48 protein-coding genes and 1 tRNA gene (1 of these 49 running past the window's edge) are annotated in these 57,671 nt (G+C 65.6%); 30 read left to right on the top strand and 19 right to left on the bottom strand.

The window, feature by feature from the left end:
* The 4 genes from VF168_09550 to VF168_09535 all read left to right on the top strand — a co-directional run.
* On the top strand, positions 1–1,068 hold the final stretch of the coding sequence (locus VF168_09550; protein HEX7004416.1) for an ATP-dependent Clp protease ATP-binding subunit. Its footprint begins 1,140 nt before the window's first position; the window shows 1,068 of its 2,208 coding nt (coding positions 1,141–2,208); the start codon falls outside the window, past its left edge; the stop codon is at positions 1,066–1,068.
* Between the two features lie 235 nt (positions 1,069–1,303).
* Positions 1,304–2,629 (top strand): DNA repair protein RadA, encoded by a 1,326-nt coding sequence (gene radA / locus VF168_09545; protein HEX7004415.1) that lies wholly within the window; start codon positions 1,304–1,306, stop codon positions 2,627–2,629.
* A complete protein-coding gene (locus VF168_09540; protein HEX7004414.1) occupies positions 2,626–3,690 on the top strand; it encodes a PIN domain-containing protein in 1,065 nt (354 codons plus the stop codon). Before radA ends, VF168_09540 begins: the two co-directional genes overlap by 4 nt.
* Before the next feature lie 109 nt (positions 3,691–3,799).
* Positions 3,800–3,875: transfer RNA gene (locus VF168_09535), tRNA-Ala, on the top strand.
* A gap of 147 nt (positions 3,876–4,022) precedes the next feature.
* Here the strand turns inward: VF168_09535 and VF168_09530 are convergent.
* Positions 4,023–4,475 carry a pyridoxamine 5'-phosphate oxidase family protein gene (locus VF168_09530; GenBank protein ID HEX7004413.1) on the bottom strand — a complete coding sequence of 151 codons (453 nt, stop codon included), beginning with the start codon at positions 4,473–4,475 and terminating at the stop codon, positions 4,023–4,025.
* Between the two features lie 287 nt (positions 4,476–4,762).
* Entirely contained in the window at positions 4,763–6,259 is a 1,497-nt protein-coding gene (locus VF168_09525; protein HEX7004412.1) for a PAS domain S-box protein, read from the bottom strand.
* Positions 6,260–6,442: 183 nt separating this feature from the next.
* Between VF168_09525 and VF168_09520 the strand changes: the two genes are divergently transcribed.
* The 10 genes from VF168_09520 (at position 6,443) to VF168_09475 (ending at position 17,677) form a co-directional block, all read left to right on the top strand.
* A complete protein-coding gene (locus VF168_09520) occupies positions 6,443–6,892 on the top strand; it encodes a hypothetical protein (GenBank protein HEX7004411.1) in 450 nt (149 codons plus the stop codon).
* Positions 6,893–6,894: 2 nt separating this feature from the next.
* Positions 6,895–8,655, top strand: coding sequence for an ATP-binding protein (locus VF168_09515; protein HEX7004410.1), 1,761 nt, complete (start codon positions 6,895–6,897; stop codon positions 8,653–8,655).
* A 55-nt stretch (positions 8,656–8,710) separates the two neighbouring features.
* Positions 8,711–9,151 (top strand): universal stress protein, encoded by a 441-nt coding sequence (locus VF168_09510; GenBank protein HEX7004409.1) that lies wholly within the window; start codon positions 8,711–8,713, stop codon positions 9,149–9,151.
* Between the two features lie 320 nt (positions 9,152–9,471).
* Entirely contained in the window at positions 9,472–10,125 is a 654-nt protein-coding gene (locus VF168_09505; GenBank protein ID HEX7004408.1) for a cytochrome c3 family protein, read from the top strand.
* Positions 10,104–13,109: a TAT-variant-translocated molybdopterin oxidoreductase gene (locus VF168_09500; GenBank protein ID HEX7004407.1), complete on the top strand. Its 3,006-nt coding sequence runs from the start codon at positions 10,104–10,106 to the stop codon at positions 13,107–13,109. Before VF168_09505 ends, VF168_09500 begins: the two co-directional genes overlap by 22 nt.
* Positions 13,109–14,545, top strand: a complete 1,437-nt coding sequence (gene nrfD / locus VF168_09495; GenBank protein HEX7004406.1) for an NrfD/PsrC family molybdoenzyme membrane anchor subunit — start codon at positions 13,109–13,111, stop codon at positions 14,543–14,545. Before VF168_09500 ends, nrfD begins: the two co-directional genes overlap by 1 nt.
* Complete coding sequence (locus VF168_09490; GenBank protein HEX7004405.1) at positions 14,542–15,105, top strand: DUF3341 domain-containing protein; 564 nt, start codon at positions 14,542–14,544, stop codon at positions 15,103–15,105. Before nrfD ends, VF168_09490 begins: the two co-directional genes overlap by 4 nt.
* Position 15,106: 1 nt before the next feature.
* Positions 15,107–15,703 (top strand): cytochrome c, encoded by a 597-nt coding sequence (locus tag VF168_09485; GenBank protein HEX7004404.1) that lies wholly within the window; start codon positions 15,107–15,109, stop codon positions 15,701–15,703.
* Positions 15,703–16,935: a hypothetical protein gene (locus VF168_09480; GenBank protein HEX7004403.1), complete on the top strand. Its 1,233-nt coding sequence runs from the start codon at positions 15,703–15,705 to the stop codon at positions 16,933–16,935. Before VF168_09485 ends, VF168_09480 begins: the two co-directional genes overlap by 1 nt.
* Positions 16,928–17,677 carry a cytochrome c gene (locus VF168_09475; GenBank protein ID HEX7004402.1) on the top strand — a complete coding sequence of 250 codons (750 nt, stop codon included), beginning with the start codon at positions 16,928–16,930 and terminating at the stop codon, positions 17,675–17,677. Before VF168_09480 ends, VF168_09475 begins: the two co-directional genes overlap by 8 nt.
* 71 nt (positions 17,678–17,748) lie before the next feature.
* Here VF168_09475 and VF168_09470 read toward each other — a convergent pair whose 3' ends face one another.
* Complete coding sequence (locus VF168_09470; GenBank protein HEX7004401.1) at positions 17,749–17,961, bottom strand: hypothetical protein; 213 nt, start codon at positions 17,959–17,961, stop codon at positions 17,749–17,751.
* A 124-nt stretch (positions 17,962–18,085) separates the two neighbouring features.
* On the opposite strand from VF168_09470, the gene VF168_09465 reads away from it, so the two are divergent.
* Positions 18,086–19,060, top strand: a complete 975-nt coding sequence (locus tag VF168_09465; GenBank protein ID HEX7004400.1) for a D-glycerate dehydrogenase — start codon at positions 18,086–18,088, stop codon at positions 19,058–19,060.
* 117 nt (positions 19,061–19,177) lie between these two features.
* Complete coding sequence (locus tag VF168_09460; protein ID HEX7004399.1) at positions 19,178–19,639, top strand: hypothetical protein; 462 nt, start codon at positions 19,178–19,180, stop codon at positions 19,637–19,639.
* A 141-nt stretch (positions 19,640–19,780) separates the two neighbouring features.
* On the opposite strand, the gene VF168_09455 is transcribed toward VF168_09460, so the two are convergent.
* The 4 genes from VF168_09455 to VF168_09440 all read right to left on the bottom strand — a co-directional run bounded on the left by VF168_09455 (position 19,781) and on the right by VF168_09440 (position 25,146).
* Positions 19,781–21,733, bottom strand: coding sequence for a DNA topoisomerase subunit B (locus VF168_09455; protein HEX7004398.1), 1,953 nt, complete (start codon positions 21,731–21,733; stop codon positions 19,781–19,783).
* A gap of 178 nt (positions 21,734–21,911) precedes the next feature.
* A complete protein-coding gene (locus VF168_09450; protein ID HEX7004397.1) occupies positions 21,912–23,165 on the bottom strand; it encodes a glutamate-5-semialdehyde dehydrogenase in 1,254 nt (417 codons plus the stop codon).
* Positions 23,162–24,775 (bottom strand): amidohydrolase, encoded by a 1,614-nt coding sequence (locus VF168_09445; GenBank protein ID HEX7004396.1) that lies wholly within the window; start codon positions 24,773–24,775, stop codon positions 23,162–23,164. Before VF168_09445 ends, VF168_09450 begins: the two co-directional genes overlap by 4 nt.
* A 32-nt stretch (positions 24,776–24,807) precedes the next feature.
* Entirely contained in the window at positions 24,808–25,146 is a 339-nt protein-coding gene (locus tag VF168_09440) for an RNHCP domain-containing protein (GenBank protein HEX7004395.1), read from the bottom strand.
* A gap of 131 nt (positions 25,147–25,277) precedes the next feature.
* On the opposite strand from VF168_09440, the gene VF168_09435 reads away from it, so the two are divergent.
* Positions 25,278–27,539, top strand: coding sequence for an ABC-F family ATP-binding cassette domain-containing protein (locus VF168_09435; protein HEX7004394.1), 2,262 nt, complete (start codon positions 25,278–25,280; stop codon positions 27,537–27,539).
* A complete protein-coding gene (locus VF168_09430; protein HEX7004393.1) occupies positions 27,536–28,759 on the top strand; it encodes a DUF3810 family protein in 1,224 nt (407 codons plus the stop codon). Before VF168_09435 ends, VF168_09430 begins: the two co-directional genes overlap by 4 nt.
* Positions 28,760–28,802: 43 nt before the next feature.
* Here the strand turns inward: VF168_09430 and VF168_09425 are convergent, their stop codons facing one another.
* Positions 28,803–30,848, bottom strand: coding sequence for a M3 family metallopeptidase (locus tag VF168_09425; GenBank protein ID HEX7004392.1), 2,046 nt, complete (start codon positions 30,846–30,848; stop codon positions 28,803–28,805).
* A 261-nt stretch (positions 30,849–31,109) separates the two neighbouring features.
* Between VF168_09425 and VF168_09420 the strand changes: the two genes are divergently transcribed.
* Both VF168_09420 and trxB read left to right on the top strand, forming a co-directional pair.
* Complete coding sequence (locus VF168_09420) at positions 31,110–31,568, top strand: PEGA domain-containing protein (GenBank protein ID HEX7004391.1); 459 nt, start codon at positions 31,110–31,112, stop codon at positions 31,566–31,568.
* 77 nt (positions 31,569–31,645) lie between these two features.
* Positions 31,646–32,614, top strand: coding sequence for a thioredoxin-disulfide reductase (trxB, locus tag VF168_09415; protein HEX7004390.1), 969 nt, complete (start codon positions 31,646–31,648; stop codon positions 32,612–32,614).
* A 26-nt stretch (positions 32,615–32,640) separates the two neighbouring features.
* Here the strand turns inward: trxB and VF168_09410 are convergent, their stop codons facing one another.
* The 9 genes from VF168_09410 to VF168_09370 form a co-directional block, all read right to left on the bottom strand.
* Entirely contained in the window at positions 32,641–33,696 is a 1,056-nt protein-coding gene (locus VF168_09410) for an SPOR domain-containing protein (GenBank protein HEX7004389.1), read from the bottom strand.
* Positions 33,697–34,470, bottom strand: a complete 774-nt coding sequence (locus tag VF168_09405) for an ABC transporter permease (GenBank protein ID HEX7004388.1) — start codon at positions 34,468–34,470, stop codon at positions 33,697–33,699.
* A complete protein-coding gene (locus VF168_09400) occupies positions 34,467–35,420 on the bottom strand; it encodes an ABC transporter ATP-binding protein (protein ID HEX7004387.1) in 954 nt (317 codons plus the stop codon). The genes VF168_09405 and VF168_09400 overlap by 4 nt, the downstream gene beginning before the upstream one ends.
* A 97-nt stretch (positions 35,421–35,517) precedes the next feature.
* The gene (locus VF168_09395) at positions 35,518–36,972 is read right to left on the bottom strand and encodes an ATP cone domain-containing protein (protein HEX7004386.1); all 1,455 of its coding nucleotides are present in this window, start codon (positions 36,970–36,972) and stop codon (positions 35,518–35,520) included.
* A gap of 51 nt (positions 36,973–37,023) precedes the next feature.
* The gene (locus tag VF168_09390; GenBank protein ID HEX7004385.1) at positions 37,024–37,617 is read right to left on the bottom strand and encodes a CoA pyrophosphatase; all 594 of its coding nucleotides are present in this window, start codon (positions 37,615–37,617) and stop codon (positions 37,024–37,026) included.
* Positions 37,614–38,234, bottom strand: coding sequence for a MazG family protein (locus VF168_09385; protein HEX7004384.1), 621 nt, complete (start codon positions 38,232–38,234; stop codon positions 37,614–37,616). The genes VF168_09390 and VF168_09385 overlap by 4 nt, the downstream gene beginning before the upstream one ends.
* A gap of 28 nt (positions 38,235–38,262) precedes the next feature.
* Positions 38,263–39,285: a peptidoglycan editing factor PgeF gene (gene pgeF / locus VF168_09380; protein HEX7004383.1), complete on the bottom strand. Its 1,023-nt coding sequence runs from the start codon at positions 39,283–39,285 to the stop codon at positions 38,263–38,265.
* A complete protein-coding gene (trmB, locus tag VF168_09375; protein HEX7004382.1) occupies positions 39,285–40,292 on the bottom strand; it encodes a tRNA (guanosine(46)-N7)-methyltransferase TrmB in 1,008 nt (335 codons plus the stop codon). Before trmB ends, pgeF begins: the two co-directional genes overlap by 1 nt.
* Complete coding sequence (locus tag VF168_09370; GenBank protein ID HEX7004381.1) at positions 40,292–41,386, bottom strand: DUF4388 domain-containing protein; 1,095 nt, start codon at positions 41,384–41,386, stop codon at positions 40,292–40,294. The genes trmB and VF168_09370 overlap by 1 nt, the downstream gene beginning before the upstream one ends.
* A 115-nt stretch (positions 41,387–41,501) precedes the next feature.
* On the opposite strand from VF168_09370, the gene VF168_09365 reads away from it, so the two are divergent.
* The 4 genes from VF168_09365 (at position 41,502) to VF168_09350 (ending at position 47,723) form a co-directional block, all read left to right on the top strand.
* The gene (locus VF168_09365; GenBank protein ID HEX7004380.1) at positions 41,502–42,566 is read left to right on the top strand and encodes an LptF/LptG family permease; all 1,065 of its coding nucleotides are present in this window, start codon (positions 41,502–41,504) and stop codon (positions 42,564–42,566) included.
* A complete protein-coding gene (locus VF168_09360) occupies positions 42,548–43,633 on the top strand; it encodes an LptF/LptG family permease (GenBank protein ID HEX7004379.1) in 1,086 nt (361 codons plus the stop codon). The genes VF168_09365 and VF168_09360 overlap by 19 nt, the downstream gene beginning before the upstream one ends.
* A 74-nt stretch (positions 43,634–43,707) precedes the next feature.
* The gene (locus tag VF168_09355; GenBank protein ID HEX7004378.1) at positions 43,708–46,578 is read left to right on the top strand and encodes a hypothetical protein; all 2,871 of its coding nucleotides are present in this window, start codon (positions 43,708–43,710) and stop codon (positions 46,576–46,578) included.
* Between the two features lie 38 nt (positions 46,579–46,616).
* Entirely contained in the window at positions 46,617–47,723 is a 1,107-nt protein-coding gene (locus VF168_09350) for a hypothetical protein (protein ID HEX7004377.1), read from the top strand.
* 29 nt (positions 47,724–47,752) lie between these two features.
* Here VF168_09350 and plsX read toward each other — a convergent pair whose 3' ends face one another.
* Complete coding sequence (plsX, locus tag VF168_09345; GenBank protein ID HEX7004376.1) at positions 47,753–48,760, bottom strand: phosphate acyltransferase PlsX; 1,008 nt, start codon at positions 48,758–48,760, stop codon at positions 47,753–47,755.
* Between the two features lie 71 nt (positions 48,761–48,831).
* Between plsX and VF168_09340 the strand changes: the two genes are divergently transcribed.
* The 6 genes from VF168_09340 (at position 48,832) to VF168_09315 (ending at position 55,160) form a co-directional block, all read left to right on the top strand.
* The gene (locus VF168_09340) at positions 48,832–49,770 is read left to right on the top strand and encodes an RluA family pseudouridine synthase (protein HEX7004375.1); all 939 of its coding nucleotides are present in this window, start codon (positions 48,832–48,834) and stop codon (positions 49,768–49,770) included.
* An 87-nt stretch (positions 49,771–49,857) separates the two neighbouring features.
* Entirely contained in the window at positions 49,858–50,487 is a 630-nt protein-coding gene (locus tag VF168_09335) for a hypothetical protein (GenBank protein HEX7004374.1), read from the top strand.
* A gap of 55 nt (positions 50,488–50,542) precedes the next feature.
* Entirely contained in the window at positions 50,543–52,363 is a 1,821-nt protein-coding gene (locus VF168_09330) for a M3 family oligoendopeptidase (protein ID HEX7004373.1), read from the top strand.
* Between the two features lie 313 nt (positions 52,364–52,676).
* Positions 52,677–53,234, top strand: coding sequence for a helix-turn-helix transcriptional regulator (locus VF168_09325; protein HEX7004372.1), 558 nt, complete (start codon positions 52,677–52,679; stop codon positions 53,232–53,234).
* Positions 53,235–53,249: 15 nt separating this feature from the next.
* The gene (locus tag VF168_09320) at positions 53,250–53,768 is read left to right on the top strand and encodes a cysteine peptidase family C39 domain-containing protein (protein ID HEX7004371.1); all 519 of its coding nucleotides are present in this window, start codon (positions 53,250–53,252) and stop codon (positions 53,766–53,768) included.
* A gap of 6 nt (positions 53,769–53,774) precedes the next feature.
* Positions 53,775–55,160: a nitrilase-related carbon-nitrogen hydrolase gene (locus tag VF168_09315; GenBank protein ID HEX7004370.1), complete on the top strand. Its 1,386-nt coding sequence runs from the start codon at positions 53,775–53,777 to the stop codon at positions 55,158–55,160.
* A 9-nt stretch (positions 55,161–55,169) separates the two neighbouring features.
* On the opposite strand, the gene VF168_09310 is transcribed toward VF168_09315, so the two are convergent.
* On the bottom strand, positions 55,170–57,671 hold a 2,502-nt coding region (locus VF168_09310), incomplete at its 5' end, for a hypothetical protein (GenBank protein HEX7004369.1).

The following is a 57,671-nucleotide window of genomic DNA, read 5'->3' as shown; positions in this document are numbered from 1 at the left end:
AAGGCGATCGACCTGATCGATGAGGCCGCGGCACGTACGCGGCTGAACAAGTCTCTCGGCTTCCCGGTGGTGGAAGAGGAGGACGGAACACCTGTCGTCACGCGTGAGGACGTCGAAGCGGTGGTCAACTCGTGGGGCGGGATCTACGTCGACGAGCAGGACGCCGACAAGCTCACCGACATCGAGCGCTCGCTCAAGCAGGCGGTAGTGGGGCAGGACAAGGCGATCACCGCGCTTGCCGCCGCCCTCAGACGGGCCAGGGTGGGCCTGGGCGGCCGCACCCGCGTGTCCACCTCGTTCCTCTTCGTCGGCCCCTCGGGGGTCGGCAAGACGTTCCTGGCAAAGCAACTCGCTATCGAGCTCTTCGGGTCCGAGCGGGCCCTGGTTCGGCTCGACATGTCGGAGTACCAGGAGTCGCACGCGATCTCCAAGCTCATCGGCGCACCTCCGGGTTACGTAGGCCACGAGCAGGGTGGCCGCCTCACCGAGGCGGTACGCAGGCAGCCGTTCTCGGTTGTGCTCCTCGACGAGATCGAGAAGGCTCACCCAGACATCTACAACACCTTCCTCCAGGTTCTCGACGACGGCCGTCTCACCGACGGGCTGGGCCGCACGGTCGACTTCCGGCGGGTGATACTGATCATGACGTCGAACACCGGCTTCAATCGGGGTCCGGGCGTGGGCTTCCAGGCAGAGAAGCAGATGGACGTCCAGGCGCCGTTGCGCGGCATCTTCTCCCCTGAGTTCCTCGACCGGCTCGACGAGGTCATCGCCTTCGAGACGTTCGACCGGCAGGGCATCCTGCAGATCACCAAGGGGATGCTCGAGGAGATGCGTCGCGACCTGAGCAGCCGCGATATCGACGTTACCTTCGCCGATGAGGTAGCAGCCTTCCTGGTGGACAAGATGCCGAAGGGCGAGAGCGCCCGGCCGCTTCGCGCGGTCATCCGTGAACACGTCGAGGACCCCCTCTCTCTTGAGCTGCTGAACCACGGTTCGGACGAGTCGCTGATCGTCACGGTGGAGGACGACAAGGTGGTCTTCGCGCGGCCGGTCCCGATCGCCTAGCCCCGTAACGGATAGCAATCATTCGCGGCCTCGCTCCATCGAGCGGGGCCGTACTTCGTGACCCGTCACCGTGAGTGGAGCAACGGCCCGAACCTGGCCCGACTCCCCACGGTGGCACAGGCGGGCGATGCCTCTCCCCTCCTGCCCGGCTTTTCACCGGGCGCGGCTTCGCCGGCCGTTCGAGGGAAAGTTATGATGTTCCGGATGCAGTTACCGGAAGCCCCCGTCAGGAATCGTGCCCAGGAGTAGCGCCCGCTACCTCTGCAGCCAGTGCGGCACCTCTTCACCGGTCGCCTTGGGTCGCTGCCCCGGCTGCGGCTCGTGGGAGACGATGGAAGCGCGCGTCGAACCGAGGGCCAGGGTCGCCGCGGTGGGCCGGCCGGCCGCTCTGGTCGAGCTGCTGGATGAGGTCGGGGAGGCCGCACTCCAGCGACACCCGTCCGGCGACGCAGAAGTCGACAGGGTGCTGGGCGGCGGTTGGGTGGCCGGATCGGTACTGCTCCTGGCCGGCGAACCTGGCATAGGCAAGTCGACGCTCCTGCTGCAGCTCGCGCACCTCGCGGCCGCCGAGATGAGGGACACGCTCTACGTCGCGGGTGAGGAGTCGCCGGCCCAGGTCAAGCTGCGGGCCCAGCGGCTCGGCCTGGGGGCCGGCCTCCAGGTCACCCGCGAAACCGACGCCCGCTCGCTCGCCGACTACCTCCGGTCGCAACCGCCCAGGCTCACCGTGGTCGACTCGATCCAGACGCTGGTGTGCGAGGAGGGGGCGACCCCGGGAACACTGAGTCAGGTGCGAGACGCCACCGCACTGCTGGTCGCGGCAGCCAAGGAGACAGGCTCGACACTGGTGCTCATCGGGCACGTCACCAAGCAGGGATCGATCGCTGGCCCCAAAGTCGTAGAGCACATGGTCGACGCCACCCTCTCGCTCGAAGCGGCCGCCGGCTTTCGGGTACTCCGGGCGATCAAGAACCGCTTCGGCCCCGCCGGCGAGATGGGAGTCTTCGAGATGACCGTCGGCGGCATGCTGGCGGTACCGAACCCGTCCGAGGCGTTCCTCTCCGAGAGGCCGCTGGGGGTTCCCGGTTCGGTAGTGGCGGCCACCCTCGAGGGTCAGCGACCGCTGCTGCTCGAAGTGCAGGCGCTAGCGGCCAAGACGCCTTACTCATCGCCCCGGCGGGTGGTGCAGGGCCTCGATTCTCGGCGGGTGGACGTGGTGCTGGCGGTGCTCGAGAGGCGCCTCGAACTGCCCCTCACCGGGCTCGACATCTTCGTCAACGTAGCGGGAGGTCTTCGCCTCACCGACCCCGGGACCGACCTGGCGGTCGCCCTCGCAGTCTATTCGGCGGTCACGAACCGGGAGCTGTCCGACAGGACCGCCGTCGTCGGGGAGGTCGGGCTCGCCGGCGAAGTGCGGGCCGTGTCGCAGCAGGGACGGCGTCGCAGCGAGGCCGAGAGGTCGGGCTACGACCGGTTCATCGAACCGAGAGGCCGAGAGGCCGGTGCCCAGGGCGTCGCCTCGGTGCGAGAGGCGGTGGAGAAGGCGTGGAGCAGGGCATGAAGCAGACCTCCGGCGCCTACCTGCTGGCGAGAGCAGTGGTGACGCTCCTGGGAGGAACTCTCGGGCTGAGCCTCGCCGACCTGCTGTTGCGGCGCGAGATCCTCACCGGACCCAACAACATCCTCTACCTCACCCTCGTTGGCCTCCTGCTCGGCTATCTGATCGGCGCCCCGGTCGCAGCCTACTGGTCGCGATTCTGGCAACGCCTGGTGGCGAACCTCAGCGAGATTCCCCCCGAGGCGGTGCTCGCCGCGGGTACCGGCGCCATCGTCGGCCTGCTCGTTACGGTGCTGGTCAACAACGTCCTCGGTCAGGTACCCGGCTTCACCTGGTACTGGTCGCTCCTCATCGCAGTCGTGCTGGTGTTCGCCTCGAGCTCCTTCTTCGTAGCCAATCGTCGCCTCTTCGGAACCCTGAGGATGGCGCCGGAGGTGCAGTCGAAGCCCAGGACGCGAAGCGCCGAGAAGATCATCGATACCTCGGCGATAATCGACGGCCGGATCCTCGAGGTGCTCGACGCCAACTTCCTCGACAGTCCCATCATCATCCCCCGTTTCGTCCTGCTGGAACTACAGCGGATCGCCGATTCGGGTGACCCGTTGCGCCGCCGGAAGGGGCGCCGGGGCCTCGAGATGCTCGACCGGCTCGCGCAGCAGGAACGGGTTCCCACCGAGGTGATAAGCGACGAACCGGCGCAGATCGAGGCCGTGGACGAGAAGCTGGTGGCGCTCTGCCTCGAACGTGGGGCCGACCTCATCACTACCGATTACAACCTCGACCGGGTAGCGGCCCTGCAGGGGATCAGGGTGCTCAACGTCAACCAGCTGGCCAACGCCGTGAAAGCCACCTTCCTGCCCGGCGAGCGCCTCTCGCTCTCGATCGTGCGGGAGGGGCGGGAACCCGGCCAGGGCCTGGCCTACCTGGAGGACGGCACGATGGTCGTCATCGAGGAGGCGGCCGAACTGGTGGGCCGGACGGTAGACGCCGTCGTCACCAGCAGTCTGCAGACGAACATGGGGCGGATGATCTTCGCCCGCTTGGGTGACGAAGCGAGGGAGTGAGAGGCCTCCCAGGCAGCCGTGTAATCGCCCCGAGACGCAGCATCTCCGCTTGACACCCCGCCAGCGGGGGCATATCCTACCGGGTGCTCTCGAGGAGCGCGCCACGCTCGGGGCCTTAGCTCAGCTGGGAGAGCATTCGCTTTGCAAGCGAAGGGTCGTCGGTTCGAATCCGTCAGGCTCCACCAAGAAGTCAGCAAGAAGTCAGCCGTAGTATGCGGCGAAAGCAGGGCCCGCTCGATAGCGGGCCTCTTCACTTTTCGGCGCTCTCAGGGATACCGGGCCGATTACCGGTCTTGGCCAAGATCGCGTCGTCTCGTGAAGGTCGAGCGAAGCTACTCCAGCTGCACCGGAAGTCGAGCGTCATGGTCGTCGAGGACGAACTGCTCCGTAGCAGTGGCGCGGTAAAGCCGGAACTCGCCCGGGGGAACGAGCTCCGCGCGCGACCAGGCGCGCAGGCCCTGCGCCTCTGATCGTCGGTTGAACGCTTCAAGCGCGGCGTCGCCGGGTTCGAGCTGTTCGGCGACCGCGGTCATGTAGACGGCAGACCAGCTGCCCGGCCGGTGCGAGTCGTAGATGGCGATCGCGACCTGCGGTCGTTCGGTGAGGTTGCGGGAGTGCCTCGTGGCTGGTCGAGAGACCCAGACGTACTCGCGGTACGAGAGCGGGGCGTACCACACGGGGGACGCCCAGGGGGTCCCGCTCGCGTCGGCAGTAGCGAGGGCCATGAATCGGTTCGCGTCGACGATCGACCGCGCGATCGCTGCCAGATCCTGTTCCTTCGTCACCTCTGCTCCTTCCGTCGTGACCGGTTCAACCACAGCGTCATCGTTTGCCATGCGGGCCCAGATGGGCAAGAGCGTCCGTCTTCACGACGGACCGCGCGATCGGGCCACACCGCCCACGGCTGGACGAAGGTCGTTGTCGTCGTTATAGCAGCTCGATGCTGTACGACGAACTCCGGCAGAAGCAGTCAGAGCCAGTGAGTGGTCCACGCTTGGCGCGAATACCTGGGGCAGCGGCGGGACGCCGGCCGCGCACCGACACCTCGCACATCTACCTGCCCACCCCTTGCCTAGACGCTGCCCATTCCCCGCTCACGTGCCCAGATCATCGCCTCGGCCCGGGAGTTCACCCCCAGCTTCTGATAGAGGCTGGTGAGGTAGTTCCTGACAGTGTTGATGGAGAGGTCGAGATCGTTGCAGATCTCCCTCGTGGCCATGCCGACCGCCAACCGCTCGAGCACCTGCCGTTCCCGGCGGGTCAGGTGCACGGTCACCTCCTCGATTCTGGTGTCTCCCCCACGTCGTATCTCGGCGAGGCGGTCGAGGAAGGATCGAGTGAACCAGGTGGTATCGCTCATCACCGCCTGGATGGCGTGCAGCAGGTGCTCCTCGGTCTGCTTCCGCTCGGTGATGTCGCTGAACATCTTGAGCGCCACCGTCGTACCGGCAAGATTGAGGGTCTCGGCGTAGCCAAGGGCGATCCGAGCTCCGTCCCCTCGCCGGAGTCGGAGTTCCAGCGCCCGGTAACGACCGTGCTTGCGTAGAGTCTGTTGCGCTTTGTTGAGGTCTCGCTCGCTGGCGAAGAAGCCGAGCTCGTCGAGAGTGCGGCCGATCATCGATTCCTTGTCCCTGCCGAACTCCTCGAGGTAGGTGTTATTGACGTCGACCACCCGGTCTTCGCCGAGGGTGGTCATCACCGCCGGCACCGGCGCGAGGCGGAACGCCTTGGTGAATCTGATCTCCGCCTCCCGCTGCTCGGTCACGTCGACGAAGGTGAACACCGCGCCCTCGCCGCTCCTCAGCGAAATCGGCTTGGCCGCGAAGAGAACATAGGCTCTCTCGCCCCCCTTGCGCCTGACCGTGGCCGCCGTCTTGGGCACCGAATGATGATTGGCGAGTGAAGCCAGGACGTGCTCGACCAGCTCCCGGTCCTCGAACAACCCGGCCGCGAGGATGTCCCTGCCCTGGAGTTCACCCACCCGGTAGCCGGTTATCTCGGGCATGCCGCCGTTGCAAGCCTGGATCGTGTTGCTCGTCAGGTCGAGGATCATGGTGGGCGCCGGGTTCGCGTCGAAGATGGTCTGGAACTGCAGCTCCGCCAACTCCTGCTCGCTTCGAGCCGCGTCTCGTTCCTCTCGCGCTTCGCGGATGGCGGTGACGTCGTGCAACAGCAGCAGTCGCACCCGCGGCTCCTCCTCGAGGGCCCGGGACGCGCATATCAGTTGCCTCTCCTCGTTCTTCTCCGGGTTCCTGTAGCGGTAGGCCCGTTTGTCGAACGTCTCGCCCCTTATGACGCGCTCGATGGGCCGCTCCTTGTCGCTCAGGGGCTCGCCGCGGTCGTCCGAGACCTGCCAGGCTCCCAGTTGCTCGTGGAGTTCGTGCCGAGTCCTCGTCTCCTTGTCGATGTTCAGGAGCCTCAGTGCGGCATTGTTGATGAGAAGGAGCTCGCCCTCGCCGTTGAAGGCGATGACGCCCTCCTCGAGGCCCTCGATCACCTTCTCGAGTTCACTCATAGCGGGCGAGCCATCGCCGCTCATCTGCCTCTGTCGGGCGAACTCCTTCTCCATATAGCAGTTGTTTCATCTGCGGACGCCGTGGACTGTAGCCCCGGATAGTCGAATCCCGCTAGTTCGAATAGTCCACTTGCGCCTACTCCTTCGCCCGCCGTTGCACGTATGCTGTCGGAGGTCGGCCCGCGGCTCCAGGTCCACGAACCTCAGCGAAGCGGGAACACACCCGGAAGGAGTGCCTTGCCCTCGATCGCCCCCTCCCTGTTGATAGTCGAGAGTAACCAGGAAGACAGCGGATCGGTGGTACGGGCCCTGATGCAGTCGGGACACGACGATACCCACGTGTTGGCTCGCACTGCCAGCGAGGCGCTCGACTACCTCCTGGCCAGAGGGGATCACCGCGGCCGCGACGTCCGGTTGCAGCCGAAAGCGGTCCTGGTCAACCTTCCTGAGGCTTCGGCTTCACTCGAACTGCTGCGCACGCTCCGGGAACAGCCCGCCACCCGGCTCGTACCTGCCGTCATCCTGGCGTCGTCGTTCAGCGAGCGGGAGTTGGCGGCCGCGTACGCTGCCGGAGCCAACTCGTGTTTGCAGCGGCCTTCGGGAACCAAGGAGTTGGCCGAAGCCGTGCGGCGTGCAGGCAACTACTGGTCGCAGTTGAACGTTCCGGTACCCGTGGGGGCACGCTGACCTTGAACGACGATTCCGCTTCTCCACGCGACGAGGCGGACGGCGACCCGCAGGCCTTCGTGAGCAAGGAGGCTCAGCTCCACCTGGCCACCGAGGCGGCCGGCATCGGCGTGTGGAGCCGCGACCTGGCAACTGGAGAGATGCACTGGTCGGAGACCATGTATCGCCTTCTCGGCTTACCCCCGGGAAGCCCCTCCACCCCGGACTCTTTCCTCGCGCGTGTCCACCCCGAGGACCGGAAGCCGCTAAGCGACGCTTTGCAGTCGAACGGGGAGCAGAGCAGCTCCTCCAACGCCTCGATGGAGTACCGGGTGATCCACCCCGACGGCCGGATCGTGTGGCTCTCCGGGCGTGGCCGGGTCGTGAGCGATGCAGCGGGGCGCCGGGTGGCGCACGGAGTAGCGGTCGACATCACCAGTGAGAAGGAAGCGGAGGAGCGTGAGCGGCAGCTGCGGCTACGTGCCGAGGATGTAGGCGAGCGCCTCCAGTTCCTGGCCGAAGCCAGTCGGATACTCTCCTCCTCGCTCGACTACCAGGAGACGCTGGTTCGGGTCGCGCGCCTGGCGGTGCCGCGCCTCGCCGACTGGTGCGCCGTCGACCTGCTCGATGATGCCGGCAAGCTCGAGCGACTCGCCGTCGAGCACCAGGAGAGCGAGAAGGTGCGCCTCGCCCACACGATCCAGCAGCGGTACCCACCCGACCCGGACGGAGAAACGGGGGCCTACCAGGTGGCGCGCAGCGGCAAGCCCGAACTGTACCGGGAGATCCCGGATGAGCTGCTCGAAGCGGGAGCGAGGGACGAGGAGCATCTGAGGCTGCTCCGTGAGATCGGCTTCAGCTCGGCACTGGTTGTGCCACTCACCAGTCGCGGCCAGACCCTGGGCGTCCTGAGCCTGGTCCAGGCCGAATCGGGGAGGCATTACGACGAGAACGACCTGAGCCTGGCCATGCAACTGGCGGAAAGAGCCGCGCTGGCGGTCGACAACGCTCGGCTCTACCTGGAGTCGCTGCGCTCCAACGACGAGCTGGAGAAGCGTGTGGCCGAGCGTACCGCGGAACTCCTGGCCCTCAACAGAGAGTTGGAGGCGTTCACGTACAGCGCAAGCCACGATCTGAGGGGCCCGTTGCGAGGCATAGACGGGTTCGCTCAGGCGCTGTTCGAGGACTACGGAGGAGCGCTCGACGAGAGGGCCCTCGGCTACGTGCAGCGGATCCAGGCCGGGGCGGCTCGCCTGGGGACCATCATCGACGCCCTGCTCGCCCTCTCACGACTCAACCGCTCCGACTTCCGCCGTGTGCCACTCGACCTGACGCTCAAGGCGCGCGACACGCTGGTGCGGTTACGCGAAGTGGAACCGGACCGACGCGTCGAGGCAAGAGTGCAGGAGGGCCTGAGGGCGCGGGGCGATTCCGCGATGGTGCGCCTGCTGCTCGACAACCTCATCGGCAACGCCTGGAAGTTCACCTCCGACCAGGCGACCGCCCGCATCGAGGTCGGATCGCTGGAGCAGGATGGCGAAAGGGTCTTCTACGTGAGCGACAACGGCATCGGCTTCGACATGAACTACGCCGACAAGCTGTTCGAACCCTTCCAACGGCTGCATGCGATCGATACCTACCCGGGCACTGGGGTGGGCCTGGCGACGGTCGCCCGTATCGTCGACCGCCACGGCGGACGGATCTCGGCCGAGGGCAAGCCCGGAGAGGGGGCGACCTTCTACTTCACTCTGGGCGGCGCGGACGGGGCCGGCAAGTTGGCGTGATCTGCCTGCCCGCAGACTGTCCCAGGTTGTAGCCTCGGAGGTGGAGGTCCGCCAGATGTACAAGCGAATCCTCATGCCGATCGATGGGAGCGAGTGCAGCCGACAGGCGGTGGAGCACGGCCTCGAGCTTGCCCGGCGAACGGAAGCGCGAGTCACCTTCCTTTACGTAGTCGAGGACCCGCTCTACTACGCTCGCCATGCCGTTGCCGAGTACGGCGAACTGTACGAGGAACTGCGCAGGGGTGGTCAGGAGGTACTGGACGCGGCGCGCCGTCAGGCCGAGGCCTACGGTGTCGTCAGCGAGACGGTACTCGTCGAGAAGCCCCTCGCCCATCCTGTGGACGCGATACTGGAGGCCGAGGAACAGCACGACCTGACGGTCCTCGGCACCCACGGCAGACGCGGTTTCAGCCGGATAATGCTGGGTTCGGTCGCCGAAGGCGTCTTGCGCCGCTCGAGCCGGCCGCAGTTGGTGATCCACTGCCGCGGCGACTAGCTCCTCGGGTGCTCATGCCCGGGTCGCATCACCGTTCCGGGGCAGCCGGAGATGGCGCCTGACTGTGGGGTCAAGAGTGGTCCCAGGGGGAGCGAAACGGGACAATTGCCCCGCTTGCGGCTTTTTTACGCTGTGATACATTAGTTGAGTTCTGACGGCAGCGGATACTGTCGCTGTGCGCAAAAAGGCGGTCCCTCTACCCAGGCATCGAGGAGGTCATTCTGTTCGCTCTATCTGAATCTTCACGCCGTGGCGGCGGTTCGACTCGGGACCGCCGGGAATCGCGAAGCGGAACGAGCCGCGATCAGCGGTCCGGATAGATGCCGCAGCTCTTCCCACCCAACGCGAACTCCTTCATCCGCTGGACTACGATAGCCGGCGGAGTCTTCGCCGTCCTGCTGATCACGTTCATGACGGTGTTCGCTCGTACCACCAACAACAGAGTCGGCGTTCCGGTGCCGCAACCGGTGGATTTCTCCCATGCGCTGCACACCAGCAGCCTGGGACTCGACTGCCGTTACTGCCACTCGACCGTCGAAACCAGTAACTTCGCGTCCATCCCCAGCACCGAGACGTGCATGACCTGCCACTCACAGATCAGGGTGGGAGCGCCTGCCCTCGCCGCCGTCCAGGCCAGCTGGGACAGCGGCCTGCCGATCGAGTGGAACAGGGTGCACGATCTGCCCGACTTCGTCTTCTTCGATCACAGCATCCATATCGACAAGGGCGTGGGGTGCAGCACCTGTCACGGTCAGGTCGACGAGATGGCAGCGATGTGGAAGAACGAACCGATGACGATGGGTTGGTGCCTCGAGTGCCACAAGTCGCCGGAACGGTTCCTGCGACCGCGAAGCGAGGTGCTCAACATGGCTTACGAACGTCCCGACAACCAGCTGGATCTAGGGCAGGCGCTGGTCGAGGCCTACCACATAGACACCGAGAAACTCCCTCAGTGCTCGACCTGTCACCGATGAGCGATCCCATCGACATCACCACCATCCGTGAACGACTGAAGAGCCAGAAAGGCAAGGCCTACTGGCGGAGCCTCGACGAGCTCGCCGACACCGAGGAGTTCCGGTCGTTCCTGCACAAGGAGTTCCCCAGGCAAGCGGCGCCCATCGAGGGTTCTCTGCATCGGCGCGACTTCCTCAAGCTGCTGGGAGCGTCCCTGGCGCTGGCCGGCCTGACAGCGTGCGCGCGACCGGTTACCCCCAGCGAGAAGATCATGCCGTACGTTCAGCAGCCCGAGGAGATAATCCCGGGCCGCCCGCTCTACTACGCCACCGCGATCTCCCACGGCGGCTACGGGGAGGGCCTGCTGGTCGAGAGCCATCAGGGTCGGCCCACCAAGGTCGAGGGCAACCCGGATCATCCCGCCAGCCTCGGGGCCACCGGGCCCACCGCTCAGGCGAGCGTCCTCACCCTGTACGACCCCGAGCGTTCGCAGAGCGTGATGCACGAAGGCGACGAGAGCAGTTGGGAAGAGTTCGTCGCCGCGTTGGAGGATGCGCTCGCACAGAGCGGCAACGGCGCCGGAGTGAGGCTCCTGACCGAGTCGGTCACCTCCCCCACTCTGAGCGCGCAGATCTCGCGGCTGGTCGAGCTGTACCCGGAGGCCCGCTGGTACCAGTTCGACGCCTCCCGCAGCGACGAACTGTTCGAGGGAACCCGGATCGCCTTCGGCCAGCCGCTCATGCCGGTGTTCGACTTCAGCGCAACAGACGTGGTCGTCTCCTTCGAAGCCAACTTCGCGGACGACTTCCCGGGGCGACTCGCATACGCCCGGGCCTTCGCCAACAGGCGTCGAGTGCACGAGGCCAACGACGACCCGGGGCGCTTCTACGCATTCGAGAGCACCCCGACGCCGACCGGGTCGCTCGCCGACCACCGGCTTCCCCTCTCACCCGGTGAGATCGGCGACCTGCTCTGCGTCATCGCCCAACGGCTCGGCGTCCCCGCCCCGCGGCGGGAGCTACCCGCGCGGGTTCCCGAACCGTTGTTAGAGGCGCTCCTCGACGACCTGAACGAGGCGAACGGCCGCAGCCTCCTCGTTGCCGGCCAGTTCCTGCCGGCCCAGCTGCAGGCTCTGGTCCATGCGATCAACGACGCCCTCGGGAATACCGGATCGACGGTCCGCTACCTGGAGCCGGCCGATACGGAGCCCACCTCCGGAGTCGGTTCCCTGATCGAGCTGACCGAAGCGATGGAGGGGGGCGACGTCTCCACCCTCCTGATCATCGGCAGCAACCCCGTCTACACCGCTCCAGGGTCGGTGGACTTCGCAGCCGCGTTGGAGCGGGTGCCCTTCTCGGCCCACCTCGGGCTCTACTACGACGAGACTGCTGAGCTTTGCTCCTGGCACGTGCCCCAGGCCCACTACCTGGAGACCTGGAGCGACATCCGAGCCTTCGACGGCACCGTGACGATAATGCAGCCGCTTATCTCGACCTTCTACGGCGGCCGCTCGGAGCACGAACTGCTCGCCACCGCCCTGGGCGAACCCGATGCCCGCAGCTACGACATCGTGCGCGAGTACTGGGGCAGCCGGGTCGAGGGCTCCTTCGACGAGTTCTGGCGTCAGGCGGTCTACCGTGGGGCGTTGCCGAACAGTGGCTCGGCCGAGGCCCAAGCGTCGCTCCAGTCGTTCGAGGTGGACCTGCCTGAGGCGGGAACCGGTCTCACCGTCGCCTTCCGGCCCGATCCGAGCATCGGCGACGGGCGCTGGTCGAACAACGGATGGCTCCAGGAGCTGCCCAAGCCGTTCACCAAGCTCACCTGGGACAACGCCGCCATGTTCGCTCCCGCAACCGCCGAGGAGCTGGGCCTGACCACCGGCGACCTCGTCACCCTCACCGTCGAGGGCCGCTCGGTCGAGGCGCCCGTCTGGATTCTCCCCGGTCAGGCACCCGGGACCGTCACCGTGCACTTGGGCTACGGGCGCCGCCGCGCGGGCCAGATCGGTAGCGAGATCGGCTTCGACGCCAACGAACTGCGACCGGCGAGTGGCGCATGGCAGGCACCTGTCGAGGTGAGCCGGGCGGCAGGGCGCTACCCGCTGGTCTCGACCCAGCCGCACCACAACCTCGAAGGCACCGGCGAGGAGCGGCACATCATCCGGGCCGGCACGCTCGCCCAGTTGCGCGAGCAACCGGAACATCCCCACTTCGTGCATCCGGTCGAGCACCCCGAGTCGGACCTCTACCCCGACTTCGTCTACGACTCCTACGCCTGGGGCATGGTCATCGACATGAACGTCTGCACCGGCTGCAACGCCTGCGTGGTCGCCTGTCAGGCCGAGAACAACATCCCGATCGTGGGCAAGGACCAGGTGGCGGTGGGCCGCGAGATGCACTGGTTGCGCATCGACAACTATCACGCCGGGCCCATAGACGACCCCGAGTACTTCCACCAGCCGATGCTGTGCCAGCACTGCGAGAAGGCGCCTTGCGAACCGGTGTGCCCGGTGGGCGCCACCGTACACGACGAGATGGGCCTCAACGTGATGGTCTACAACCGCTGTGTCGGGACCCGCTACTGCTCGAACAACTGCCCCTACAAGGTGCGGCGCTTCAACTTCCTGCAGTACGCCGAACTGCCCGGCGATGCCAGCGAGCGCTCCCTCCAGTACAACCCCGACGTAACCGTGCGCAGTCGCGGCGTGATGGAGAAGTGCACCTTCTGCGTGCAGCGCATCGCCAAGGCGCGGATCGACGCCGAGACCGAGGACCGCCGCATCGCCGACGGCGAGGTCGTCACCGCCTGTCAGGCGGCCTGCCCCACCGAGGCGATCGTCTTCGGTGACCTCAACAACCAGGGCAGCACCGTCAACGAGCTCAAGCGCTCACCGCTCAACTACAAGCTGCTCGAGGAACTGAACACCCAGCCCCGCAACACCTACCTGGCGCGCGTCAAGAATCCCCATCCGAGCCTGGTCGCCGAGGAAGTAGGAGCCGGCTGATGGCAGTTCGGAACAGAGAACGAACCGTACTCGAGACCAACAGGGTGATAGGCCGCAACCAGACGTACGGCCACGTCGATGACGTCGTCGATGCGCCGGTACTCACCCACCCGCGGGCGACTCCGGCCTGGTGGTATATCGGCTTCGCGATCGCCCTTGCACTGCTGGGCATGTACCTGGCCACGGTCGTCTACCTGATAACGACCGGCATCGGCATCTTCGGCAACAACATCCCCGTCGCCTGGGGATTCCCGATCGTCAACTTCGTCTGGTGGATCGGCATCGGCCACGCCGGTACCCTCATCTCGGCAGCGCTGCTGCTCTTCCGCCAGCCATGGCGCACCTCGATCAACCGCTTCGCCGAGGCGATGACCATCTTCGCAGTGGTGTGCGCAGGCCTCTACCCGATCCTCCACCTGGGCAGGCCGTGGGTCTTCTACTGGCTCCTCCCCTACCCGAACACCATGGGCCTGTGGCCGCAGTTCCGTTCGCCGCTCGACTGGGACCTCTTCGCCATCTCGACCTACGCCAGCGTGTCGATCCTGTTCTGGTACATAGGCCTGATCCCCGACCTGGCCACTCTGCGAGACCGGGCCAAGAACAAGGGGCTAAAGCTCTTCTACGCGCTCCTGTCGCTGGGCTGGAACAACTCGACGAAGGCGTGGCAGCGGTACATGCGCGCCTATCTGCTGCTGGCGGCCGTCTCCTTCCCCCTGGTGCTCTCGGTCCACTCGACGATCGCCATGGACTTCGCCTTCTCGCAGGTGCCGGGGTGGAACAACACCATCATGCCTCCCTACTTCGTCGCCGGAGCGGTCTTCGCCGGCTTCGCCATGGTGCTGATCCTGGCCATCCCGCTGCGGAAGGCGTTCGGGCTCGAGAAGCTGATCACCATGCGGCACCTCGACAACTCGGCCAAGCTGATGCTGGCGACCGGCCTGATCGTCGTTTACGGCTACATGATCGAGCTCTTCATCGCCTGGTACTCGGGTGTCGAGTTCGAGCGCTTCATGGCGCTCAACCGGGTCTTCGGCGAGGACCACGGGATCTACTTCTGGGCGCTGATCTTCTGCAACTTCATCGCCATCCAACCACTCTGGTCGCTCCGGGTGAGGCAGAGCCCGCTGGCACTCTTCATCATCTCGCTGATCGTTTCGGTGGGGATGTGGCTCGAGCGTTTCGTCATCATCTCGGTGACCCTCACGAAGGAGTTCCTGCTGTCTTCGTGGGGTGACTACGATGCAACGGTGTTCGACTGGAGCCTCTACATAGGTTCGCTCGGCCTCTTCGCTACCCTCTTCTTCCTGTTCATCAGACTGCTCCCGTCGATCGCCACGACCGAGATGAAGGAGCTCGTCCACCACGACGAGCACCACGGCAGCGACTACTTCGAGACGATCCGGGCTCGTGAGCGGGGGCTGGAGGTGGAAGGATGAGCGACGTGACCACTACTACCGGCGCCCAAACTCGCGACCTCTACGGTCTGGTCGCCGAATTCGACAGCGCCGAGGAGATCCTCGCCGCGGCCGACGCCACTCGGGCCGCGGGCTATACCCGAACCGACGCCTACACTCCGTTCGCCGTCGAGGGACTCGACGAGCGGCTGGGGATGAAGTCGACCAGGATCGGTTGGATAATGCTCCTGGCAGGGACGATCGGCGGTTTCCTGGGCTTCTACATGCAGTGGTTCGCCAACGTCGTCCACTACCCGCTGAACATCGGCGGACGCCCGTTCAACTCGTGGCCGAACTTCATCGTAATCACCTTCGAGTGCACGGTGCTCGTCTCGGCCTTCACGGTGGGTCTGGTGATGCTGGCCCGCAACGGTTTGCCACGGCCCTACCACCCGATCTTCAACACTCCCAACTTCGAGAATGCCACCCGTGACAAATTCTTCCTGTGCATCGAGGCGAGCGATCCGAACTTCGACCTCATCGAGACTCGTCGCTTCCTCGAACGACTCTCCCCCACTCGACTCTCGGAAGTGGAGCGCTGATATGGATAGGCGCTTCCCCGAATTACGCTCCACTCACATCTTCTTGCTGGCGCTCCTCGTGCTCCTGACCGGTTGCGGCCGGAACATGGTCGAGCAGCCCAACTTCAAGTACTACGAGGCCAACCCCTACTTCGAGACGGGGACAACCGCCCAGGTGCCACCGGCCAATACCATCTCTCGCGAGCGCGGAGCCATCGATCCCGCGTTCTTCACCGGTCAGGGCGAGAACGGCCTCCTCGCCGAACTGCCAATCGAACTCACGCCCGAACTCTTGCGCCGGGGCCAGGAACGCTTCAACATCTACTGCTCACCCTGCCACAACTACAACGGTAACGGCAGGGGCGTCGTGGTGCAGCGTGGCTTCCCCCAGCCCAGGTCGTTCCACGATCCCGGCGTGCGCAGCCAGCCTGTCGGGTACTACTTCAACGCGATGACCAACGGATTCGGACGCATGTTCCCTTACGCCAGTCGCATCCCGCCCGAGGACAGGTGGGCCATCGCCGGCTACATCCGGGCCCTGCAGCTGAGCCGCTACGCGACCGCCGAGGATGTTCCCGAGGGCGTCGAACTGAGCTCGGCTGACGAGGAGGTGAACTGATGGCCGATCGCAGTTCGTCGAGCACCGACTTCGGACGCCTTCAGACCCTCTCGCTGATCGTGGGCGTCGTGGCGGTCGCGGCAGCCCTCCTGCTCGCCCTGTTGGGAGCCAACCGCTTCTTCGAGTCGTACCTCCTCTCCTACATCTTCTGGCTGGGCATGTCCCTCGGCTGCCTGGTGATGCTCTTCGTCCAGCATCTTGCCGGCGGTTCCTGGGGGGCGCTCATTCGCCGGCCGCTCGAAGCGGGCGTAGCCGTCATCCCGATCCTCGCCATCCTCTTCATCCCGCTGCTCTTCGGCCTAGACTCCCTCTACCCCTGGACGCAGGCCGACTACCTTCAGACGCATCCGACCGTTGCGGCCAAGGTCAGCTACCTCAACGTGCCGTTCTTCATAGTCCGGGCGGTCGTCTACTTCGCCATCTGGATCGGATCCGCGCTCTTCTTCCTCAGGCTCTCGAATCGTCAGGACCGCGAACCGGCCGAAGCGGGCTCCATCGGCTTCCGGCTCAAGGCCGTGAGCGCCGCCTGGATCGTGATCTACGTCCTAACCATGACCTTCGCCGGCATCGACTGGGGAATGTCACTCACCCCTACCTGGTTCAGCGGCATCTACTCGGTGATCCTGATGATCGGACAGGCGATCTCGGCCGTTGCCTTCATCGTCATCGTGATGGTGTTCCTGGCGGGGCTGTTCCCGGCGGTCAACGAACTGCTCACGGCGAAGCGACTGCAGGATCTGGGGAACTTCATCATGGCCTTCATCATGTTCTGGGCCTACGTGAGCTTCTCGCAGCTCATCATCATCTGGTCGAACAACACTGTCGAGACGAGCAGCTGGTACGTGACGAGGCTCAACACCGGATGGGTGGCGCTCAGCTCCTTCCTGCTGGTTTTCGGCTTCTTCGCTCCGTTCGCCATCCTCTTCTCGCGCTGGGTGAAGCGGAAGCGCGTGGCCCTGACGGTCGTTTCACTGTTCGTGATCTTCATCCGGATGGTGGACACCTACTGGATCCTCGTACCCTCGTTCGAACGGACCGGCCCGCAACTGCTGCTCATGGACATCCTGCTCACGATCGGACTAGGTGGCATCTGGCTGGCCGCCTACTTCCGCTCGCTCGGTTCGAGGCCGGTACTCCCCCTCCACGATCCGAGGCTCGCGCCCGATCCGCACGACGCGGTTGTCGCACCCGGGGTGCACCGGCCTGCCCACGGTGGAGCCGACCATGCCTGAACCGACTCGCCAGTACATCTTCACCGAGGGGCAGATAAAGGGGATGTTCGCGGCCGTCACCATCCTGATGATCGTGGTGCTGGGCGGTCTCCTGCTCCTCATATCCGCCAGACCCCAGGGCGCCTTCACCACGGCCGACACACGGCAGTTCGAAGCCACCGTCGGTGCCGCTTCCGAGGAGCTCAGCGGCTATCGGATGCTCGAGGACGGCACCGTGCAGATCGACATAGATCGCGCGATCGAACTCGTGGCCGACAGAGGGGTGACCGGCCTCTTCAGCCAAGCCGAGGCGGCCGGTCAGGCGCCGGTGGCCGACGCGCCGGAGGGCCAGGAGGCTGGCCAAGCCGGTCTGCCCGACGGAGCGCAGATCTACGGCTCCTGCTCGGGTTGCCACCAAGCCAACGGTCAGGGTATCCCTGGGGCGTTCCCGCCGCTGGCCGGTCACGCAGCCGACCTCTACGCCACCGATCCGGAGTACCTCGCTCAGGTCGTGCTCTTCGGACTTCAGGGTCCCATCACCGTGGACGGCGCTCAGTACAACGGGGTGATGCCGACATGGGGAGGGCAGCTCTCCGACGCCCAGATCGCGGCCGTGCTGAACTACGTGCTCTCGAGCTGGACCAACGCCGACAGGGTCGAGGCGGTGGAACCGTACAGCGCCGAGGAGATCGCGGCGCAGCGTGAACTGGACCTGAGCATGCAGGAGGTGCACGCTCGCAGGATGGAACTCGACCTGCCCTGAATCGGACCGGAACAGCTGCGCTGTTCTCGGGACGGGCACCTGCGGGTGCCCGTCCCTCTTCATCGCGCCGGCTAGAGGCGGGCGACCTCCTCCCTGAAGCGGTCGAGCAGTTCGCGCCCGCGGCTCGGCTCGCTCTCGGCCTCGAGCATCGCGCGATAATCGCTAACCAGCTCATCGGCCTGCTCAACTGCCACCGTTCCGTCGCTTCCCGTGAACCTGCCGGCACGTAATCTGGTGCGCAGGTCTTCGACTTCGGCTTCGAACTCCTCGAGCACACTCTCCACTCTCGACCCCCTCCACAGGTTTCCCGGCTCGAGATTAACCGGCCGCCCAACCGGCGGAATCCTCCCTGAATCCCATTGCCGGCCTGCCGGTCGGATCGCTCGTCGGACGATAGACTCGGGAACCATGGCCCAGTCCCCGCTCGTCTTCATCAGCCGCCGACTCCCCACCAGCTGCCTGGAACTGCTAGAGCGGGCCGGATGTCGGCTCCGCGTTCACGATTCGGAGGTAGCGCCGAGCAGACACGAGCTGCTCGAGGGGGTCGCCGGATGCGATGCGGTGATCACTCTCGTGAGCGACAGGGTGGACGAGGAGTTCCTCGATAAGGCCGGCGAGCGTCTGCGGGTCGTGGCGAACTACGCGGTGGGTTACGACAACGTCGACGTCGGGGCCTGCTCCAGGCGGGGAGTGCTGGTGACCAACACGCCCGACGTCCTGACCGAGGCGACGGCCGATCAGGCGTTCATGCTGATCCTCGCGGTCGCCCGCCGGGCTCTCGAGGGGCACCGGCTGGTCGCGAGCGGCCTCTGGCAGGGCTGGCACCCCCTGCAGCTCCTGGGGCAGGACGTGAGCGGAGCGACCCTGGGGATCGTGGGGATGGGCCGCATCGGCGCCGCAGTAGCCCGCCGCGCCGGAGCGTTCGGGATGAAGGTGCTCTACCACAACAGATCCCGGCGGCCGGAGGCAGAGAGGCAACTGGACGCTTCCTTCCGGCCGGAGCTGCCTGCCCTACTCGAGGAGAGCGACATCGTGAGCCTCCACGCGCCGCTGACGACCGAGACGAGACACCTCATAGACGCCGCTGCTCTCGCTCTGATGCGCCGCCACGCGATCCTGGTGAACACCTCCCGGGGCCCGCTCGTGGATGAGGTCGCCCTTCTGGAGGCTTTGCGCGAAGGGCAGATCTGGGGCGCCGGCTTGGACGTTTTCGAGGACGAACCGCGGGTGACCCCGGGCTTGGCCGAACTGGACAACGTGCTGCTGGCGCCCCACCTGGGCTCGGCCACCGAGCGCACCAGGCGGGAGATGGCTGGGCTCTGCGCCCGAGCCGTGATCGCCGTGCTCGCAGGAGAGCTCCCACCCAATGTCGTCGATGAGTAAGAATTTTACGTCGTGGACGAGAGCAAGGGTTTAGCATCATGCGTCTTCTAACGAAAGGAGGAAGAAGCGCTCATCGTCGCACCACAACTCGTCCTGCGGGGGCCGAAGGAACGGAAAATGAGAAAACTACTCGCAGTCATCGTTCTTACACTCATTCCCAGCTTGGCATCCGCCCAGGAGGGGTACGCCGGCGTCCAGTTCGGAGCCGGCTTCCTCAGCGGCCTGGTCGCCGCGCCCGTCTCTGCGCAGGTCGGCTTCGAGGTCGCCCCGATGATCGACGTCCGCGCCGACCTGGGCTTCTACCTCACCGGAACCGGCATCCAGTTCGGTGCCAACGGATTGGGCAAGTTCGATCTGGCCAGCGCCACACCGGTCACCGCCTACGGCGGCGGCGGTCCGCGCGTGCTCCTCGATTCGAACGGTGGCGGAGCCGTGTTCGGCCTGGGTGGCCTCGGCGGCGCCGAGTACATGCTCACTGACCAGGTAGGCGTCTTCGGTGAAGGTGGTTTCGATGTCTTCTTCGCTGGCCTGGCCGTCTCCATCTTCAAGCTGGGGGCCGGAGCCAACTTCCACTTCTAGGACCTGAACGTACCCGCCGCGGGCCCAGGCCCCGGTCACTGACCGACTACCGCAACAACAGTCACGACAGCAACAGCTACGACGACGAGAACGCGGCCGGAGCGTCCGGCCGCGTTCCTCATGCAGGCCCTCCTCCTTCGCTCAGACGTCGAGCTGAGCCAGGTGGGCGTTGTCCTCTATGAACTCCCGACGAGGCGGCACTTCGCTGCCCATGAGCATCTCGAACACTTCGCTGGCCTCCAGCACGTCCTCGATGCTCACCCGTTTGAGCACCCGGGTCTCCGGGTTCATGGTGGTCTCCCACAGCTGCTCGGGGTTCATCTCGCCGAGACCCTTGAAGCGCTGGATCTCGTACTTGCGGCCGGAGTTCGCCTTGAGGAGCCGCTGGAGATCCTGATCGCTGAAGACGTACTCGATCTCCTTCGAGCGCCCGAAGGTGACCCCGTAGAGCGGCGGCTGAGCGATGAACACGTAGCCGGCGTCGATGAGCGGCCGCATGTAGCGGTAGAAGAAGGTGAGGAGCAGAGTCCTGATGTGCGAGCCATCGTGGTCGGCGTCGGTCATGATGATTATCCGGTGGTAGCGGACGTCCTCGAGATTGAAGTGCTGATCGTCCCCGGTGCCCTCGAGACCCGCTCCTATGGCCGCGATCATCGCCCTGATCTCGGCGTTCTTGAGGATCTTGCCGATGTTCGCCTTCTCGACGTTGAGGATCTTGCCGCGTAGCGGCAGTATTGCCTGGAAGCGCCTCTCCCTGCCTTGCTTAGCCGAACCTCCGGCCGAGTCACCCTCGACTATGTAGATCTCGCTCACGCTCGGATCGGTCGACTGGCAGTCGGCCAGTTTGCCCGGCAGTTCGTCGTTCTCGAGCGGATTCGCGCGGCGCACCAGGTCACGCGCCTTGCGAGCGGCCTCACGCGCCTTGGCTGCGTGCGCGGCCTTCTCGATGATCGCCTTCCCTACCTTCGGGTTCTCCTCGAGTACTTCGGCGAACTTCTCGTACACGACCGACTGCACCGCGCTCTGAGCCTCGGGGTTGAGGAGCTTCACCTTGGCCTGCGACTCGAACTGCGGGTCACCCAGCTTGACCGACACCACGCATGAGATCCCCTCGAGGAAATCCTCGCCCGTTGGCGCCGGATCCCCCTTCTTGATCAGGTTCTTCGCCTTGGCGTAATTGTTGAGCACCCGAGTGTAGGCGGTCTTGAACCCGGTGAGGTGGGTGCCGCCATCGCGGTTGGTGATCATGTTCGCGTAGGTGAGCACCGTCTGACCGTACGAACTGGTGTGGATCAGGCCGACCTCGACCTCGATATCCTCGTCGTCGACCTTGGAGATGTCCTTGATCATGATCGGCTTTTCGTAGATGGTCTTCTCGTCCTTGGCCAGGCTGGCCGCGAACGCTGCCACTCCGCCCTTCTCCTGGAACTCTTCGCGGCGTACCTCGAGCTCGTTGCGCCTGTCCTCGAGGATGATCCGAACGCCACCGGTGAGGAAGGCCAGCTCCTTCAGGCGCCGCTTGATCCGGAGGTAGTCGAACCCGTCGACATCTTTGAAGATCTTGCGGTCGGGCTGGAAGGTCACCTTGGAGCCCGACTGGGCCTTGGGGGCGTCTCCTACCGCCTGCACCGGGAATACGACCTCGCCGTTCTCGAAGCGGATGCGGTAGAGCTTGCCATCGTTCTTTACCTCGGCCTCGAGGAACGTGGAGAGCGCGTTGACGACCGAGGAGCCGACCCCGTGGAGACCCCCCGACACCTTGTAGGCGCTCGAGTCGAACTTGCCGCCGGCATGCAGTTCGGTGAAGATCACTTCGATGGCGGGGCGGCCCTCCTTCTTCATCATCCCGACCGGCAGGCCGCGACCGTTGTCGGTGACCGAGGCCGACCCGTCGGCGTTCAGTACGACCTCGACGGTGTCGGCATAACCGGCCAGCGCCTCGTCGATGGCGTTGTCGATGATCTCGGTGAGGAGTTGGTGGTAGCCGTCGATCCCGGTGCCGCCCTGCACGTACATCGCCGGGCGCTTCCGAACCCCTTCGAGGCCTTTCAGGACCTTGATGCTGTCAGCGGTATAGGCATTCGCAAGGGTCAATTGATTCTCCGTTTCACATTTCTCCAGGGGGCGGCCGCGCGAGCCGGCCCGCGCGGCCGGGACGAGCCCTTCCCAAACAACCGATTATACCACCCGAAGCTGCCCGGCCGCAAACCACGAGCAGCGTGCCAGACGGCATTTCTGCTGCTCCGAGTAGGGTGGCGACTTCAGCCGATCCTCAGCCCCTGATCTGCCCTTCTCCGTCTACCAGGTACTTGTAGGTAACCAGCGCCGCGAGGCCCATGGGCCCGCGAGCGTGCAGTTTCTGCGTGGAGATGCCGATCTCGGCCCCGAAACCGAATTCGAAGCCGTCGGTGAACCGGGTAGAGGCGTTGACCAGTACCGCGGCGGCATCCACCTCATCCTGGAAACGGCGCGCGGCACTTCGCTCCTCGGTCACGATCGCCTCGCTGTGCTGCGAACCGTACCTCACGATGTGCTCGATCGCTTCGTCGAGACCATCGACCACTCGCACCGCCAACTTCAGGTCGAGGTACTCTTCGCGCCAGTCGGCCTCGCTCGCCGCTCCCACGCTCACACCGTGGCTCCGGGCGCGCTCGCAACCCACCAGTGCAACGCCCGCATCCCGGAGGTCTCCCAGGATCGCCGGGAGGAAATCTGCCGCCACCGCCGAGTGCGCCAGCAGAGTCTCGGCCGCGTTGCACACTCCGGGCCGCTGGACCTTGGCGTTGAAGACGATCCGCCGGGCCTTCTCGAGGTCGGCAGCGGCATCGACGTACACGTGGCAGTTACCGACGCCCGTCTCGATAGTGGGAACCCTGGCATTCTCGACGACGTGGGAGATGAGCGATGCTCCGCCCCGAGGGATGACCAGATCGATCTTGCCCCGTGCCGCGAGCAGTTCGGTAACGTAGTGGCGTTCGGGCGAATCGACCAGCTGCACCGCGTCTTCCGGGAGGCCCGCGCTGCCCAGCGCGCGCCTCATCACCTGGGTGATCGCGCGGTTCGAGGCGAGTGCGTTGGATGACCCCCTCAGCACAGCGGCGCTTCCCGCCTTCAGTGCGAGGGCGGCGGCATCGACGGTGACGTTCGGACGCGACTCGTAGATCATGCCGATTACGCCGAAAGGCACGGTGACCTTGCGCACTTCGAGGCCGTTGGCGAGCCGCCAGCCGTCCAGCACCCGGTCGAGCGGATCCGGCAGATCGGCGATCTGCCTGACCGCCGCAGCGATGCCTGCCAGGCGCCCCTCGTCGAGGGTGAGCCGGTCGACCTTGGAGGTGGGCGTACCGCGGCCCTTCTCTGCCTCGACGTCGCGCCGGTTGGCGTCGATGATGACGTGGCGCGCTTCCTCGAGGGCGTCTGCGATCGCCTGGAGACCGGCGCTGCGGTCGGCACGGTGCAGGCGCCTCGCGGCCGCCCGCGAGCGCAGCAGCAGAGCGTCCAGATCGAGGGCGGGAGCTACGGTCATGCCCGAGTATAGCCGCTCTCGAAAAGCCCTTCAGGATCGTGGGTCGGCGTCCCGCCCTTGAGCGTCGCTCGTACCCGCAGGTCGTCGAGCGAAGCTCGCGGGTCGTGCGAGAGAAGCACGATGTCGGCGTCGAAACCGGGCGCGAGCCTGCCGCTGCTACCTTCACGCCCGATGGCGTAAGCGGCGCCGCTAGTGTAGGCAGCCAGCGCCTGGTCCACGCCTATCGCCTGCTCGGGGCAGAGCAAATCGCCGTCGACGCCCCTCCGGTAGCAGGCCGCGCGGGTGCCCGCGAAAACATCGGGCGGGGCAACGGGAGTGTCGGAGCCGAACGCCAGCGGGACGCCGGCTTCGAGCAGCTCGCGGATGCGGTAGGCGCGCTCCTTCCTGTCGGGGAGCAGCGTGCTGATCGAGGGAACGTCGAAGGTGAGGTGGATCGGTTGGACCGAGGCGACTACTCCGAGACGCGCGATACGACCTACTTCCTCTGCCGCCAAATGCTGAGCGTGCTCCAAGCGTGGACGCAAGCCCCGTTCGCGCCACTGTGGAGCCGTCGCCTCCAGCGCATCGATGACCGCTCGTGCCGCCGCGTCTCCTATGGCGTGGGTGACCGGCGTCAGACCGTTCTCGATGGCCAACGGGTAACGCTCGGCCAGGACGTCGGGTCCATGCACCGCAACTCCGACCTCCTCCGTTCCCGCGTACGGCTCGAGCATCCAGGCCGTTCGACTCCCCAGGGCGCCGTCGGCGAAGAACTTGGCTCCACCGATGATGAACCCGGGACCGCCCTGTCCTGTGGCCAGGCCTATCTCCCTGGCGTGCTCGATCTCCTCCTGGTTCACACAGGCCCAGACTCGCAACTCGAACCGTTCGTCCGAGGCCGCCAGCGCCACTTCGCGCCAGTAGGCAGCAGGCTCGTACGCCATGTGGTGAACCGTAGCTATTCCCCGCCCTGCCAGGTCAGCCGCGGCCCGTCTGATGGCCCCTCGGATGGCGGCGGAGTCGGGCTCGGGGATGACGTCCCACACCAGATGCAGAGCGCGCTCCAGCAGCAGGCCGGTCGGCTCCCCGGTCTCGTCTCGAACGAGCGTCCCATCGGCCGTGTCGGGAGTGGCGGCGCTCACGCCGGCACGTTCGAGGGCGGCGCTGTTCGCCCAGGCGCTGTGGTGATCCTGGGAGCGCAGCAGCACCGGATGGTGCGGCGCCACCTCGTCGAGCATGTGGCGGTCGAGTGAGGTCACCCCCCAGCGTTGGAGGGCGAATCCGGCGCCGAGGACCCAGCTCCCCACGGGCTGTCTGGCCGCCCTCTGTGCGACCCGTGCGATACCCTCCCCGAGTGTCTGGGCAGAGTGCAGATCGACCTGACCGAGTTCGAAACCGTGCTGGGTCAGGTGGAGATGACTGTCGTGGAAGGCCGGCATGAGGAAACCGCCGGCTGCATCCACGACGCGAGCGCCCGGTGCCAGGTGCTCCCTCACCTGCCGGTCGCTTCCCACCATCAGGACCTTGTCGCCACGCAGCGCCACCGCTGAGGCGGTCGAGCCGTCACCGGTCAGAACGGTGCAGTTCGTGAACAGCGTGTCGCCGCTGCTTCGTGGCTTCTCTTCGTTCATCACAACGTCACCACCGTCGGGTTTCGAGCCCGTCAACCCTGAACGGGCCGCCGGGACATCTCCAGGATCACGTCGAAGTCGTCGGGGCACTCGGGATCGTCGAGCGTCGCGCGGTTCCGCTTCACCTCGCCGCAGCTCTCACAGCGGTGCACGATCACGTAGCCCTTCCTTGCGTCGGTCACCACTCCGAGAGGTTCCATGAGTCCTCCACACTCGTTGGCCCGGTCCCCCGGATCGATATCGACATGCCTGGAGTAGAGGCAGAAGGGGCAATGGTTGCGGCAGCCACCGACTTTCAGGGGCGGTACCTCGCGCCCGCAATTGTCGCAGCGGAAGCCCGTGTTCCGTCCTACCGCCGTGAAGCGCTTCATCGGTCAAGTCTACCGGGGACGGGACCGGTCTCCCGCCCCTCGACTTGCGAAGCGGCCGCTGGGATAGGTCGAAGCGTGCGAAGCAGTCGCTTGCACCCGCGTGGACCGGGCCGTAGCATGCCGGCGGCGACATGGAGCTTCTCACAGTCCGCGATCTCACCATCGAACACCAGGGCCGCATGCTGCTGGCCGGCGCCGATCTGACCGTCAGGGAGGGGATGAGGATCGGGTTGATAGGCGGCAACGGCAGCGGCAAGAGCACACTGCTGGAGGTTCTGGCCGGTGTTCGGCAGGGCGATGGCGGGCGGGTGCGCCGCGCGCCCGGGATCGCGGTCGGCTTCCTGCCGCAGTGGCCCCGACTGGGAGAGGATCGGAACGTCTGGGAAGCGGCACTCGAGGGGATCTCCCGGATCACCCGGCTGGAACTCGAGTTGCGGGAGCTGGAGGGAGGCTTGAGCCGGGGTGAGGGCAGCCTGGAAGAGTACGGCGAACTCCGAGAGGCGTTCGAGCGTGCGGGCGGTTACGCGGCCGAGGCGGTCTTGCGCGAACATCTGGCGGCGCTCGGCATCGGCGACCGGCAGCTGGAGCTGAACGTCGGTCGACTGTCGGGTGGCGAGCGAGCTCGTCTGGCCCTGGCCAGGGTGCTCGCTGCGGAACCTCCCCTGCTATTTCTGGATGAGCCCACCAACCACCTCGACCTGCCCGCCCTCGAGTGGCTGGGGAAGAGGTTGCGACGCTGGAGCGGCGCTGTCGTGCTGGTATCTCACGACCGGGAACTGCTCGACCTCGTCTGCACCCACGCTGCCGAGTTGCGGGACGAGCGACTGGAGATCAGCCGGGGTGGTTACAGCCGCCTGCGCGAGCAGCAGGGGGTCATGGACCGCGCGACCGAGCGACGTGAACGGGAGCGACGCAAGGAGGCGGCCAGGCTCGAGGGGATCGCACGCGAGCTTCGCTCGTGGGGCAGTGCGCAAGCCCAGCGCAGAAGGCGGCGGGCAGAGAGGGACAGGGAAACGCTCGGTGCGGTGGCAAGGGAGCGTCACAGCACCTCGCTGTCAGGGCTACCGGCGCCGACCACGCGCGAAGCGGAAGGAAGACTGCTCGAAGCGCGCCGGCTCACGAGTGTCGCCGGCGACCGGGAGCTGTTCGAGGGCGCCCACCTCACCATCGACGCGGGCGACAAGATCGCCCTCCTGGGGCCGAACGGCAGCGGCAAGAGCACGCTCCTGCGGCTCATCGCCGGGGAGGAGCAGTCCGACGATCCTCGTGCCGAGTTCCGGTGGCACCGGGACATCAAGCTGCTGTACAGCGGACAGTCCGATCGCGGTATGAACGACGACCGGATGGTACTGGAGCAGCTGACCGAACTGGTCAGCGGCGATCGCGCCAGGATGCTCCTCTCGCTGAGCGGCCTTCCCCGGGAGACCTGGGGGCGGCTACCGGGCGAACTCTCGGGCGGCGAACGAGCGCGTGCCGGACTAGCCAGGCTGCTGGCTGCCGAAGCCAACCTGATGCTGCTGGACGAACCCTCGAACGACCTCGACCTGTACGCCATCGAGACCCTTCACAGCACGCTCGCCGCGAGCGAGGCCGCGATCGTCTTCGCCACCCACGACCGGGCCCTGGCACGCCTCGCGCAGCGGGTCTGGTCGATCGAGGAGGGGGAGCTCGTCGAGTACAGAGGCGGGTTCGAGGGCTACCTGGCTGGCCGCAGGCGGCTCGAGCCGGGGGTGGAAGCGGCGTCGCCAGGAGACCAGGCCGATAGCCACGAAGCGGCTCCCGAGGAGGGTGACGACCTGGAGAGTCTCGAACTCGAACGCCTCGGTGTGGAGGCCCGGCTCGAGGACCCGTTGCGGCTCACCGAGCGGGAACGCCTGCGGCTGGAGGAGCGCCATCGCCAGTTGATCGACCTGCTCTCGCTGGCGTACGACAGCAGGCTCCCTCCCCCGCTGCCACCGTTCTCGCTGGGCCAGGGGGCGGTGCGGTTGGCCGCCGAGATCGGGGGCGAGGGCCTTACCTACTTCAGTGACGCGCCCGTCGAGATGAAGCTCATCGTTCGGGACCGGATAGGTCATCTGACCCTGCGGGAGTCGGAGGACTCGGCGCTCCTGCCGTGGGCGCGAGGAGCCCTTGTCGATGCGGCCGTCCGGCTGGCCTTCTATGCTCTCGCGCCTGACGCCGTCCAGTACCAGTACCGGCCACACTTCGGTTCGGCCCTGCTCGAGCAGGCCGAGGGCGGCTGGTGGACGATCGACAGGCGCCGATTCGAACGGCTGGAAGGCTGGGATCGCGGGACGGATAGCGGCCGTCTGTCCTCCGGTAGCAAGGTGCGGGCCCGGAGGCGCCGCCGCTCCAAGAGTGCGTCCAGCCCGGGCCCGGAGGCCGCCGGATGACGACCGGTGGGAGGTGGGGACTCGACCATGAGTGGCGGTCCAACGGCCTCTCACGAGGAGCCCTTCTGTTGCTGGCTGTAGCGGTGAGCCTCGGCGCGCTGGCGCTGACCCTGCTCCTGCTGCCACCGGCCACTTTCGCAGCGATCTATGGTGGCACCCTCTACCCGGCCCTCACGGTACTGTTCGCCGCGTTGACCTCGTGGACCTACCTGCCGCTGGGCCTGGCTGTACTGCCCATCGTCTGCGGCATCTTCGTTTGGCGAACGCTGTCACCGCGGCGGCGCCTGGAGCTGTGGCCACGCGTCTTGCGGCTGCTTCTGCTCACGTTGTCGCTTAGCTCCCTCTATCTGATCACCTGGGGCGCCAACTACCGGCGTCCCGAGCTGCTGCGGTTGCTGGACGTGCCCGAGCGGCCGGCGACGCAGGCAGAGATCGACGCCTTCGGCGGTGAACTCCTCCGCTGGGTGAGAGCGGGAGCGGCCGCGATCGACGAGCTCGAGGCAGCAGGGTCCGAGGCCGGTGCGACGGGTGATCGCGGAACGCGGTCGGGCGAGGCTGTCGCCGCTATCGCCGACGAGCTCGAGCAGCTGGGTCGCGAGTTCGGCTGGCCGGTTACCGTTCCACCACGGCTGAAGCTGCTTCCTCCCGGTACGCTCCTCAGCTCGGGCTATGCCGGGATGCTCTTCCCCTTCACGCTCGAGCCGCAGGTGGATGCCGGGCTCTCGGTCGTTTCAAGCGTTGCGGTAGGAGGCCACGAGATGGCTCACGCAGCCGGTTTCGCTTCCGAGTCAGACGCCGACATGGCGGCCCTCATCGCCGGTCTCCGTGCCCCGCACCCGCTCGCCCGTTACGCAACGGCCCTTACCCTTCTCGCCCGGACCCTGGGATCGCTGACACCGGAGCAGCGGCAGTTCGTCGTCTCCAACCTGCCGCCCCGCGCGCTACGGGACCTCACTGAAGCGAGAGAGCGAAGCTCGCGCTTCCTCAACTCGACCCTGTCGAGGCGCGTTACCGCCGTTTACGACCGGTTGCTCGAGGGGCAGGGGATCGAGGCCGGAGTCGACGCCTACCGGGAGGCGCCCGCATTGGGAGCGCTGCTGGCGGCCGAAGGGGTACTGCCGCGCGCCCCTCTGCCGGTGCCTGATAGCGGAGTGGACGATCTCGAACGGCCAGCTCTCGCGCTGGACGGTCCTCCTCGGCGGTTCATCGGGGCGGGTTGACCAGAGGCTGCCGGCCATCCCCACCGCCGCTGTTCGGGTCGGGTCAGCCGCTCGCCACGCTGGGTCGGTAGTTGCTCCCGAGGTTGCGGCGCAGCAGCGCCTCGGGGTCGGGATCTCTACCCATGAACTCCCGGAACTGCTCGAACTGATCGCGACTGTCGCCGCGGGAGAGGATCGACTCCAAATAGGCTTGTCCGGTCGCACGGTCGAAGATGCCGTTCTGCTCGAAGCGCGTGAAGGCGTCGGCCTCGAGCATCTCGCTCCACTTGTAGGAGTAGTACCCGGCCGCGTAACCGCCGGCGAAGATGTGCGAGAAAGCGCAGAGGAAGCCGTCGTGAGCGAACTCGGGCCGCAGCACGAATCTCTCCCTTATCCGGTTGCTGAACTCGAGCGGATCGTCCGCCGAGCGAGGATCGAAGTCGATGTGCAGTGAGAGGTCGACGGTGCCGAACGAGAGCTGCCGCATCTGGGCGTTCGCCTCCATGAAGTTGCGGGCCGCCTGGAGGCGCCTGAAGAGCTCCTCGGGGATCCTCTCACCGGTTTCGAAGTGGCGGGCGAAGAGGTCCAACGCTTCGCGCTGCCAGGTCCAGTTCTCCATGATGTGGCTGGGCAGTTCGACCCAGTCGCGCGGTACCTGGGTCCCGGCCAGGGCGGGAACCTCCACTTTGGACAGGAGGTGGTGGAGCAGGTGGCCGAACTCGTGGAAGATAGTCTGCACCTCGCGGTGCGTGAGCAGAGCGGGCCTGCCGTCCTGCGGCGACGTGAAGTTGGCGACCATGAGGGCAAGGTGGGGGGCCAGGCTCCCATCCTCCTGCGGCTCCCCGTGGATCAGACCGTTCATCCAGGCGCCCGCCCGCTTGGTATCGCGAGGGAACCAGTCGGCATAGAAGGAGCCCAAGTGGCGCCCCGTTTCGTCCCTCACCTCGAAGAAGTCCACGTCCGGATGCCAGACCGCGTCGTTCTCGACCCGCTCGACCTGGACGCCGAACAGCCTGCGGGTGATCTCGAAGAGGCCCTCGAGCACGCCCTCGAGCGGGAAGTAGGGGCGCAGCTCCTCGGCGTCCAGTTCGTAGCGGGCCAACCGCATGCGCTCGGTGACGAAGTACTGATCCCACGGCTCGATCTCGTCGAGACCGAGCTCCCGTGAGGCGAACTCGCGCAACTCCCGCATCTCCACTTCCCAGTAGGGGACGGTCTTCTCCCGCAACTCCCGCTCGAACTCGACCGCCGCCTCACCGCTTTTGACCATGTTGACTTCCAGCCGGTAATCGGCGAAGTCCCGGTAGCCGAGGATCTGGGCCAGTTCACGGCGCAACGCCAGGATCTCGCGGACGAGAGGGCGATTGTCGTGCTGTCCGGCGGTCGCCCGGTTCACGTAGGCCTCGTGGATGCGCCGCCGCAACTCACGGTTCTCGGCGTACTGGATGAACGATAGGTACGAGGGTGCGTGCAGGGTGAAACGCCAACCGGGTAGCCCCTTCTGTTCGGCGGAAGCGCGGGCTTGCTTCCGCGCCGAATCGGGAATCCCGGCGAGGTCGGACTCGTCTTCGATGAGCAGCTCGTACTCGTTGGTCGCATCGAGAACGTTGTTGCCGAAGGCGGTAGCGAGACGCGCCATCTCGGTCCGGATCTGCTCGACACGTTCCCGCTGCTCCTGCGGCAGGTCGGCGCCGGCGCGACGGAACTCGTCGAGCAACTTCTCGAGGCGCCTGGCCTGCACGGGGCCAAGCCCAGCCGCCTCCACGCTCGCCGAATAGTCGCGGATGGCCCCCCACAGCCCCTGGTGGGTGGGAAGCTTCGCGTAGAAACCGGAGAAGATCGGCAACGCCTCGTCGAACGCCTTCCTAAGATCCGGTTCGTTCGCAACCGCCATCAGGTGGTAGACGATGCCCACGGTGCGGTCGACCCGCTCGACCAGCCGGTCCAGTTCGGCGACGGTGTTGTCGTAACTCCGCCGTCCTTCGAAGCCGCTCAGCGCCTCGATCTCGTTCTCTGCCCTGTCCACGGCCGCGCGGACCCCGGGGACGACGTGTTCCGCCCGCACCCTGTCGAATGGGATGCGGAACTCTCGTGATAGCAATGGGTTCATCTTCTCCTCCCGCCACCTGTGGACCGGTGTCGATGCGGAAAACAGTGTACCAGCCGAGCCGTCCTGTTCACCTAGCGATGGAGCGAACGGCTTCGGGGCGGGCGCGAGCCGCGTCCTTGCGACTCGAGAATGTGACTCGAAACGACCACACGTGTGAAAAAGTTCGCTAATATCCATTTCACCCGGTGGGTTTCGCCAGGCGACGCGCATCACGTCTTCGTGTTTGGCCCCTCGTGTCGCGCCAGTCAGTTGGGGGTGTGCATGCGGATGAATGACCGTATCGGACTGACGAGTATCACGACGGCGCCGACGATCGGAAGGTCGGGGACGAGGCCCGCCCAGAGGCAGTTCAGGACTCCCCTGCTGGAGATCCTGGTGTTGGCCGCCCTGCTTCTCGTCGTGGTACCAACTCTTATCCTCACCGCCAGACACCAGGTGAATGCTGCCAACGCGCAGGTCGTCCTGAGCGTCACCAGTGACCCCAGCGGGGCAGCGGTGATAGTCGACGACCTCCTGGTCGGCCGGACGCCCATGGAGGTCGAACTGCAGCGCGGGGAGCCGTTCTCGCTAAGGGTCGTCGCGCGTGAGCCGTACCTCGAGTACGACCTGTACAAGCCGTACCGCGCGCAGATGACGTTGGAGTCCGATCGCAACATCAGGGTCTGGATTCCCCGGACGACGGCCGAGGAGCAGGCCGCGCAGCTCGCAGGGACCCACTGAAGAGATACCCCCTTCGGGTATTCTGGGGCAGCGGCAGGTAGCCGAGCGGGTGCTAGCATGACCTGCGAGGAGGCCCGATGCCCAGAGAGCAGGTCGAGAGCGACGTAATCATCATAGGTGGTGGCCCAGCGGGGCTCACCGCCGGCATCTATGCGGGACGCGCTCAGCTCGACACGGTGATCCTCGAGAAAGGGCTCCCCGGCGGTCAGATAGCCCAGACCGAGGAGGTAGAGAACTACCCCGGCTTCGACGAGACGGTGAGCGGCCCGGAACTCTCCCAACGTATGGTGCGGCAGGCCGAGAAGTTCGGCGCCCGCATCGTCATGGAAGAGGTGACGGCCATCCGCCGCCGGCCCGACGGCCGCTTCCTGGTCGAGGGGTACGAGAGCGACTACATCGCCAGAGCGGTGATCCTGGCCACGGGCGCCAATCCCAAGCGGCTGGGCGTCCCCGGCGAAGACGAATACTACGGACGTGGAGTGTCGACCTGCGCCACCTGCGACGGCTTCTTCTATCGAGGCAAGAACGTCGTGGTAGTGGGCGGGGGCGACGCGGCCGTCGAAGAGGGGCTGTTCCTCACCAGGTTCGCCGAGTCGGTGACGATCGTGCACCGGCGCGATGAGTTACGGGCGAACAAGGCCGCACAGGCGAGGGCGTTCGCCAACCCGAAGATGAACTTCGTGTGGGACAGCGTCGTCGAGGAGATATTAGGCGAGGATGGTCAGGTCACGGGCGTGCGCCTCTGCAACCTCGAGACGCAGCAGGAGAGCGTGCTGGCAACCGACGGAGTGTTCGTCTACATCGGTCACGAACCGAACACGCGCTATCTCGAGGGTGTCGTCGAGCTGACGCCTACGGGGTATGTGGCGGTGCGCGACGAGATATACACGAACGTCGAAGGGATCTACGCCGCCGGCGACATCTCGGACGAGGTCTACCGGCAGCTGTCGACCAGCGTAGGAGCCGGCACCAGGGCTGCTATGGCCGTGGAGCGCTGGCTGGCCGAGCAAGGCGAGCCGGCGCCAGAAGCCGAAACGGTGGCTTGAGGAGTGGCCCCGGGTCAGGGGCTCGATCAGCGCCTTACGAAGTCGTAGAGCAGGATCCTCTCCCCGACGCGAGTGAGCAGGAACTCTCCGTCGCTCCAAAGCGGCATGCCCACTCCTGCTCGCCAGCCGCGGCTGCTCTGCTCGGTACTCAGCAGGAAGAATTCCCCGGCGCCTTCCACCCGCCAGCCTTCGCCCCCGAACGTGGCCGCCAGCGGGGGGCTTTCGAGCGAAGCGCGGTAGAGCGGTCCCGGCACCTCGGGCAAAGGAGCCGAACCGATCAGGAGCTGGCCAGGACCGTACGGGCCGTCGCTGGGTGCGGCGATCCCAAGCAGCGTTGCCTCGCCCCCTCCCAGGATAGGCACGAGTTCGAGCACGACGAGGAAGGGGCGACCCGGTGCCGATCGGCCCTCGAGTTCCTCGAGTCGCTGGAGCGAGACCTCGAAGCGGCGGGCCAGCGACTCGAGGATCGCCCGCCGGTAGGCCTCGCGCGCTTCAGGCACGTCGGTCTCCCAGGTCTCTGGCCAGAGCGGTAGGTTGCGGAGAACCAGCGCACCGCCCTCGGCAGGCGCGGCGCGCCAGGCCCGGAACGAGTGGGGAGATCCGCCGCTCACGACGAAATAGGTCGCCTGTCGGGCGGTGTCTTCCTGGCTTCTCAGCGCAAACCCCTCGCCCCAGGGGATCACGTCGAGCTGAGGAGCGCTCACGGCGGTCAGAAGGCGGGGCTCGAGCGGCATGACGGCGGCAGGTATCCCCTCGGCGAGAGCGGGAAGAGGCGGGCTTCCTGCCACGATCGGCATGGTTCGGGCGAACAGCAGGGCCGCGTCACGGTTGCCGAAGGCACCCACTCTCACCCGGTAGATGTCGCCCTGAACGGTAGAAGCTCGGACCACGTAGGCGGGATAGGCCTCGTTCAGCAGCGTGCGTTGCACGGAGAGCGCCGACTCCTGCTCCGACACCGCTACGACCTGGACCGTGTACGAGATGGCGTTCGCCACGCCCAGCCCCAGCACGACCAGCAGGGTAGCCAGCAGGCTCAGCGCCCTCGGGATCGAGGGCGTGCGCCGGGCAGCGCACGCCATCATCTAGAAGTCCTTTCGCTCGAAGAGCACGACCGCTCCCACCGCGAAGGCGGTCGCGTAGACGGCGATCAGCAGCACCAGCCAACCGGTTGTGGCCACAGGGTCGGCGAAGTGTTGGAGCAACCGGTGCGGAAGGAAGTCCTCCAGCGCCGGGAACACGACGAGCAGTTGACTCGCGACGAGGATGCCGAGGGTCGCCAATGCGCCACCAGCGGCGCTCATGAAGACGACGGTGAAGAGTACCGCCAGGAGGCTTATCGGCACCAGGCTCAACCCGGCTAACGCGTACGCCTGGACGATCTCGAGGAGAGCAGACGCCGGCTGCATCATCCCGGCGCCCAGGATCCCACCCTCTCCCAGTCCGGTACCGCCCACGAACGGACCGAAGCCGTAGAAGGTACCCGCCAGCAGCGACACGAGCAGCAGGAAGAGCAGGAGCAGGAACGGATAGAGCGTCGCCACCAGGAGCTTGGCGAGGAGCCAGCGAGAACGGCTGACGGGCCTGAGCAAGATGGTTGGGAGGGTGCCGAAGTTCATCTCGATGCCCAGGAGCTCGGCCGAGGTGATGGCCACCAGGAGCGGCAGCAGCACCTCGATGCTCGAGAGCAGGCTGAGGCCCGGCACCTGGTAGCCGGAGACGAGATAGAAACCGTATACGTCGAAGATCCCGGGTGCGTAAGACCAGAGCAGTGGGAAGACCACCAGGAGGAGCAGGCTGAAGCGGACGCTGGCAAGGCGCAGCAGCTTCCCCAGTTCCATCTGCAGGAGCGCGATCATGCCGCGCCTCCTGTCGATTCGACGGCGCTTTCCGGCTCGGCTACCGGCGCGTGCCGCTCACCCAGTCGATCCTGATAGTAGGCGCGCAGGTTGAACGTATCCCTGGCCAGTTCGAGTACGTCGATCCGGGCCTTCGTCAGGATTGGCGCGACTCGGGGAAGGTCATCGGGCGAGGTGAGCTGGAAGACGACCTCCTGGGCGCGGATGCGTGCGGCCGTCACGAACGGTTGGGTGTCGAGCAGCACTCGCGCTGCGTGCACGTCCGAGACGCTCGCACGGAAACGCGTCTGGCGGTCGCTCAGGTCGACCTCGTCGATGAGCGCGCCCTCTTCGAGGATCGCCACACGTGAGCAGTAGGCGGCCACCTCGTCGAGGTGGTGGGTCGACAGGAGCACCGCCGTTCCCTGGGCGGCTGCATCCTTGAGCACACGGTGAACGAGGTGCAGACTTAGCGGGTCCATTCCGCTCGCCGGCTCGTCCAGGATCAGCACCTCGGGACCGGTGAGCAGGGCTGCGGCAACGCCTAGCCGCTGCCGCATACCCAGGCTGTAGACCCGCACCTTCCGGTCGGCCGCGGGCCCCAGTTCCATCATCTCCAGAACCTGAGAGATGCGCGCGGCTGGTACTCCGCCCACCAGCCGGGCGTGGAGTTCGAGGTTGCCGCGGCCCGTCAGGTAAGGGTAGAAGGCCGCGGGCGCTTCCACAACCGCCCCGAGGCGACGCCTCACCTCCGGTTGCCGGTGGGGATCGGCGCCCAGCAGCCGGACGCTGCCCGAGCTCGGGAAAGCGAGACCGGAGACGAGCCTGATCACCGTCGTCTTGCCGGCGCCGTTGGGGCCGACGAGGGCGTAGACCTCCCCCGGATCGACTCGGAAGCTCAGCTCACGGACGATCGGCCGTGGGCCGTACGACTTGGTGAGACGCTCGGTTTCTATCGCTGCGGTAGCCATTGACATCCTCGCCCCCGAGTCTACGGACGTACCGGCGCGAGTGGGATGTGATTCTTCATCGGGGCGCTCCGGAGTCGGGCGCCCGCCGATCCGGACGTCAGCGAGCCGCCGCTCCTTCGCCCCCCTCGGCGAGACCGCGCATCAGCAGCGAGGCCAGGACGTGCTCCATCGCCTTGTCGATCGCCTGATCGAAGTCGCTGGCGTCGACCACGGGCACGCGCTCGGCCCGGGCGCGCTCCAGCAGATAATCCTGCAGTATCCGGATCTCCCGGAAATGCTCGAGGTAGATATCCTGGGCGCGCTTGTCGTGCGTCTGGCGCTCGCGCAGGCCGAAGTGGTCACGGTGGCTGTCCTCATCCTCCACCATCAGCATCAGCTCGACGACCAGCGCCCCTTCGAACTCGCGTTTCGGCGAGAGCCCCGGGACGAGGTGGATTCCCTCCATGACCAGCGACATGTTCTCGTGCAGGCTGCGCTCGATGATGGCCGTTATCGCGGTCGCCAGCTGCTGGATCTGAGCGCGGAAGCCGCGGATGACCCGCACCGGCTCCGGCTTGGCGTCGATCCGTTCCGGTCCCAGCAGTTCGGCCCGCCAGGCCGTGTAGCTCGACTCGTGGAGGAGAGGGCTCAACTCGGTGGAGATGAGCGAACGAAGCGCCTGTCGAACCGCGTCCGTGGAGACCATCCGGGGGATGCCGAGGCGGTAACCGAGCTCCGAGGCCACCGTGCTCTTCCCCACCCCGGGGGCGCCGCCGATGAGGATTATCACCGGCCGCTCCGACTCGCGGAGCCGGTGCAGCAGTTGATAGCGCCGGGCGAAGTCGGCCCCCGCCTCCTCCACCAGCAGCCGTTCTACCTCGCGGCGCACCCGCGTGCGGGGGACGTTCCGCTCGCCCGAACGCCAGAGGATGTCCTCGACCCGCTTGGCGAGGTTGTAGGCGAGCTCGGGTCCCAGTCCGACCGACATCAGAGAGCGCGCCAGGATGCCTCGCGAGTAGGGCAAGCGGGTGCCGTCCTGTTCCACGACGTACAGGTCGACCGGGTCCGCCAGGCTGGACTCGTACTTCAGGCGCGCCTCGCGCCCGTAACGCGACTCGAGCGCCAGAGCGACGATATGGGCAAGCATGTCCTCTTCGATCGACTGGTAGCCCTGCGCTCTCAGGCTCTGCTCAACCTGCTTGGCGATCGCGTACGCCTCCTTGAACGGGAGGCCGTACTTCTCCAGGGAGTGACTGAGGGTACGGCGCGAGAAGGTCTCCGACTCGGTCCCCTTGGTGACCTTCATCGAGACGAAGGGGGGAGTCTGCTTCCGGAAGCGTTGGGCCGCCTCGGACGAGACCCGCGTCTTGACCGCCTCCTCGAGGCGACCCATCAGGTCTTCGAGATCGACGTGGCGAACGTCGTGCGAGCGCAGGTGTTTCTCCACGTCACGGGCGATGCGAATGGCGTCGTCGGTGAGCACGCCGGCCCCCTGCAGAGCCTCGACTACTTCACCGGCCGAGTAGGTGTACTGTTCGCCGCCTCGGCTCACCCGCACGTCGTGGCGCTTCAACGCCGCCCTCCGCGAGCTGGCCCGCGATAGCCGTTCATCCTGCCGAGGTTATCACGGCAGGGACGGTATTTCCGTCTCATCGCGCGGCATCAGATCGAGGAGATCTTTCACCACGTTCCCGGTGAAACCCCAGATCAGTCGCTCGCCCCAGGCGTAGAAGTGGATCCGTCGCTCCAACCCCTCCAACACCCGCTTCTCCCAGCGAGGCACGATGCCGAACAGCTCCGCCAGCGGCACCGAGAACACCTCCGCCACCTCGCTCGGGTTCGGTTCGAGCGCTTGCGGCCAGTCGAGCACCGCTACCAGCGGCGTAGCCACGAAGCGAGCCGGCGACGGGTGATCGTCGAGCCTGCCGATTATCGCTGACGGGGGCAGTTCGACCCCGATCTCCTCGAACGTCTCCCTCAGTGCCGCCTCCTCGACGCTCTCGCCCTCCTCGACACGCCCGCCCGGAAAGGCGACCTGCCCGGCGTGGTGCCTGAGTTCCTCCCCCCTCACGGTGAAGAGCAGTTCCAGGCCCTCGGGCCCGTCCAGTACCGGCACCAGGACGGCCGCCCGGCGGTAGCCCGCTATCTCGAGGCGCTCGGGCCGATTCCGTCCGAGCACCTGCCGCAACTGTTCGAGCGTGGGACGGGCGCCACTCACCCGCCTTCTCCCTCGGCAACCACGGCCGAGTCGATCGCCTCCCGCAGTGCGATCTCGGGGTCCACCCCTTTGCTGCGCGCGTAACTCGCTACCGCAAGCAGGTGCTCGCCGATCTCCCCGGCGTCGTCTCCGGCCAGCCGCGGAGGCTCGGCAGGCGGCTCCCACCTTGCTGCCTTGGCGACCTCCGCCGCTCTCAGCAGGGCCGGTAGGCTCCGGGGAACGGAATCCAGTGCCGACCGGGGCGCCTCCCCTCGCTCCTCCCGTTCCGCCGCCTTGATCGCCTGCCAGTTGGTCACCACCTCGTCGGCCCCGCTCACGGTGGTGTCGGCGAAGATGTGGGGGTGGCGCCTGACCAGCTTGGCGACGATAGCGCTCTCGACGTCGTCGTAGTCGAAGCTGCCCTCCTCCTCCCCGATGACGGAATGGAACGCGACCTGAAGCAGGACGTCGCCGAGTTCGTCGGCGATCGCCCTCGTGTCGCCCGAGGAGATCGCGTCGACCGCCTCAGCGGCCTCCTCCAGCAGGTAGCTCCGCAGGCTCTCATGGGTTTGCTTGCGGTCCCAGGGGCAGCCGTCAGGCGCCCGCAGTCGCCTCATTATCTCGAGCAGTTTCTGCATCTCTCGCCCTCCACGACTCGGTGCGGCCTCAGCGGCCTCCCGCCGCGCGCACCGCCGCCCAATGCCGTCCCGTTATTCCCCGGTCGCGCCGGTGGGAGTAGAAAAGTGCTGGTTCGCACGAAGTGCACAAGGGCGTTCCTGCTCCCCCTGCCCTGAGTATCGAAGCCGGTTCGACTCCCGCTCTCTGCAGCATGAACTCGTTGGCTGCCGCCAGGTCGAGGTGCCAGTGACCGTCGTTCGTCTGCCGGGCTACCTCGGCGGGGAATCCCGACCCGATGAACCTCTGCACCAGGTCCTCCCCTACCTCGTAGCAGTCGCGGCAGATGCCGGGACCGATCGCGACCCGGATCCGGTCCGGTTCGGAGCCGAACCGCCTCCCCATCGCTACGACTACCTTCGCCGCCAGACCCGCGAGGGTGCCACGCCAGCCGCAGTGGGCGGCTCCGACCGCCCCGCTCCCGGGATCGAAGAAGAGAAGCGGCAGGCAATCGGCGCTGCCCACCAGCAGGAGGTCCGCGGGATCGTCGGAGAGCTGGGCATCTGCTTCCGGCAACTCCTCTTCACCGGCCATCACGATCCGGTCTCCGTGCACCTGCTCGAGCGGCCGAAGCCTCACGTTCTCACCGAACCAGGAGCGGAAGATACTCCGGTTCTCCTCCACGGCTGCCGGGTCGTCCGCGGTGCGAGCCCCTACGTTGAGACCCGCGTATGGTCCCTCGCTCACTCCCCCCGCCCGGGTACCGAAACCATGCGGCGCGCCGAAGGCGCCTACGGTGATGAGCGGGGCGTCGTGGCTCAATCCGTCGCGCGACCGCAACAGCTCCAGCTTCTGCCGTCGCGTCAGTGACTTGAGCTGGAGTTCGCGTCGCAGCGCGGCCGACCTGTCGGCGACCGGTTCGACGTAAACGAGCTCGACGGGCCTCCTGGAGCGCGTGTAGGAGGCGCCGTTGCCGGCGTTGTGGGTAGCTTCGCGCTCCCGTGGGTCACGGCTGATACCTGTGTAAAGGCTGCCATCGGCGCAGTTCAGCAGGTAGACGAACCAGCCGGACATCAGTAGTTGCGCTCCAGGACCCGCACCCCCGGCTGCTCGAGGAGCCATTCGGTGACACCATGAACCGCCCCGCGCGCCGTCTTGGTGATTATCGGATCACCGAACGGTTCGAGCCGCACGATCAGTTCGCCTCCATCGCGCCGCTGAACCGCCACGAGCAGCTGCTGCTTCAAGTCGGGTTCGTCCACCGTCACTCTCACAAGGAGTCTTTCGGGCAGTTCGCTGGAGAGACTCCGGACGACCTCGTGAAGGATGACATGACCGTCTCCGTACTCGAGCGCCCGCTTGCTGAACTGGGGTTCGACTGGTGGCGTTCCTGTCAGGAGGGCGTGCGGCATCTGTGCTGGCCTTTCGAGGATTGGGAACTCTGGGACGGGGCCGGGGCGCAGGAGGAAGGCCTGATAGTAGAGCGGCTTCCCCTGCTCGCGCCACTTGAGAGCGTACTTCGTCTCGAACACGGCTGCCGGCGGATCGCGCGCCTCCAGGTCGAAGAGGCCGGTCTGGCGAGCTTCGCTGCGGGAGAACTCGAGGTAGTCGGGGTGATCGGTGGCGAGCAGGAGTTCGCCCCCGGTGCACAGCCTGCTCGCGGCGAGTCGCAGGAACCTGCGGTTGAGCAGTCGGTTCTTCTCGTGCCGCTCCTTGGGCCAGGGGTCCGGGAAGTTCACGGTGATGCTGCTGAGGCTGGCGGGCTCGAAGAGGTGGCGCACCGCGAACTGCGCGCCCACCTTGAGGAGCCGGACGTTGCGCGCGCCATCGCGTTTCATCCGCCTCACAGCTCGCATCACGCTGGCGGTAGAGATCTCGAGGCCAACGAAGCGTTCCTCCGGGTTGGCGAGAGCCCGTCTCGCCGTGTAACGGCCGTCGCCGAAGCCGATCTCGAGGTGCAGCGGAGAGCGGCTGCCGAAGATCTCATCCCAGGGGGCGGGGAACGGCAGGCGCCGCCAGGGCAGCAGCGTCTGGGGGAGGGCCTGGACCTCGGGCAGACCCGCTTCGGTACTACCGGTCATCAGACCTCGTTCTGCTGGACGGGCTTGACGAGCAGAGGCTGATTGACGGCCAGGTCGGCGTGCATCAACGTTTCGCGGTTGATCATGAGGTAGGGACCGGCGTTGTCGAGAGGCATCGCTCCGAGCAGGCAAACCCGGCCATCTTCGCGGCGGCAGGCGATGCTTTGAGCCGGGTGGCCCAGGGACTTCTCCCAGGCGCTCATGATGCTGGGATCAACGCCCGCGATGCCGTGCGGGAGCTTCGTTTTCGTGAGGTGAGTGACGAGCCGGGCCGTGCGCGGCTTGCGATTGGAGAGGCGCAGGACACCCAACTCCACGAAGCGCTCGACGATCGATCGCGCCCTCTCATCTGCCACCGCCGCCTCCTGGGCGATCTGGCCGACGTTCCGCTTGCCATCCACAGCCCTGAGGAACTCCACTTCCTCCTTGCTGAGGCTCATGTCGGCGACCGTCTTCGCCTTCTCGGCGAACGCGGGGATGGACGTGAGGGTGACCCCGCTGCCGGAGCCCGTGGTCGTCACCTCGGCAGCCGGCGGGGCCTTGGGCGGTGTGACGGCTGAACGCCGTGACGCCGGCACCTGCGGCGAGCCTCCGGTGGCCGGCCTCGCTGCCCCTTCGGCCGCTGCCGGCCGCCCACCAGCATCGTCACCGGGCCGGATTGCGGAGGGGCGTTCGCCGGCCGGCTCATGTGCTGGCGGCGTGGTGGGCGGCCGGGCCTCGGGCGCGGCGGGGCGCGCTGGGGCCGGCGTCGCAGCGCCCCCCGGCGGCGGCGCGGAACCAGACTCGCCCCGGCGGGACTCGTCGAGGCGGCGGCTGGCCTCGAGGATCAGGTTCTCGGTCCGGGTGGAGATCGTGGTGCGTGGCGCCGGAACGCCCAACATGAACTCGAAGCTACCCTGTTCGTCGGCGAAGAGCGCGTAGACCGCGTCCTCGCCGGAGCGATCGGCGAACTCGGCGTGAACGGCTAGTCCCTCCTCGAAATAGACCCGTGCGGCTCCCTTCGGATGGTCGACGGTCAGCCGGCCGCTCCGCGAGGAAGCAGCCAGGAGCTGGAACAGATCGACGAGGGAGAACAGGCCAAGGGTGCCGGTCACGAAACACATTCTATCGTGAGGCCCGCTCGCGCCTCGGCGGACCGTCCGAGGCTAGCGTCGTCGGCGACGCCACAGCCGTTTTCTGGGTCTCAGACGGATTCGTTATACTGCCCGGGTGCCCAGCCGTCTTGCACGTTATGTTCTGCGCGAGGCTACCGGGATGTACGTGCTGGGGGTCGCCGCTTTCTGCCTCCTGCTGTCGATAGATTTCCTGGCCCTGTGGGCCGAGTACCTCATCGAGTACCAGGTACCCCTGGCGACGGTCGCTCGGCTGGTGGCCTACAAGTTCCCCTGGTTCCTCCACCTGTCGCTGCCGGTATCGGTGATAGTCGCCATCCTGCTCGCCACCGGCCGGCTGGGCCGCGACTCGGAACTGAAGGCGATGTACGGGCTGGGCATGCAACCGATGGCGTTGCTGGTCCCGCTGCTCCTGCTGGGCGTCGTCGTCAGCGGGATCACTTTCGTGAACAACGGCTACCTCGAGCCCGAAGGCGAGGAGCGATACAACGCCCTCGTCGACAGCTTCTTCTATACGCGACCTCCCAACGAGGTGCAGAGCAACGTCGCCTACTCACTTCCCGACCAGGGCATCTACTTCGCCTCGCGGGTGCGGTCGCGGCCCAGCCAACCCGACGCGGCAGAACTGAGCGGAGTGCTGGTACTTTTGCCCGACGGCACGACCCTGAGCGCTACCAGCGGAATCTGGGACAGCGGCGACCGTGAGTGGATCCTTCACGACGCTCAGCGAAGCGAACCGGGCGCGACGCCTGAAGAGGTGGGACGGGTAGTGGTGCCGTTCGAGCTCGAGACGGATGCCGGGCAGGCGTTGACGCGGCGTGAGACCCTGTCGCTGCCCGAACTCACCGAGCAGATAGGCGCGGCCCGAGAGGCGGGCGGCAACACGCGAGAGCTGGAGTTCCAGCTGCACCGTCGGATCGCGGACGCCTTCTCTGCCCTGGTATTCGCCCTCTTCGCCGGAACCCTGGGTTTGGGCATCCACGGCCGCGCCTCCGCCATAACCTGGTCGATCGTGTTGCTGGTGCTGTTCTGGGCGACCTGGACCCTTTCCGGCAACCTGTTCGAGACGCGGGTACTCGGAGCCGTCGCCGCCGCCTGGCTGACCCCTCTCGCCGTCGGGGTTGCCGGATTCGCGTTCGCCTCGTGGCGGCTTCGCTCGTGACCCGTTTCAGCCGTTACCTGTACGCCGAGATCTTGCCGCTCTACCTGGCTGGACTGGCGCTCCTGCTCCTCTTGCTCACCGGCGCCTTCCTGCTGGAGGTGGTCGCCGAGGTGCTGGCAAGGGGAGCGCCCGTCTCGCTGGTCGCCCAGTACCTGCTCTACTCCCTGCCGGTCGCAGCCAGCTCCGGGATACCACTCGCACTGCTCTTCGCGTCCCTGCTCGGGCTCGCCAGGATCTCGCAGGATTCCGAGCTCAAGGCGGCACGGCTGCTGGGACTGGGTCCCAGGCAGTTCCTCACGCCGATGCTCCTGCTCGGCCTGGCGGTAACGGCGCTCGCGATAGTCAACAACGAGGTGGTAGTGCCCGCCAGCCGACAGCAGGCCCTCGAGGTCGAGAAGGAGATGCTGCTGAGGAGCCCCGAGACGTTCATCGAAGAGCAGGCGTTCTTCTCCGACGCGTTGGGGCGTGCGATCTTCATCGAACAGGTGCTCCCGGGCGGTCGCTTCGAAGGCGTCACCGTCATCCAGCCTGGGGGACCGACCGGGCCCAGGGAAGTGATCACCGCCGAGAGCGGAGTGTACGCCGAGGAGCAGGGCGTCTGGAACCTGGAGGATCTCACGCTGATGGTCTACCGCGAGGGCCGGTTGGTGCTCGACTTCGAGGCCAACTCGGCGGTCCTCCCGGTCAGAGACCTCGCTGCCGGCGTCACCGGCAATCCCGACCCGGTCCACCAGCCGATCTCGACCCTCATCGAACGACTGCGGGAGGACCCGGAACGTGGCAACCCTGCCGAGTGGACCGCGCTCCACCGGAAGCTCGCGGAACCGTTGGCCGCTACGGTCTTCGCCGTCTTCGCGCTCGGCGTGACGATGGTAGGTAGTCGCCGAGGGATGTCGCTTGGGCTGGTTTCGGTCCTCGTACTCACTTTCGTCTACTACGCCACCTGGAGCGTCACCAAATTGCTGGGCGCTCAAGGCACCATCCCCGCGTGGATCGCGGGCTGGACGCCCGTGAGCCTCTACGCCGTAGCAGCCGCTCTTTTGCTGGCCCGCGCCTGGCGACGCTGATGTCCGGAGTGGGAAGGTGCTGCGCGGGGCGGCCGGGACCCCGGCCCGGGCTCCTCTGCCTTCTCCTGCTGCTGTTGCTCACCCCGGCTGTTGCCGAGACGATAACTATCGACACCGGAGACGATCCCGACAGCCGACTGGAGATCCGCAACATCGTGCTCCCCGGCGGCGAGGAAGCCCGCATCTACGTCATCCAGGGAGACCGCGTCCAGGTCACCATCGACGACCAGCAACTGATCGCCCGTCATATCGAGGTCGACCTGACCAACCGCATCGTTAGGGTCGTGGGCTTCGGCACGTTCATCACGCCCTCGCAGACGGTGCAGGGCAACGACCTGGTGATCAAGTTGGAACAGGAGGCGTTGAGCGGCGAGGACGTGCTCATCGTGACCGAGCAGATAGACGTGGTGGGGGCAGCGGCCACTCGGTTGCCCGGGCAGATCGACGTACGTGACGGCTCGTTCAGCCCCTGTAGCCGATGCGGACAGGAGGTCGAGGACTACGGGTTCAGGGCCGAGCGGATCGAGCTCTACCCCGGCGACCGACTGGTCGCCTTCGACGTGACGGTGCTCGTTCGCGAAGCGCCGCTGATCACCCTCCCGCTGCTGGTCGTGCCGCTCGCAAGGCCGGAGCGACAACCGCGTTTGAGCATCGAACGGGGCGGCCTCAACGAGCGAGCGGTGGTAGCCCTGGACTGGCCATACGTCGCCGGGGCCAACGCCTTCGGCATTTTCTCGGTGCGCTACTTCGCCGACGTGGTACCGCAGCCGAGTGGACTGCAACCGCTTGGCGGCGCCGTGGAGACGAGTTACCTGGGGGGCGGTGTGGATCACATCTTCTATACCGAACGGGGTGAGGGGAACTTCCACTTCTTCTACCGTCCCGGCTTCCTGAGCCGGACCGGCGCGGCGCCCGAGGCCCCTCAGTTCACCGTGCGTTTCGCCTACCGGACCTTGGACGACGCGCCGGCACCAACCTTGCCGCCCGCGATAGATGTCGAGGTCGTGCGCGAGGACGCTGTGCGCCCCCGGATACTCGAGTATCGCGCGCAGGTAGCCGGGAACCGCGGCGGCATCACCGGCACGGTAGTGAGTCAGGGGTTCGTCGATGCCGACCCCGTGGACGCCGTCACCGGCCCCAGCTACGACGATCGTCTGACGCCGCGGCGAACACCGGTGCAGCTGCTGCTCGAGCCCGAGGTGGAGCGGTTCACGATAGGCCCCCTCCTGCTTCGCCAACTCGGGGTAGACGTGGGGGTGTTCGAGGACTCGAGCAACCCGACCAACCGGAGCGCCGCCAGGCAACAGTTCGTCGACGCGGGCCGGCTGCTGGAGAGGCACTACCTGGAACTCACCCCGCTCCCGCTCTGGTCCGGCATGGAGCTCAGCGGGTACACCAACTTCGAGGGGCACTACTACACGACTGGCGAGCGGCAGATCGACTGGGACACCAGGCTGGCCGGCGAGCAGCGGCTGGCCGGTTTCGGCACCTTCGGAGTCGTCTTCCGTCGCGACGTGAATGAAGGCGAGACCCCGTTCCGATTCGATCAGATCCCGCTGAGAACCAGGACCGACGTCACAGCCGCTCTCGAACTGGAGCCGCTCCCCTGGCTCACCTTCGAAACGGTCGGCGGCTACGTGTTCACGGACACCAGGCGCTCCGAACTGGAGGGGTTCCTCCCGGTGGAGAGCAGCCTGCGCCTCTTCGACGATCTCGACTGGCTGGGCTTGAGCATTTCCAACAGTTACGACATCGAGGAGGATGATCCGGGGGAGTTGGAGTTCGCGCTCCGCCTCCGCTCACCCGAGTCGAGCCTCCAGGCCGAACTCGAGCTGACCCACACCGAGGATCTGGCAGTGCGCCCCGACCGCCTCACCGGCGAACCGACCGATGAGAGCGTCACGACCGTCGAGTTCGATTACGGCCTCCGGGCACTCCGTGTCGACTTCTCGGGTGGCTATCGGTACTTCCCACCGCCGCCCGAACCGGGTGAACCGCGCGAGTACTGGCTGCCGTTCGAAGCGGGCCTCACGGTAGGCACGCTGGAGCAGGAGGACTCTGTGCCCGGCCTCCGTGTCGCTTACCAGCGTGATCTCAACCGGCGGCGGGTCGACGCCCTCTCGTACGACGCTCGTGGCAGGATCGGCGAACTGGAGCTACAGGTCACCCAGACATTCGATCTACCGGAAGGGGGCACGGCGCGGAGTTCGATCGTCGCCCACTACCCCGGAGCGGCCCGCCTGGAAGCGACCGGCTTCGCGCCCCTACGGCCCGAGTGGCTGGGCCTGCCGGCCGGAGCGCCCGAGGTGAGGCGTTACACGGTGACCCTGCAGGACGCGCCCCTCGACGGTGCGGAGGAGTGGCAGGTCCGCTATGTGACCCGCTACGACCCAGACCTGGGCACAGATGGCGGTCTCCGCGACAGCGCTCTCGAGGGGCGCTTGCAGCTCGAGGATGAGAGGGTGGGGCGCTCGCGCTTCAGCGTCGACCTCTTCCTCGACCTCCAGTTGCGTGACGACCTGCTCGAGGTGAGCTACCTGCGCCGAGCCAGCCTGCAGCTGGCCGCCGACATAGAGGGGGTGGTGGGCGTGCAGGGGGCGTTCGGTTACCGCGCGACGCTCGATAACTCGACGAACGAGTTGAGCCGTGCCGAACTGAGGTTCGACGATCTGGCGGTGACGGTGAAGGCGACCGATCAGCTCTACCTGGGAGCGATCTTCGAGGACACGTGGGAGTTCACGGGCAACCTGCCATCGGAGCCCGCCTTCGACTTCCGGCCCGAGTTGTTCGTGGTGTGGGATCGCTGCTGCTGGGCGTTCATCGGCGCCCTCGACACCGAAACGGGTGACCTGCGGCTTTCACTGACCGCCCCCGGAGCCGGCCGCGGCGTGACCCAGGTCCTGGAGACGCCACTGGTCCTGCCGGGGCGGGAGGGAGCGCCATGATGCGGCGGGGACGATTAGCCCCAGCCTGGCGCCCCCTGTTGGCGGCCTCCCTGCTGCTCGTCACCCTCGCCGGTTGCACCGGCACCGAGGAGGAGAGCATCCCGATAATCCTGGTCGTCGGCTCGGTCGAGCCGGCTGGCCCCCAGCTGCAGCTCTACGAAGACGTCCGCGATCCGATGGCGGCACCTGCGAGGGATCTGGCGCCGGTCGGCGCGCCTCTCCGCTTGCCAGACGCCCCGGTGTCGCTGGACGTCGTGGACCGCAACGGCGAAAGGAGCGAGCTCGTGGTACTCGACGAGTCCGGAGCCCTTCACTTCGTCGATATCTCCGACCTGCCGGTTTCGTTTGCTTTGCTCCGCTCGATCGATGTCGCCGCGCTGATCCCCTCCGACCCGTTGAACCCGGCCCTCTGCTGGCAGCAGGTGCAGATAGGCGGCGGCGCATCGGAGCCTGGCCGCTACGCTGCTCTCCTCGAGAGCTGCCCCGACGAGCCGCCCGAGGTCTACGTAGTCGACCTGGTCTCCCAGGAGCTCGAGTACGCTCTGACCCAGGAACATGTGGGGACTCAGCTCCTGCCGATCGGCATCTACGTCGATCAGAGGAGCGACCTGCTCTACTTCGCGGCGGATGAGATCGGCGAGGTAGAGGTACAGTCGCTGCCGCTCACTGGAGCGGTCGAACCCGAACCGCTCGGCGAGACACCGGTCGATCCGCCGGAAGCCGTCGACCTGTCCCCGATTGCCGGTGGCATCGGCGTGCTAGCCGAGGACGGCGCTCTCGGCATCGTCCCCTACGAAGGCGATCCGCTCGCACCGGCAGACCTCGGACTATCGGAGGCTTCCATGCTGCTGCCCGATCCCAGTTCGAACGTGGAACTCCTGGCGGCTTTCAGCGAGACTCGGGGCAGACTCGTCGAGGGGCTCGATGACATCGAATTCGAGGAGCTCTTCCTGAGACGACCGCTCGTCGACGCTACGCTCGAGCCGGTGCAACGATTCGCCTACCTTCTCGAGGAGGGCGGCGTCGAGATCCTCGACCTCTTCCCCTACGCCGATCCGCCGTCGAACCGGCTGCTCTTCTTCGACCTGCCCGGGCTCGATGAACCTCGGGTGATCACCTGGGCGTTCGGGACCCGACTGCCGTAGCCCGCTGCAAGCGTTCTCGAGGGGGACGGTCAGGCGCCGGGGGTACCGGCTTCCGCAACCTGAGCCATTCCTTCGGCGATCCGCCCGGTCAGATCCTGCCGAACGGCTCTCGCCGCCGTTCTAAGGGCACTGGCCACCGCCCTCGCATCGGAGGAACCGTGGCCGATGAAGGCGTTGCCGCGCACTCCGAGGAGGGGCTGGGCGCCATACTCTGCCGGGTCGAGCCTGTTCGCCACCTTCCGCAATGCGGGCTTCACGAGGGCCGCGCCCAGTTTGACGAGCGGACCGCTTCCCAGCAGCGCCTCGCGTACCCACGAGAAGAGCTCGCGGGCCTCTCCTTCGGCCAGCTTCAGCACCACGTTGCCGGTGAAGCCATCGGTAACCACCACGTCGGTCGTGCCCTTTAGGAGGTCGCGTCCTTCGACGTTCCCGTAGAAGTCGATAGCCGAGGTGACCGCGAGGAGCTCATGCGCCTGGCGGGTCAACTCGTTGCCCTTCTCGGCCTCTTCGCCGATCGACATCAAGCCGACCCGTGGCTGGGCGATGCCGAGGAGCGCTCGGCAGAACACCGAGCCCATGACGGCGAACTGCTGTAGGTGAACGGGACGGGAGTCGGCATTGGCGCCGGCGTCGAGCAGCACCGAAACCCCGCGCCTCGTGGGTATGCTCGCGGCGATGGCGGGCCGCTCCACGCCAGGCAGGCGGCCGAGCACCAGGAGCGCGGCCGCCATCGTCGCCCCGGAGTGGCCCATCGACACGCAGGCGCTCGCTTCCCCCTCCTTCACCAGCGACATCGCCAGCATGACGCTGCTCTGCTTGCGACGCCGCACGTCGGTGGCGTGCTCTTCCATACCGATCGCGTCGGGGGCGTGAACGATGTCGAGATCGCCGCCGAGGCGCGCCAGTTCGGCCTTCAGGCGACTCTCGTCGCCCACGAGGACGGCCTCGACTCCGCCCTGCGCTGCGACCAGCGCGCCTTCGACGGCTGCCGCCGGCATGTTGTCTCCACCCATGGCGTCGAGTGCGATCGGCTTCACGAGGCAACAGTATATGGCTGCGGGCCCAGCCACCGCGTGCCAGGCACCGCTGGTCCGATAGACTGGCGGCCGTGGAGTACCGGACATTCGAGGCGCCGGCGGGCGAGCGGCTGGACGTCGCCATCGCGCTCGCGCTCGAACTCTCGCGCACCTATGCAAAAGAATTGGTCAACGAGGGTTACGTTCAGATCGACGGGCGTCCGGTGGGAAAGGCGGCACTGAAGCTGACCGGCGACGAGATAGTCTCGGTGACCCTGCCTCCGCCGCGGCCGATCATGGTGGAACCCGAGGACATCCCGATCGACATCATCTATCAGGACCAGGACCTGGCTGCGATCAACAAACCGCCGGGCGTCACCGCCCACCCGACCGCGACCGTCCGAAACGGCACCGTGGTCAACGCCTTGCTGGGGCGCATGCAACTCTCCAAGGACCGTCTCTTCGATCCGAACGACGAGGACTACAGGCCCGGCATCGTCCACCGTCTCGACCGCGACACCTCCGGCGTGATGGTGGTAGCCAAGAACGACGAAGCGCATCGCCACATGTCGATGTCGTTCAAGAAGCGGCTCACCGAGAAGGAGTACGTAGCCATCGCAACCGGCGACCTCGAGGAGGAGGTACTCGTCGACGCGCCGATCGGCCGGCATCCCGTCAAGCGGCAGAGCATGACGGTAGGCGGCAGCAACGCCAAGAGCGCTTCGACGCGCTTCTGGGTTGTGGCCCGCACTCGCGGTCACCTGCTCCTGAAGGCGAAGCCCCACTCGGGCCGCACGCACCAGATAAGGGTGCACCTCGCCCACCTGGGCACGCCGATACTGGGCGATCAGGTCTATGGGCGTCCCTCCGAGGTGATCGAACGTCAGGCCCTGCACGCCCACCGCCTCACCATCCCCCACCCCCACGACAACAATGCGATCACGTTCGTCGCGCAGGTTCCGGCCGACATGGTCGACGCCTGGTTGCGACTGGGCGGGGAGTGGCCCCCGCAAGGCGCAGAAGACCTCTGAGCACTCTCGAGGCGGCAGGGAGGTCCTCCTCGCCTGACCCCGTACTCCCGAAGTTCGGGGCAGCGGCGCTGACGTTATACTCGCCGAATGGAACTCCTCTGGCTGGCGGCCGCCCTGCCGGCACTGCTGGCCATCATCTTCCTGATCATGGCGCTCGTCGCCTTCTTCAAGGGCCGCACCGGGGGCGGCATCCTGCAAGTCGTGGTTTCCGTACTGCTCCTCGCCGTCGCCGGCCTCTTCGGCCTCGTGGCCGTGGGCATGAACGGCTACCGGGCCCTAACGGCCGAGCGGACCGCCGCCACGGTCGAGATCGATCAGGAAGGCGAACAGCGGTTCTCTGCCCACTTCACCTTCCCTGACGGCGAGGAGGCCACCTACCAGTTGGCCGGCGACCAGCTCTACGTGGACGCACGCATTCTCAAGTGGCACCCGCGCGCCAACCTCCTGGGCCTGAGCACCGGATACCAACTCGACAGGGTGGCCGGGCGCTACCGCAACCTCGACGACGAACAGACCTCGCCTCGCACCGTTTACAGCCTCGCCGACGAGGGGCCAGTAGACCTCTTCGACCTGGCTCGTCGCTACGAATTCGTGTCACGGTTGGTCGACGCCGAGTACGGCTCGGCGACGTTCCTCGAGATCAGCGACGGCGGCACCTACCAGGTGCGCGTCTCGAACAGCGGACTGCTGATAAGAGAGGTCACTAGCGACCGCTGAGAGGTGCTGTGCCCGGACTGCCTACCTCGTGGGCCGTCGGAAAGTAAGGAGAGACATGACGACAACTGCCGAACTGCCTCGCTGGCGACTGGACACCATATTTTCCGATCTCGACGGGCCCGACTTCGAGCAAGCCGTCGACGAGCTTCAGGGCGCGATCGCCGATCTCGCCGCCTACATGGAAGAACGCGGCATCGGCGAGAGCGGTTCGACCGACTCACGCCCCGGGAAGGTGATCGAGGAGTTCCTGAGCCGCATCGAGTACATCCTCGTGCGCCAGCGCGACCTGAGCGCCTACCTGCACGGCCGCATCGATACCGACGCCTTCGACGATCAGGCACGGGCGAAGCGCTCGAAACTGCAGCCGTTGGGCAACAAGCTGTCGATCCTCTTCAAGCGCTTCAGCGCATGGCTGGGAAACGTAGACCTAGAGGCGGCGGTGGCAGACTCGGAACTCGCCCGCGGCCATCGCTACACGCTGGAGCGGTACCGGAAGTTGTCAGAGCACCTCATGGGACAGGAGGCCGAGGAGTTGGCCGCGGTGCTCGACAACAGCGGTGGCAGCGCCTGGGCCCAGCTGCACGGCGCGTTGATAAGCCGCGAGACGGTGACGGCAGCGATCCCGGGTCGGGACGAAGCGGAGTACAACGTCGCCGAACTCAAGCAGCTCCAGTACGAAGTCGACCGCTCGGTGCGAAAGGCTGCGTACGAGGCCGAACTCGAACTGCTCTCGGAACATGAGGTTGCCTACGCGGCGGCGATGAACTCGATAAAGGGGCAGGTTGGCGAACTGGCCAAGAGACGGGGCTGGGAGAGCCCGTTGGCCGAGTCGCTCTTCGTAAACGCGATGACGAGAGAGAGCCTGGACGCTCTACAGCAGGCGAGGCGCGAGAACTTCCCCGTTTTCCGCCGCTACATGAAGGCCAAGGCGCGGTTCCTTGGCCGCGAGAAGCTCGCATGGTACGACCTTTTCGCGCCGATCGAGGTGGGCAAGGGACGCAGCTTCGGCTGGCAGGAGGCCAGGGAGTTCGTGGTGGAGAACTTCTCTCGCTACTCGGACCGACTGGCAGGCTTCGCCTCCCGAGCCTTCGACGAGGCGTGGATGGATGCCCCTTCCCGCAAGGGCAAAGTGAACGGCGCCTACTGCATGTCGATCCCGGGCAGGAAGGAGTCGCGGATCCTGCTCAACTTCGGCGGCCGGCTCGACGACGTATTCACTATCGCCCACGAGTTGGGTCACGGCTTCCACAACGACTGCATGTTCCGTTTCGGTCGCACCAATATGCAGCGCACTACACCTATGACCCTGGCCGAGACCGCCTCGATCTTCTGCGAGACCCTCATCCTCAACGCCATGCTAGAGGAGGCCGACGATCGGTCGCGGCTGGAGATCCTCGAGCAGGACTTCGTTGGCACCAACCAGATCGTGGTCGATATCGACTCACGCTTCCGTTTCGAGGCCGGAGTGTTCGAGCGGCGCGCCGAACGGGAACTGTCGGTGACCGAGATGAAGGAGTTGATGCTCGAAGCGCAGGAGGCGACCTACGGTGACGCCCTCGAGGCGAACGAGCGGCACCCCCTCATGTGGGCGCACAAAGGCCACTATTACAGCTCGAACCGCTCCTTCTACAACTACCCCTACACCTTCGGTCTGCTGTTCGGCATGGGCCTCTACCGCGTGTTCCGGGACGAGCCGTCCGGTTTCCAGGAGCGTTACGAGAAACTGCTCGCCTCTACGGGGATGGCCGACGCTGCCGTGTTGGGCCGTGAGTTCGGTATCGACATCGAGGACGTCGACTTCTGGCGAGGCTCGCTGTCGGTGTTCGCCGACAGGGTGGTCGAGTTCGAGCGGTTGGTCGAGAAGTTCGTCAGCTGAAGTAGTTCTGCCCCAGGCGACAGAAGCTGCCGGCTGGGCCACGGCGGGGTAGGCGGGAGCCGTAGCTACGACTGCTCTCGCTCCGGCAATGGTGTAAAACCTCTGGTCTTTCGACTCGCGAGGCGGGGTCATGCGTCGAGTCAGCCGAGCAGGTTGTGACGGTTTTGGCCTGGACATGCCGCCACCAGACGCGCTTTCTCGGCTCGCGTTCGATAACGTTGACAAGCGGGTTGTCGTCGATTCCGGCAACCCCTTCACAACCGGCTTCTCCCCAGCATGACTCCACAAAACACTTCAAGGAGGAGGAAGACCGATGAGCGCGATCTCAGCTGCCGTTCAACTGCACACGTCGCACGTTTCATTTCGGCCTCTCGTCGAGGGAGTTCTGGCGCGAGCCGGTATGCCTACTACCGAGAAGTTCAAACATGGCGTCGCTAAGGTCGTGCTCGACTTCCCACTCACCTGGGCGTTCGGGCAGCTCGAACCGCTCAACTCATTCGAACGCTCTCATACCGTCGTCTGCACCCAAGCGCACCACCCCGCCTACCTGGATTGCCTGGGGTCGTACCACCTGAGCGCGGTCGTCGATTGCACCGACGAGAACTCCCTGCTCGGTGCGGTCTACGCTGCCTCGGCGGCACAGCGGATCTATCAGTACGACTCCGGTCTCACCTACATGGAGTTGCGGGTCACCAGACTCCTGCTCATGGGTCACGACACCCGCGAACTCGCGCGCCAGTTGCGGATAAGCCACAAGACCGTCAACGCTCACGTTTCGAACATCCTCTGCAAACTCGGTTACGACAGCAGGGCGCAGTACGTGGCGATCCTGATGGGCGCGAAGTCGCCTTCGGCGAGCGGCAGCGAGTGACCGCCCGGCACGAACATGAAGGGCAGCCAGCTCCTTTCACTCCTCCTGGTCGTGCTCGCCGGCTTGCCCAGCGCCTTCGACGTCGTTCGCAGCCTCTCACCAGAGGAACCGTGGCTCGAGCTGGGCTGGGAGGGCGTGGTCGAGCAGTACGAGCCGAACTACTGCGGGCCAGCGGTCATCGCTACCCTTCTCGCCCGCGAGGGGGTGCAGGTTTCAGCGGCGGAAGTTGCAGAGGAGGCAGAACTCCAGCCGGGCGGCATGAGTCTTGCGGAGTTCGGCAGAGTGGCAGAACTTCACGGGTTCGCTGGAAGCTGGTTCAGTGTCCCTGACGAGACGGTCCTTAACGCGCTGCCTCTCCCCGCGGTGGTGCACTTGACCGGTACGACTGGTCATTTCGCTGTCCTGGAACGCGAGCTGGATGGCTTCGTTCAGCTCGCCGATCCGGCGAGGGGCCGAGTGCTGTTGGAGGTCGGGCGTTTCGAGCGGGAGTGGACCCGGCGCATCTTCCTTTTCCGGGCACTCCCGCAGGGATGACGGCAGATGCATTGGGCTGCGCTCAGCGGCTTCGTCCTCATGCTGTGCGCCAGGGGCATACTGCCGGGCCTGGTAGCTTGCATCGCGCTGATCCCGCTATGCCACGCCCTGCGTCTGGCCCGGACTCCGCTTCAAGCAGGCCGTTGGACCTTCATCGCACAAGTTGGGCTCCTCCTGACGGCTTTCGAGGGAGCGGCCCCGGCGATACCCTGGTCCTTCCCTCTGCTCATCCTGCTGGCCGCTCCAAGCGCCATGCTCCCCGGCTTCCTCCACCATCTGCTGGCCAAGGAGTGGAAAGGCCGCCCGACCCTCTGGCTTCTCCCCTTCCTGTGGACCGCCTCGGAGTTCATTGCGAGCCGGCGGGAGATCTGGGGTCAGCTCGCGTCTCCCGTCGCCCTCGGTTACACCCAGTTCGACGGTCCCTTGATGTTGCTCGCCAGCATCGGCGGCATGAGTGCCGTGACGCTGGCGGTACTGGTTGTGAACGTCGGTGTCTACCGAGCGGTACTATCGCGCCGCTACTCTCGACTCCTGCTGCCCCTAGCTCTCGTGATCGCTTGCACGATCCCACGGTTCACCACAGAGGAAGTCGATCAGGCACCCAAGGCAACGATCGGGATAGTTCAACCGGCCCTGGAGTCGAGTTGGTACGAGTTGGCCGGAGAACTGGACCGGGCACAGGCAGTGATCGAGGGGAGGCTATCCACTCTGGGCCAGGAGGTGATGGAGGCCGACCTCATCGTGTGGCCCGAAGGCGCACTACCCGCCGGACCCGTACCGGCCCTCTCCTCCGGGTTTGGGACCTATGCGTTCGACCGGCCAGACCTTTTGAGCGGAGCCATCTCGACGCGCGATGGGAAGCGATACAACTCGGTCGTTCGTGTTTCGGGCAGGAGTGCGGTAGCCGTCTTCGACAAACTCGCGCCCGTACCCATTGGAGAGTCGGCGTTCAGTCCCGGTACCAGGTTGACTGTCGGCCACTGGGGAGGCATCTGGTCCGCGCCCTTGATCTGCTTGGATTCGCTCTATCCACAGTTCGCCCGCAGACTCGCCCTGCAGGGCGCCGAAGCACTTCTGGTCCTGAGCGACGATTCGTTCGCGCGGCAGACGATCACGCCGCGTCTCCACCTGCGTACCTCTGCCTTCCGAGCTGTCGAGACTGGACTTCCCCTGGTTTTCGTGTCGGCCCATGGTCCCAGTGCCCTTATCGGGCCGCATGGACAGGTGCTGGCCGCAACCGAGTACGGAAAAGCGGAGGCTCTGCTAGCCCAAGTACCTCGGAACGGAGCTACGACACTTTATGTCCGGTTCGGGGAATGGATCGGTTACTTCTCGACCTTCCTGACCTTGAGCCTCGTGATGGTCCAGCTGCTTCACCGCCGGAGGTGGTGATTCACAGCGTCAGCCGCCCCAGGACCGCTGTATCCGCTTCACGTGCGCCTTCGCGAGCGGCAACAGAGGATCGTTCTTCGAAAGTCGCTGGCTCGTGGCCTCCCACAGTTCCAGGTCATCACCGAGCTTTCTCGCCAGCGACAGGAGTACTTCTGCGTCGCCCGAGCTCAGTGCCGCTTGTCTCAACGTCTCCTCGAGATAGTCACGCAACTCGACTACGAACGGCGCGTCGGATTCGGGGAGCAGGGGACCGTGATACAGCTCGAGAGCGTCGCGCACTCGTCCCTCACGCAGCGCCTTGTCCATCTCCACGAAGTCGGCCGTGAACGGTAGCTCGATCTGATAAGGACGGGACGAAACCGGTACATCCTTGCGCATCCGTGAAACGTTGGCCTTCAACGTACTCATGTTCCCGTCGTCACCCTGCAGGAGGAACGAGAGCCGTTCCCCGTTGAGTCCCTCGGGGTGGTAGGCGAGTACTGCGAGGATCTCGCACCACCGCATCGGATAGTCTTTCGTCTGGTGTCTCACCCTGATCTTGCGTGTGCCCAGGAATCGGAGCTCGAGAGGGGTGGAGTCTTCGTTCCAAAGGTCCCACGCATACTGAGACTCACTTGATGTCCCGCCAAGAAGTAACCAGCCTGACTCTGCGAGTTCGTTTATTGCCACTTCTCCAGCGCCAAGGGTAGACCTAGCGTCGTCTAATCGACCAACTCTAATCTGGGCCGAAGCCAAGTAGATCGTGGCTTGCGCTAGGTAAGGACCGCTAAGAGAGCTAAGAAATCCAGATTGGGCCGAAGCAAGATACGGAATAGCTTCGTTAGGTTTATGCTCTGCTAGAGCCATTCCCAGCGCCAGGGTTGACCTTAGTTTCTCTGCCTTCGAGGAGTGATAGGCGCTGCAGTAGGTAGAATCGGCGATTTCAAGGGCTTCCGCATCCTTCCCAGCGGCAATAAGGGCGCGGACGAGGCCGAAAGTGGCATAAGCCCGCAACTCCCGGGATAAGTTACTGAAATTGATCCGCGCATACCGCAGAGCCTCGTCCATGTCGCCCTGAAGGATTGCGTAGTCACCAAGTGTTGAAATTATTCCTTCCACTGAGGGAATTCCGTGCAGTTCCTCGGGAATCGTTAGCGAGTCAATTAGTGCAGCGACCGCTTCCGCACGGTCGATTAACATGGCCGGGTAGACAAGTTCCCCAATTATGGAAAGACGTCGGATTTCTTCATTCATCCCATATTCTGTGAATTGCTCAAGAGCCCACGATGCCCACCGATATGCGTCCGCATACTTGCCGGCCATTTGGTAAGCAATAGCAAGTTCGTTGGAAGTCGCTACTATCAGGTTTCCGTTATCTTCTTTACGAGCTAGTGCGTTAGCTTTGTGAAGAAAGTCTATCCCGGTGTCTGGATTACCTGTTACCGAGTGCGCAAAACCGAGCGCCCGGGTGGTAATGGAGTTTGTACGCAAAGCGTAAGCTTTCTCAGCTTCTTCCAGCATAGTTGTCTTGGGTATGCTGATCGCGACAAGAGCCCTCAGTTCGGGTGCGTCATGCGACTTAAGGTAGTCCCCCACTTCAAGCTCCAGGCGCCGGTGACGGTTAGTCGCAAGGGCAGCGGCGTATTTCCAGTAGGCTATGCGTTCATCTTCTAGCATCGGCTTCGGAAGAATCTTGAATGTGTCCCAAAACTGGTTGAAGAGTCCTCGGGATATAAAGGCGTCTCCTGCCCTATCAATGATCTCCGGCACCCTATCTGGCAAGCTACGCGCCGCAACCTCGAACGCCTCGATCCAAGACTCCGCCTCCACCAGGGACTTAAAGAGCGCAGCGCTATCTACGGACGGAACAGCGTCAAGTTTCACTGGCCCTGTCGGACTTGGACGGTGTGGAGCGGGCAGCCCAAGTTCCTTATTTAGAAGCACGAGGAACCTTTCGTACGCCCCATCAGAATGGTGAAATAGGGCATCAAGGCGTTCACCACTGATTCTGCCTCTTGCTAACTGTTCTGCATCTGACTTCCGAAGCTTGAAGTCCTCGTTTTCAAAAATGCGGGCGTTGTGCGGCACCTCGAAATGCGACGGCACATGTTGGAAGTGCAAAATGACGGTCGATTCATCTATTGAGAAAGCGGCAAAAGCGCTGGCTAACTGCACGCTATACTCGGAATTGGACAGGATGAACGTAAATGGAGCAAGTATGTCCAAGTGCTTCCGCAGAATTGATAAGCCATAAGAATATGGCATGCCGGTGCCGAAGAGTGGTGAACCAAGAGCAGTTGTTGTTGCCTCAGCGAGTTTATTTCCTTGTCTAATCGGATCCCCAGCATCCTCGACGTCTAGATCTACCCATATCGTGTGTGGTCTCTCTTGCCGAAGGTCATCAGCGATGTTTGGAAATCCAAAGTCGTCTCGCGCCTCGGCAATATATATTCGTCCAGACGGCGCGAACCGTTCGAGATTACGTTGCTTCCACATACAGAGCTCCAGAAGCATTATAGACTTCGTTTTGTA

This window comes from Trueperaceae bacterium, assembly GCA_036381595.1.
Classification (GTDB): domain Bacteria; phylum Deinococcota; class Deinococci; order Deinococcales; family Trueperaceae; genus DASVCN01.
Note: the sequence above shows the minus strand (reverse complement) of the source record. Positions and strands in the feature narration are given on the sequence as shown.

Excerpts from the sequence above, each read along its gene's own strand:
- VF168_09540 (HEX7004414.1), top strand. The coding sequence starts at position 2,626 with ATGAAGCAGACCTCCGGCGCCTACCTGCTGGCGAGAGCAGTGGTGACG.
- VF168_09525 (HEX7004412.1), bottom strand. The coding sequence starts at position 6,259 with ATGGAGAAGGAGTTCGCCCGACAGAGGCAGATGAGCGGCGATGGCTCG.
- VF168_09510 (HEX7004409.1), top strand. The coding sequence starts at position 8,711 with ATGTACAAGCGAATCCTCATGCCGATCGATGGGAGCGAGTGCAGCCGA.
- VF168_09505 (HEX7004408.1), top strand. The coding sequence starts at position 9,472 with ATGCCGCAGCTCTTCCCACCCAACGCGAACTCCTTCATCCGCTGGACT.
- nrfD (HEX7004406.1), top strand. The coding sequence starts at position 13,109 with ATGGCAGTTCGGAACAGAGAACGAACCGTACTCGAGACCAACAGGGTG.
- VF168_09490 (HEX7004405.1), top strand. The coding sequence starts at position 14,542 with ATGAGCGACGTGACCACTACTACCGGCGCCCAAACTCGCGACCTCTAC.
- VF168_09485 (HEX7004404.1), top strand. The coding sequence starts at position 15,107 with ATGGATAGGCGCTTCCCCGAATTACGCTCCACTCACATCTTCTTGCTG.
- VF168_09480 (HEX7004403.1), top strand. The coding sequence starts at position 15,703 with ATGGCCGATCGCAGTTCGTCGAGCACCGACTTCGGACGCCTTCAGACC.
- VF168_09475 (HEX7004402.1), top strand. The coding sequence starts at position 16,928 with ATGCCTGAACCGACTCGCCAGTACATCTTCACCGAGGGGCAGATAAAG.
- VF168_09465 (HEX7004400.1), top strand. The coding sequence starts at position 18,086 with ATGGCCCAGTCCCCGCTCGTCTTCATCAGCCGCCGACTCCCCACCAGC.
- VF168_09460 (HEX7004399.1), top strand. The coding sequence starts at position 19,178 with ATGAGAAAACTACTCGCAGTCATCGTTCTTACACTCATTCCCAGCTTG.
- VF168_09450 (HEX7004397.1), bottom strand. The coding sequence starts at position 23,165 with ATGACCGTAGCTCCCGCCCTCGATCTGGACGCTCTGCTGCTGCGCTCG.
- VF168_09445 (HEX7004396.1), bottom strand. The coding sequence starts at position 24,775 with ATGAACGAAGAGAAGCCACGAAGCAGCGGCGACACGCTGTTCACGAAC.
- VF168_09440 (HEX7004395.1), bottom strand. The coding sequence starts at position 25,146 with ATGAAGCGCTTCACGGCGGTAGGACGGAACACGGGCTTCCGCTGCGAC.
- VF168_09435 (HEX7004394.1), top strand. The coding sequence starts at position 25,278 with ATGGAGCTTCTCACAGTCCGCGATCTCACCATCGAACACCAGGGCCGC.
- VF168_09430 (HEX7004393.1), top strand. The coding sequence starts at position 27,536 with ATGACGACCGGTGGGAGGTGGGGACTCGACCATGAGTGGCGGTCCAAC.
- VF168_09425 (HEX7004392.1), bottom strand. The coding sequence starts at position 30,848 with ATGAACCCATTGCTATCACGAGAGTTCCGCATCCCATTCGACAGGGTG.
- VF168_09420 (HEX7004391.1), top strand. The coding sequence starts at position 31,110 with ATGCGGATGAATGACCGTATCGGACTGACGAGTATCACGACGGCGCCG.
- trxB (HEX7004390.1), top strand. The coding sequence starts at position 31,646 with ATGCCCAGAGAGCAGGTCGAGAGCGACGTAATCATCATAGGTGGTGGC.
- VF168_09410 (HEX7004389.1), bottom strand. The coding sequence starts at position 33,696 with ATGATGGCGTGCGCTGCCCGGCGCACGCCCTCGATCCCGAGGGCGCTG.
- VF168_09405 (HEX7004388.1), bottom strand. The coding sequence starts at position 34,470 with ATGATCGCGCTCCTGCAGATGGAACTGGGGAAGCTGCTGCGCCTTGCC.
- VF168_09400 (HEX7004387.1), bottom strand. The coding sequence starts at position 35,420 with ATGGCTACCGCAGCGATAGAAACCGAGCGTCTCACCAAGTCGTACGGC.
- VF168_09385 (HEX7004384.1), bottom strand. The coding sequence starts at position 38,234 with ATGCAGAAACTGCTCGAGATAATGAGGCGACTGCGGGCGCCTGACGGC.
- pgeF (HEX7004383.1), bottom strand. The coding sequence starts at position 39,285 with ATGTCCGGCTGGTTCGTCTACCTGCTGAACTGCGCCGATGGCAGCCTT.
- trmB (HEX7004382.1), bottom strand. The coding sequence starts at position 40,292 with ATGACCGGTAGTACCGAAGCGGGTCTGCCCGAGGTCCAGGCCCTCCCC.
- VF168_09335 (HEX7004374.1), top strand. The coding sequence starts at position 49,858 with ATGGAACTCCTCTGGCTGGCGGCCGCCCTGCCGGCACTGCTGGCCATC.
- VF168_09330 (HEX7004373.1), top strand. The coding sequence starts at position 50,543 with ATGACGACAACTGCCGAACTGCCTCGCTGGCGACTGGACACCATATTT.
- VF168_09325 (HEX7004372.1), top strand. The coding sequence starts at position 52,677 with ATGAGCGCGATCTCAGCTGCCGTTCAACTGCACACGTCGCACGTTTCA.
- VF168_09320 (HEX7004371.1), top strand. The coding sequence starts at position 53,250 with ATGAAGGGCAGCCAGCTCCTTTCACTCCTCCTGGTCGTGCTCGCCGGC.
- VF168_09315 (HEX7004370.1), top strand. The coding sequence starts at position 53,775 with ATGCATTGGGCTGCGCTCAGCGGCTTCGTCCTCATGCTGTGCGCCAGG.